Here is a 57,671-nt window from a genome sequence, read left to right on the forward strand (position 1 = left end):
AACACGGCAACCCTGAGCACGCCACCTCATAGGGCGGGGCGTTTTACGTTTTACAGCCCGAGCTTCCGCTCCAGCGCCGCCTCCATGGCCCGCTCCACCAGGAGCACCGCCAGGGTCTGGGTGGCCTCGTCCAGGGCCTGATTCGCAGCCTTCAGGGCCCGCGCATCGTGGGGCTCCACGCCCAGCAGGCGCCTTACCTCCGCATTGCACTCGCGGATCTTCACGGTTTCCGCCGGCTCAAGCAGGCCTTCACACTGGATCAGGGCCTCGTCCACCGCGGTTGTTAGCTCCTCACTCTTGAGACGGGCCTCCGTCCAAATGCGCTCGTTCATGTCCTCGAAGGCGAAGTCCACGCTCTCCGCGATCATCTGCTCCACACGGGAGTCATCGACATCGACTGCTGAGTTTTGAATTTCCAGCACGGTATCCGCCTGGGTGGCGGTATCGCGGGCCAGCACCTGAAGGATGCCGTTGGCATCAATGGCAAACTGCACCCCCACTCGAGCACTGCCTTTTGGTCCTGCTGGGAAGGGAACAGCCACGCGTCCGAGTTCCCAGTTGTCCTTGGCCAGCTCCCGCTCCCCCTGCAGCACGCGGATGAGCATTTCAGACTGGTTGGCCACGGCATTGGTGAACATTTCCCCGGCCTTGCAGGGGATGGTCGAGTTGCGCGGGATGATCACATTCATGAGACCGCCAAAGGTCTCGATGCCGAGTGAGAGCGGCGTCACATCCAGCAGCACCACCTGACGCAGTGACCCTGCCAGAATGCCGGCCTGGATGACGGCCCCCATCCCAATGGCCTCATCAGGGTTCTGGGAAACATCCGGCTCCCGCTGGAAGATGGCCCGCACGGTCGCCCGCACGAGAGGCATGCGGGTGCTGCCTCCCACCAGAATCACATCATGCAAATCGGACACCTCGCAGCGGGCATCCGCCAGGGCTCTCAGGCAATGTTTGCGGGTGCGCTCCATCAGAGGTTGGGTGAGCCCCTCCAGGTCGCTGCGCGTCACCGTGACCTGCACGCTTTGCTGTTCGAGGAAAAATGGCAGCAACACCTCCGTCGAAGAGACGGAGGAGAGATGCTTCTTTGCCTCCTCCGCAGCGGCGATCAATCGCATGCGCTGGAGGGACTGAAGGTCATCGTAGGCCCTCGCCGGATCGAGCCCGCAATTGTCCCAGATCCACGCGGCCAGGGTGCGGTCGATGTCATCGCCGCCCAGTTGGGTATCCCCGGCGGTGGAAAGCACCTGGAACACACCGTCCCGCATCTCCAGCACAGAGACGTCGAAGGTACCTCCACCCAAGTCATACACGGCAATGCGACGGTGCTCCTCCAGCTTGTCCAGCCCATAGGCCAGCGCGGCTGCGGTGGGCTCCGCAAGAATCCGCTCCACCGTCAGCCCCGCCTGCTCGCCCGCCAGCTTGGTGGCATTGCGCTGAGCATCATTGAAGAACGCCGGCACCGTGATGACCGCCCGCGTGACGGGCGCCTCCAGCGCACGTTCCGCCACCGCTTTGAGGTGCTTGAGGATGTCCGCGCTCACCTGCACCGCTGTCTTGCCCAGGCCAGCGAGATCATAAGGCGGCTGCCACGCCGACTCCCCTGCCCGCCGCCCCATGAGGCGCTTCACCGAGGTGACCGTGTGTTGCACATCCACCGCCCGCTGGCGCACGGCCGCACTGCCCACCACCACCTCTCCGTCTGGTCCATAGTGGACCGCAGACGGTGTCATCCGGGAGCCCTCGCCATCCGCCAGGAGGATGGGAAACCCGCTGTCCACCACCCCCACAAGGGAATTGGTGGTGCCGAGATCGATGCCGAGGATGTAGTCTGAGGCCATAGCACGGGCACGTTAGCGCGGGGCGCAGTCGCATCCAGCACCAATGCACTGAATGCCTCTACATCATCAGTTGCAGCAGCCGTTCGCGGATCTGCGCCTGCCACTTGGTCAGGTAGGCCATGCGGGCCTGCAGGGCGGCGATTTCCTTCCAGGTCTCCAGACTGGCGGGATCCGACTCCAGTCGGGTGTCCAGCACAGGCAGCGCCGTTTCCATCTCTTCCAGACGGGAAGCGATGGCGGCGCCCAGCTCCTCCAGCCGTTCGCGCTGTTGCATTTCCTCATTGGCCAGAAGGGCCTTCGCGAGCGCGCTCTGGGCGCGGCTCTTCTTCTCCACAAACTTGGCCGAGGCATCCAGCGTCTGCCCGATGCTGGAGAACAGGCTCATCATCCGCTCATCAAGCGGCACGGTGCGCCAACTCCGGGCGGCCTCCGGGGCGGCGACTTCCAGGAGATGCTTCACCCGCTTGTCCGGGGCCTTCAGCACTTCATAAGCCGCATTGACCTCTGAGGCTTCGCGATCACTGCCACCGTGATCCGGATGCGCCTGTCTGCTTCGGCTCAGATAGGCCTGTTGCAAGGTTCCTTCGTCCAGGGACAGACGGGCAGGAAGAGCGAGGATATCAAAGGCGTTGGTCACAGGGCAGCGATTTTTCAGTCCACTCAGGATGAACTACCTGGCACTAGCAGTTGCTACAAGCATTAGCAAACCAGTGGATTGCAACATGAGCCAACTTGCAGAGGATTGCACGTCGCAGCGGGGTTTTTCGCCAAATTTGTGTTGGGCTGAATGACGCGCGGTATGATTTCGGGGTAAATGGCTGTAGCCGATCCTTCGAAAGCGAGCGCGTTTCCGCATCTTGGCAAACTCACCCCCCATCACCATGAAAACCGCCAAGGTCTCTCTTGCGATCGCTGCCGCCTCTGCATTGGTCGGGATGGCTTTCCTGATAAGGGATCGGCAGAGGGCGTCTGACCATCTGGCTGGTTCCAGCACTCCTTCCAAGCCACGGCCCTCGACCGAGTTCGCCCCTGTGGCGTCACAGAAATCAGATGCCCCTTCTTTGGAGCCGGGCGAAGCGAAGCGTTACCGTCCCGAACCTGTTTCTGAAGACGTGCGCCTCAAGGTGGATGCGCTGGTCCATCGTCTCAAGGATTTGCCTGACGAAGAGAAAATGCATGATCCGGAGCTGACCACACTCATGGATCGATTTTCCGAATTGCTGGATGCCGTTGCTGAAAACCCCCGCCTTGAGAAGGCAATGACAAGCCTGATGGGCACGAAGGGCATCGACCTCTCGAACCCTGGTTCGAAGCCCCATGAGCGCCCTGGAGTGCAGATACCCTTTAGCCGGTTTGATGATCCCGTGGGGCGGTCATGGCTCGAAGCAGTGGTGTCCGATGATGAAAAGCGGGTTGAAGACTGGATCGTGAACCAGTTTGATGGCGCCTCATTCGAGTTTGCCCTGGATCCGGACCTGAAAAAAACGAGCAAGGGCATTACCGTGACAGCTCCTTCCGCTGGCTCGAAAGAAGCCGAAGATTAGGTTCCCCCCGCCCGGGTTCAAGCGGCCGCTCGCGCCACGCTGACGGGGCGATCGCCATCATCAGAAACAAAGCGGAATCACGGATGACCTCCGCGCTGATCCCGCACTTACCCTGCTCGTCGGGGACCGATTGGGATCTTATTCATTGCCGGAAGCTATCCGCTTGCTGAGGATATTTCTGTGATCGTCCTGAAAACCCCAATTCAGGTAGATGGAACGCGCCTTTTCATTGTGGTGATTCACTTCAAGTCGAAGGATGGGGATGTTGCGCAATGCGACCCACGCTTCAGCAGCGACGAGTGCGCTCTTGCCTGCTCCCACGCCGCGTGCGGAAGGTTGTACAAAAAGTTCATCCAACAATGCAAAGCGCCCCCCGAACTCCAGGCTGAATCCTATCGTCAGGACGAAATAGCCGTGTGAGCTTCCACTGGGATCCTGGAGCAAGAAAATGGCTCCAAGGTTGGGACCAGCAAGAAGCAAGTCGAGTGCCGTGGAGGCGGTCACGCCGTCGTAGGGCAATTTTTCTTCGGCGTAGAAGCTCTGCATGAGTGATTGCACCGCGTTGATATCCTCCTGCGAAGCGAGGATCCAAACGAACTTGGGATCGGCCACATTCATAAGAGAACTATCGTTGATTGTCGGAATTCGGAGGTCAAGCTCCGTCTGAGACGGATCAACAAGTGCGCTAAAAAGTAGCACAGCCCTGTTTCGGGAGACGCACAAGGCAACGATTGGGAAGAGCGACTTATCGGATTGCACCGGAGCAGACCCATCCGACAACAACTCGCAATGACCTGAACTCACTCCTGTCAGGTGGAAGGTCAGGTCCATCCCGAAATGCGCAATCATTCATGCGTTTTTACGCAATCGGCACTTCCTGCAAGCGCCCTCAGTGCCTTCTTTTGCCAACCGGCCAGCATACATGAAATCCAAGCGTCCAATCCACCTCTGCGCATCTCTACTCATCCTTATTTGTGCGCTTAGCACATCGCCAGCGGAAACTCCAGAAAAACAAGTTCAGGAATCGGGAAAGCAACCTTCCCAAGCAGCTGCGGACGAAACTGTGAAGATATATTGCGCAGCCTGGAGGGAATCCGATATCGAGCAAAGGAGGAAACTACTTGAAACTGTATGGACTCCCGAAGGCACTTATACCGATCCTTTCTCGCACGTCGAGGGTCGCGAGGCACTTGTTGAACTCATTGGAGTCTTCTTAAAGAAGTTTCCAGGAGGCCAGATCGTGCCTTCAAGCCATGCGGACTTCCATCATGGCATGCTTCGCTTCACCTGGAAGTTCATCGACAGAGATGGGAAGACTGTCGATGAAGGGATGGATTTCGGCATCATAGGGATTGATGGGAGGTTGCAGAAGATCATCGGCTTCTTTGGCGCCCTCAAGCCTCCATAGGCAACGGGGGTCATGCGAATTCCTTCCAGCCGCCATTTGTCAGGCGGGCTTGGCTGTCTAAGCTGACGCCAACGCCCTCTTTCCATGCCCGATACCGAGTCAGAAAGCCCCTTCATTGTCTTCTTCAGCAAACAAAACGAAAAATGCTCCCGCTGCAGCCGCCCCATCATGCAGGGCGCCCTGCTCTGCGTGTACCGGGACCACAAACTGACTTGCACCGGTTGCGAGAGACTGGGGGACCACCTGCTGCTGCCCGCGGGTGATGTGGCCCTGACCCGCCGGGCCACGAAACACTCCAACGTCGCGCATCCGGTCTATTCACCCGAGAAGCGGCGCAATCGGTACGAGCGGCGCGGCACGCTCGTGGAAGCGCACGCTCTCCAGCTCGCGGAGGCGGAATGCGAAGCCGATGCGGCGGACCGTGAAGTGAAACGCGCCAAGGACGCCGTGCGACGGGAGAAGATGGACCAGGAGTACATCGCGGTGTTTGCGATGCGCATTCGTCAGCTCTACCCCTCCTGTCCCGAGGGGTTGGAATCAGAGATCGCGATGCACGCTTGTGAGAAACACTCAGGCCGTGTGGGCCGGCGTGAAACCGCCCGCGAGGAACTGGACGATGAGTCCCTGAAGCTCGCGGTTCGAGCCCATATCCGCCACACCGAGACGCCGTACGACAAGCTCTTCGAAAGAGGCTACAAAAAGGAACAGGCCCGCGACGCAGTGATCGACATCGTGAACCGGGTGGAACGCAAGTGGGCGGCCGAGTGAGTCAATAGAGCACCACCGCCCCCGTGCTGGCATTCAGCACGAGCGTGCGATAGTTCGACGGGAGCGCGTCAGGCGTGCGCTCCCAGTCGGTGGTGAGGGCGAGGGTCACACACCACTTCGGGGCCGAAGCACCGCGGGGCAGCGTCGTGCCGCCGTCTGGTTTGAAGGCAAACAGGGGCGGGGTGGTGTCCACATCCTCCACGGCGGAGGCGTTCACCAGGGGAGAGCGGGCCAGCAGGGTGGACCAGGCCTCCTGTTCGAGCATGATGGTGGATTTCTCCAGCAGGTTAACTTCACCAAAAGGCCTCCACTTTCCGGTGATGCGGTCCGGCACCATGAGTTGCCAGCCTTGGAAATAACTCTGCCCTGCACCCCCGCCCTCCTGCTCCCGACGGAGGAAGCGGACGCCTACCAGACGGTTCTCCCGTGCCGCCAGCTGCGCTGCATAAGCGAGCTCGTTGGTGAACCGCGCGGAAGACGAGGTGAGCTGTTGCGCAGAGAGCGCAGATCCAATGGAAGAGGATGAGAGGGCCACCAGCATCGCCACCATGGCGATGACGACCATCATCTCGATCAAGGTGAAGGCTTCACCACGCGAGGCCGGGGAGGAGGGATGCTTAGTTCTCACGGGATGACATCAGTTTGGCGGCCGGGATCTGCACTGCAGTGGAGAAGACGCGGAAGCCGAGTTTGAGATTGACCAGTTCGGTCTCCAGCTTCTTCACGTCGCTCTCGTACTCCGCCGCCGTGATGAAGACCTTCGTATTGGCCACCGTGCGCAACTGGGTGGCAAGCGCATCCGTGCCCGAACTGTCCAGCTTGGACCAGTCGCGCTCATCCAGGGCCACCAGCGTGAGGCGGATCATCGGAGGGAGTTGATGACGGCTGCGTTCCGCCATGGTGGTGGTGTCTGGCCACTGATGACGGCGGGTGTCATAGATGTAGTTGGGCGCGGCCGTGGTGTCCGCCCCTGTGTCCTTGCCAGGCATGGGCCACACGGGCTGCACGAAGATGGCAAGGATGTTCTCCGCGACCGGCTGGGAGTCTGCCGCCAGATCAGAACGGAACCAGTCATAGAGACCATTTTGGGTGTTCTGCGCCTCCACCCACGGGATCTTCGTAGAGGTGGCACCGCCGTTGGGCGGAGTGACCAGACGGTAGAGGGAGAGCTTCTCTGTGGGCTGGCGGAATTCCATCAGGCGAAACCGCTTCCTCTGCGGGTGGGCAAGGGTGTCTTCCAAGAACGCCGGACGCCGAGGCAGGTCGCTATCATAAGTCACATACCACCCCCAGGCGTTGAGCATGGACTCCAGTCCATAAGGCTCTGTGGAAGCAGGGTTGGGACTTCCGGGATCCAGATTCTCCCCCAGCGGAGCCTGGAAGAAGACGGCGTGTCCTGCGGCCGGCACTGTATTGCCCAGCAGGGTTGTGACGGGCCCGTTCACGTAGTGCAGCTCGGACTGGCGCTGGTAGAGCAACGGGTTGCCGTTCGCATCCAGCTTGTAGCCCCAGTACGAATTGAGCGTGGCTTGAGAAAGCCGGGCAGCAATCGCTTCAAAGGCAGCCCGTGCCTCCCGGAACTCCTCCGTCCGGGCCTTGGCACGGCCCCAGGTGATCTGGGTGTCTGACAACACCTGGGACAACACCATCATGAGCACCGAGAGCACTGCCACGGATACCAGGAGCTCAATCAAGGTGAATGCCGCCGTCTTGCGGGATGGGCAGTGGCCGGACATAGGGCGGATTAGTTGGAGGCCACAGCGGCCGCGCTGGCCGTCTTGCCCGTCTGCGCCAGGAGGGTCTGCGCACGCTTGCAGGTGGCGGGTTTTTGAAAGGCAAGGTCAGGATTGGGGCTGCTGGTGACCAGGATCTGCACCGCCTTCAACCTTGGGTTCGAGGAAGACATGCCCGGCAGCGGCTTCGCGTCCGTCACTGACACGCGTGCCGTAAAGATGGCGCTGGTGTCGCCCGTCTTCACCCGCGTGCCCTGGGCATCGAAGGCGTAGTCCTGCTGGCTCCCCTGCTGCTGCTGCTGGAGCACATCACTCCATTCCCGCATGCGGTAGTCTGAGGAAATAGACTGCACGATCCTGGCAGAGGCGGTAGTGTTGGAGGCCTCGCGCAGCGTGTCCAAAGACACGGGGATCAGCCCCACCAGGGCCACCAGCACGGTGGCGGCGATGCCGACGGCGATGGTGGTCTCCACCAGGGAGAAGCCGCGACAGTGAGTGAATTTCTTTGAAGGTGGCAGGGTCAGTTTCATGGCATGAACGTTTTGCGGGTGATGACGCGGAAGCGGTAGTAGTCGTCCAGGGCTCCGCTCTGGGTGGGGTTGGCGAAGTAGTTGGGAAGCTCCGGATCGTTAGGATCGATGTAGCGCTCGATGATGGAGGAGCCGCGCTGTTCTGCGGTGACGGCATCCTTGCTCTCATCCCACTCGTTCGCGGCGGTGGAACGGGCCTTCTTGAGCACCTGCACCCGGTAGTGCACGGTGAAGATGTTCGACTTGGTGGTGAGGCGGGGGTAGAGCTGGTTGTAGGGGGACTCGCGCACGTTGTCGCCGGTCAGCTCAAACCCGTCCTTCTGGCTGGTGAGGCTGCCGTTCCACCAGGTGACCATACTCTCATAGGTGGGCGATGAGCTTGGCAGCCCGTCGGCACGCGGGTAGTAGGTGCGGCCCGACATCGGCTTGGGTACGAGGAAAATATCACAGATCTCCGAGGCGCTTCGGAAGATGTCGCCCTGGTCGAACCGCTGGCGGAAGCCCTTCATGGTCTCGTCAACGTTGACGTCGTAGGTGTTCTCGTAGCGATACCAGTGCTCCCAGCTCTTGTAGCACTGCTCCATCTGGTCGGCCGTCACGGCATTGGTCGTGGTGTCCTTGGGCCAGGCGGATTCCGCGGGCAGCGCCGTGATTTTCACACTGCGGAGGGCGGCGTAGAGCCCGGTGTCCCGTTGAATGTAGGAGAAGGGCATGATCTGGGTGTTGAGATTGATCTTGCCTGCGGTGGAGAAGGGTTCGCTGATGGCATAGGGCTCCACCACGGGCATCCAGAACATGTCCAGGAGCAGGTGATCCCGCGGCGGGCGGAAGCCCCAGTGGTCCGTCTGAATGGGCTCCAGATTGGCCGCACGTACGCGCGAAGGAGGGTTGGGACAGAAGAGCAGCGTCTGCCAGGGCCCCACGCGATTGCTGTTCGCCGGGGTGGGATGAATGCCGGTGGGCAGCGAGCCAAAGGCCACGGCCGAACAAATCTGTCGATTGGGCGAGTACGTCCTCCCATTGGTTTCCTGGTTGAACCCGTCACGGGCAAAGTACCCGACCCTCACCCCCACCACGTCACCGGTGGCACCCGTGTCGTCCGGCTTGTTGATGTACGGCCCGTCTTCGATACGGCCCATGCCGCTGTCCCAATCACCAGGGCGGTTGGTGGCATTGTAGGCCCCATCCAGCTGATACGGCGCGGCTGGCTGGCAGTCCTGCCAGTAGGGAATGTCCTTGAGCAAGCCGTAGGGCTTGGTCACCTTCTTGTCGTTGCCGATGGTGTAACCCGCGAGCTGCCAGATGTGCTGCTTGCCGACCGTGTTGTAAACGTTGGCATTCCCGTGAATGCGGCCGTAGTGACCGGTGAAGGTCGTACCGGCATGACGCAACGTCTGAGCCTCCTCCTTCGTGGTGCTCTGGTAGTCCGGGTGAAGCCTGTAGTAGTCCGCCGGAATGTCCCGCAGACCGCACATGAGGCGGAAGTCGCCCTTCATGCTGGTGTTTTGCGCATTGGTGATGACCGACCGTACGGTGTCACCCAGGACGATGAGATAGTTCTGCGGATCATTCTTGTTGAAGCGTGTTTGGAGGTCCATGCACTCCTTGGCCACGGTCCAGTTCGCGTTGGAGGGCATGCTCGAATTCACCCGCACGGTCGGAACCGGCCAGGCCCCAGTGGGGGTGGAGAAGTTCAAGGTCGCCGATTGGATCAAAGTGGTGTCATCCAGCTGCCCGGCGGCGCCGCTGCCCACATGGGTCTCGATGGTGATGGGACCGCCCGTGAACTGGAAAGTGTTCTGCGTGGAGACATCCACGTCGACACTCACAAACGGGAACGAGTTGGTCTCATCCGCGCCGACACCGCCGATGGCGATGGATTTCATCAATCCGCCCCGCGCCCGGTAGAACTGAGCATGAAAGGAGGTGTAGGCGGTGGAGTGACCACCATCCTTGGCCGAACCCGCGGGCACCCAGACACGATTGACACCTGCCGCGGGAAAGCCCAGAGGCTGGCTGTTCACCTTCCAATTCTCCATGCCCTTGATGCGATAGCGCACGTTGGGAGAATAAGGCGGCATGCCCACCACCGGGGTGAAAGGCTGGAGCACGAGATAGGCGCGCATGCGTTTCGTCTTGTCGGCCTTGCTGTCGGCCGGGGCCACATCTTTGGGGCTGCCGTCCGGGTTGCTGTCCACCTCCGTGGCCATGAAGATGAGCGAAGCCTCGACCACCGTGGGAAAGCGGCCAAACGCCTTGAGCTTGGATCCAAAGGATTCTGCGGAAGTCCCCTGCGACACGACCGGCACGGCGGCGGCCTCCGCGAGGTACTCATTGTTCAGCCCAGTGTAGGCCCGCGGCGGGATGTAGTGGTACTTGGGCGTTTCATAGGGGTTGCTGGCGTTCACCCCCCAGCGAACGAGATCGAACATCTCCAGCAGCACCTGGTTGCGATTCATCGAACCGTACTTGTCATCAAAGGTGGCGGTGCCAAATCCGGGGATGCCCGCCTTGGTCAGCTTCTGCAGGTAGGTGAACAGGGTCTGGTTGCCCGCGAGCTGAAAATCCGCCGTGGGGCTCTGGGAAGAACCCTGCTTGCTAGAGTCATTCTCCCACGTCGAGGCGCGCTGGAAGGCACCCACCTGCCCGCCGGAGGTGGCACAGAAGGCCAGCAACTTGTCCTTGGCCGTACGCTTGGTGGTCTCCGCCTGGATGGGCCAAAGGGAGATGCGGGGACGGTTAAAGAGGTTCACCTCCGGAGCGCGACTGTGCGCGGTGAGGAAGAACCGCCCCGCTTCCAGATCCGATGCATCTACCGATCCGCCGGCTCCATTGGGAAGGCGATGCCCGGTGGCGGCATCAAAAGAAGAGCCATAGAAGAACTCATCCACCGAGGTGAAGAGACGGTCCCTCTTGAGCGGGATGCCGGTGGCACCGGTGACGGCCTCCGTACCGCCCATGGTGCTCTCCCCGGTCGCGCCCAACTGGACGCGGGGCAGCAGGTCATAGATGTTACGCAGCCAGGTCTGGTAGGATGTCTTGTTGGTCACCGTGCCGTCGCTCTGGACCTGCGGGAACTGGTAGGCGTATTGGGCATCAAACCCCTGGAGCACGGTGCTCAAGCAGGTCATGGCCGGATGACCAGGAAAGCGCTGAAACTCGTTCTGGCCCGGAACGTAGTAGGCGAAGTTCCGGTCGGACCAGCCCACGGCCTTCGGCACATCCCAGCCCGTGCCTTCACCCGCGGTGTTGATGTTGACCTTGCAGCTCTCGTCATCCGTCCAGAAGGCGATGCGTCCCACGATCGGATTGTTTCCTGTGACCACGTCCTTCTTGAAGGTGGCACGCCCGCCTTCACCGCCATCCGGCGCCACCACCGTCCCGTCCTGCAGCACGTAAAGCCAGCGCAGTGGCATGGGCATGGGCTGCTCAGCCGTCGCTCCGGGGGCAGCGACGGTGGAGGAAAGGCCGAACCCCGCCACCTTGCCTGCCGTGATGCCGCCAGAGGTGGGCAAAGCACTGGAGTCCAGCACGGGATACACGCGACGGACATTCCCATTCGCATCCAGTCTGGCGACGGGCTCGTTCAAGTCGGTGAACTGGGCGGTGTTTTGTTTCCAGTCCGTCAGCGTGCCGACTTCGTTGCTGGCATTGAAGTCGGCCCCTGCCTCGGACATCTTGTCTGAGGAGTAGAGCCTCCAGGCGGTCTCCAGCTTGGCCCGCCCTGCCACCGTGCCCGCCGTGGTGCCGTACACGCGAATCATGCCCGGCTGGGAGGCCCAGGTCTTGCTCAGCCCCAAGCCGGAGGTGGCCTCGCGAACCTGACCCATGACTATGCTCACTGGCATGTCAGTAAGGCTGCGCACCTGTGAGGTCTGGCTGAAGGCGGAGGAGGATCGCGCTTCAGAGGAGCCCATGGACAACAGAGCCAGCACCAAGCCCATGAGAAGGGCCACGATGGCGAGCACCATCACCAGCGCCATCCCGGTCTGCCGGCGTTTCCAGTGAATGAAGATTCGGTTGTTCATAGGATCGATGATTGGGCGAAGGCAGAAGGATCAGAGACGGCGGCGGCGGCGCAGCACCACGCCAGCGAGAGCCATCATGAGGAGGGCGGCGCGACCAGGCTCTGGCACCACCACCACCTGGATGTAGAGGCCGTTGAGGTCGGTGGAGAGCTGCCACTTCAAGTCCTCGCCGAGATCCGGCATGTCCAGCAGACCGAGAGAGCCGGTGAACTTGGCATTGTTCGGGTTCCCACCCACAACCACGTTGCTCCAGTCGATGAGCTGCCACTTGTCCAGCTCCATCCAGAACTCGGAGGTTTCGTTGATATCCGTCACCTTCAGCGTACCTCCCAGCACGATGGCGCTGTCACTCTTCAGCACGAGCACGTCATTGGTGGCCAGCGGGGAGCTCAGGTTCGAGTCTCCGCCAAAGTTCTCCACGATGTCGAACTCCAGCGTCCCCTGAAGGGTGATGATCCCGGTTCCGCTGTTCTGCAGGGTGAAAGACTGGCCGGTGCTGTCCCCAAATTCACCCAGCTTGCCCACCTGGAGGGTGGCCCCGCTGTTGATGGAGATGTTGCGGTCGGCGGCGGTCACGACCGAGCCTGTGCCGCCGAACCTCGCGCCCGACTGCACCGTGACATGCCCCGTGCCCGTGCCGCTTCCGGCAGTGTTCTGTACCAGGTAAGTCCCGCCCGTGACGGTCGTTCCGCCTGTGTAGGTGTTGGCGGAGGAGACCGTCACCGTGCCTGCGGTGCTTTTCGTCACCGCAGCACTGCCATCCAGGATGGCGGTCACGGTCCCGTTGCGCAGATCATAGGAGCTGGCTGTGAGCACTCCGGTGGAACCTTCGATGGTTCCATTCGTCAGCGTCACTGCGGCGACGGTCTCATTGTTGGTGCCCAGACTGAAGATCGCGCTGGCTCCGTTCACCGTCACGGCTCCGGTATCGGCGAGCACTCCGGCCGCCCCCAGCGCCAGCGTACCATCCAGAATGGTGGTGCCGCCTGTGTAGGTGTTGCCTCCTGACAGCGTCAACACACCCGCCCCACTTTTGATCAGCCCGCCACTGGAGTTGCTGCTGAGAGCCACGGTGCCCGCGCTGGCGGCCGTGGTGGCCCCACCCCCGTGCAGCGTGACCGTGAGCACATCCCCATCCACATAGCCGGTGCCGGGATTGGTGATGGTGAAACCTGTGACCACACCGTTCACCACTGTAGCCACCGCCGTGGCTCCCGTGCCCGAGCCACCGCTGATCACCACCACCGGGGTGTCCACATAGCCGGTACCGCCACCCGCCACAGCGATGCTGCTGACGCCGCTGCCGTTGGGCGCGAGCAGCGCCTGGCCAATCGTGATGTCAAAGCCCGCGGTGTCGATCTTTGCTCCGCCCGAATAGACAAAGGCGTTGGTGAGCCCGGTCATGAAGGTGGTGTTGGTCGCATTGGCCTTCAAGGTGCCGCCATTGAAGTTGAACAGGCCGGTGCCCGCCCCCTTGGTCACCCGGTTGGTCGTGAGGATGCCGCCCAGGAGGTTGACCGTGCCGTTGGAGGCCGCCCCGGTCTGGCCGAGCGCAAGGCCGTTGGTCGCCAGGTTGACGGCAGCGGAGCCGGAGAGGTTCAAGACGCCAACTCCATTCTCACCCACGAACATCCCACCGCTACCACTCAGCGCGGAGAAGGTGGCGGAGCCGCTGAGGTTGTACACCCCGATGGATCCCGCGCCCCCTGCTCCGACCGTCATGCGGTTGGAATTCACAAAGACATCACCAGCGGTCTGGTTGAAGATGGCGCGGTCGTTGTTGAAGGCTACCACGAACCAGCTGCCCGAGGTGACCGTACCGCCGCTCATGGACAGGGCAGCGAAGGCTCCGGCACCCCGCCCCAGGTGAAACTCACTGGTGGTGGTGATGCTCCCCGAGGACATCCTCACAAAGCCACGGCTACTGGCCACGGAGCCCACCGCAAAGCTGGGGCTGGTGTTCTTCGTGGCGTTCAGTGTGCCGCCTTCAACAGAGAGGATCGCGTTGAGGTTCGCGGTATCACCAATCGTGACCTGGCCGATGTTGGCTGTATTGAGGGCATTGACCGCCCCCAGCAGGCGGAGCGTCCCCTCGGTGACATTGAGGGTGCCGGTGAAGGTGCTTTGCCCGGTGAGGCTGAGCGTGCCCGTCCCGTTCTTCACCAGGCCAAAGCCGGTGCCACTGATTGCCCCGCCCACGGTCAGGGTGCCGGAGCCGTTGGTGGTGATCGTGCGGGTGGCGGACAGCGTGACACCGCCCGTGCCCAAATTCAGGTCATGGGCGCCGCCATAGACGAAGTTGGCGTTCCACACCATCGCGTTGTTCGTGCCCACCGTCACCGCACCACCGCTGGTGTTGTTGATCGTGCCTCCGTTGATGGTGAAGGTGCCGGTACCCAGAGCAGAGTTGCCTCCGCCTGTACCTCCCTGGTTGATGTTCAAGGTGGTGCCGGAAGACAGGTTGAGCCCGCCGGAGAAGGTGCTGTTGCCAGACAGGGTGAAGGCACCCGTGCCGGCCAGGGTGAGGGTACGGGCCCCGCTGATGATCGAGGAAATCACCGCGGCATTGGCGGAGTTGTTGGTCCACGTCTGATTCGCCCCCAGCGCGATGCTCTGGACAGAAAGAGTGAGTGCGCCCGCCCCGGAGTTGATCGTGATGCCCGCAGGGTCAACGATCGTGAGCACATTGGCCCCACCGATGCCCACCGCGTTCGGGGTATTGATGGTGAGCGACTTGATGGAGATGTCTGCCCCGAGGGTGGTGCTGCTTTCATTGGCCGCGCCGGTCGCGGAAAAGATCACCGCTGAAGTGCCGTCGAGCGCCTGGCCTGGATCCGTGGTCCCGGCCGCGTCACTGGTGAAGTTGGAGTTACCGCCGCTGAGGGCACTCCATACGCCGCTCACGTCTCCCTTCCAGTAGGCCACCTCAGGAGAGGTGCTTGTGAAGACATTCAGAGTCAGCGTATTCCCGCCGGTCACGCTGAGGGAGAGGTTGAATCCCGCCAGGGAGGCGGCCGCGAGTTCGAAGTTGGACGCACTGATGCCCGTGGCCCCGGTGATGAGCTGGTAGGAGCCCGCCCCGTAACCGGCAATGTTCACCAGGTTGATGGTGGCGACGCCGCTGGTGAAGGTGTAGGTCCCGCCGGTGAGCGCGACCTGGTCGCCTGTGGTGCCAAGGTCAAAGGAAAGTACATTCCCACCGGTGAGGGTCAGCCCGGCGGAGAGGGTGAGCGTCCCCGACTGGCCGTCCTGGAGATTGATGGCGGATCCGGCACCCGTCAAAGAAACGAGGCCTCCAATGGTTCCGTTGCCCCCCAGCGCCCCGGTGGTGGCCACAGTGACGGCCGTGTTGCCGAGACGACCGGTGATGCGCAGCAGGCCGCCGTTGATCTGGGTGGCACCGGTGTACGTGTTGTTTCCTGAGAAGGTCTGGGTGCCCGTGCCTGCCTTGATGATGCCGAGGGAGGTCGCCAGCCCGTTGCTGATCACCCCGCCAAAGGTCTCGCTGCCAGTGCCGGAGAGCGTCAACACCGGATTGCCGCCAGCGGCGTTGGAGGTGATGGTGATGGCTGATGCGTCGTCATAGGTCTTCAGCAGACCGGTGGTCTGGCTGTTGCCATTGAGGTCCAGAGTCGTACCCGCCCCCATGGTCACGGTTCCAGTTCCCAGCACTCCAGAGTTCGCGTTGTTCACCAGCAGCGTGCCGCCGGTGATGGCCAGGCCGCCGCTGTAGGTGTTGGCTGCGCCACTGAGGGTGAGCGTGCCCGCCCCGGTCTTGGTGAAGAGCCCTGCTCCAGTGATGTTTCCTGAGAGCGTGGAGGCGTTGCCATTCGTGTCAAAGGTACCCGCCCCCGTGAGGGTGACCGCCTTGGCCGTGGTGATGCCTCCCGTGGCGGCCTGCAGGGTGCCGCCGTTGAAGACGATGCCGTTGGTGGTGTTCCCGCCGTTGATCCCCGCCGTGGCGGCACGCAGGATGCCGCCGTTGAGATTGATCACGCCCGTGAAGGTGTTGGCGTTGCTGAGATGCATCGTGCCCGCTCCGGCCTTGGTGATGCCGGCCCCGCTCAGAACACCGGAGACCAGCAGATCTACGCCGGAGGCGGTTGCGCCCTGGGCGGTGGTGAAGGTCATGGGTCCCGTATCGCGCGATACCACGTTCCCGCTCACCGTCGAGGTGACGGTGCTGGCCAGGGTGGCGATGCCGAAGCCCGTGGTGAAATTGTACGCTCCGCCACCGGTGGAGGACATGGTGGCCCCGGTGAGGTTGAAGTTTGTCCGGTACCCCTGATTGCCCACCACCGTGTTGTTCACCGTTCCGCCCACCACGTTGACCGTGGAAACCCGGGTGGCATCGTTGTTGAACCCAAGCGAGTCGGCAAAGGACAGATTGAGCTGAGCGCCGGAGTTCACGGTGACGGTTCCTCGAACCGCACCCGCTCCGCCACCGGCCGACAGCACCAGCGTGCCGGAGTTCACCACCGTGTTGCCAGTGTAGGTGTTGATCTGGTTGAAGGTGGCCACTCCGCTGAAGACATCCCCGCCGATCACGCCAAACGTCACGCCGCCCGTGCCGCTGATGACTCCGGTCTGGGCGACATTCCCGTTGCCCGTGAAGGTCACTCCGAATCCTCCATTGGTCACGGCCCCGAGGGTCAGCAATGTGGTGCCGCCGATGGTGGGGTTCACGATATGGAACGTGGGGGCCGCCGTGAAGGTGGTGGCTCCAAAGGTGATGCCTGCCGTGCCGCTGCTAACATTCGCACCACCTGCCACCACGAGGCGCTGCGCCCCGATGGAAAGCGTTCCCAGCGTGTGAGTCACGCCCGCCCCGGCCGTGAGGCGGTCCGAGGTGACTCTGGCATCGCCGGTCACCGTGGTGTTGCGCCCAAAGTTCAAGGCGGTGTCATTGGCAAGCTGCAGCTCCCCGCCTGCCAGCGTCAGAGCGCCTGCCCCGAGCGCCGAGGCGCTGGTGGTAGCGCGCAACACCCCGGCGTTCACCGTGGTCGCCCCGGAGTAGGTGTTGACTCCTGAAAGCGTCACCGTGCCCAGCCCGCTTTTCGTCAGCGAGCTGGCTCCGTTGGCCAGAATGTTCGTGGTGATGGCGAGGCTGTCATTAAGCTGATCCGCGCGGATCACGAGCTCTGCACCGCTGGCAGCCTGGATGCCCGTGCCGCCCGAGAGGGTGGCCCCACCAGCGACATTGCCTGATTTCAGGATGCCATTGACCGTCAGGGTCGCACCAGTGTTGAGGGTGAAGCCTGTGTTCCCGCTGAGGTTCAAGGTGGTGAAGGTGGCCGTGTCCTGAGCGGTGACGGCTCCAGTCGTCTGCACATGCGTTCCAGTCAGCGTGGTGCCTCCCGCAAAAGTAAAGGCCCCGGAATCAAACCCGTACTGGAGATCACGAACATAGCCGGTGGCATCATAGAAAGCGTAGGCGCTCCCGCCGTAGAACGTGCCTTGATCGATGAACGACCCGGCGGGGACGCCACTGGCAAGGACAATCTTGTTGGTTGTGCCGTTGGCACCTCCAGAGATCACAAAATTGGCCGCGGCCCCGGCGGTGCGGACGAAGGAGGCAAACGTGAGCGTGGTATTGCCACTGCCTCCATAAGTGGAGGTCACCGTCCCCTCGCCCACTGAGAAGATCAAAGCCCCCATGCCCTGGCTGCTGCCAGCCGCTTCGTTGAACTCGATGCCACCGGTTCCTGCAAAGGTCAGAGCCGTACCTGTGATGCCATTCAGGGATCCCGTAGTACCGTTGCCCACCTTCAAGAGACCGCCGCGAACGGTCGTGAGGCCGGTGTACGTGTTGGCTCCTGTAAGCTGCATGGTGCCAGCGCCTGCCTTGGTCAATGCTCCCCCTGTGGTGACACCTTGGGCCCAAACCAGCCTGGCAGACACCAGCAGGTCTGTGCTTGCGCTCGCAGTGGCATCTGCCACCTGAAAGGTGATGGTCCCGTTCAGCATGACCCCGTTGGCCACCGTATCCGCCACGTCCGTGTTGATCGTGGATACGCTGGTGCCACCCACAGTGACGGTGTTGGACAAGATGATGCCCTGATAGAGGTTGCTGAAGCCATTGCCGGTGGTCAGCGTGCCGCCGTTCATGGTGATAGGCCCGAGGGCATTTGCATCCCCTCCACTCACTCCGCCGCTGACGGTGGTCACGGCCGTCCGAACCACGCCGCCCTGATTGATTACAATCCGCAATTGTGGAGTCGATGTGGCATTGCCCATGGTGTTGCCATTGGCCAGGAGCAAGGTTCCACCACTGTTGACGGTCAAGACGCGTCCCGCAGTCTGGGTGTTGCCCAGGGCTGTTGTCGTGGGATTTGCCGCGTTGCGATTCAGCGCCGTGGTGAGGGTACCGCCATCCACCACAATGTTGCCTGTGAACGTACTGAGAGCGTTGAGCGTCAAAGTGCCTGTCCCTGTCTTGATCAGATTTCCCGCTCCACTGATCACTCCGGTGAAAGTCGTGGAGGCATTGTTGGCCCCGACGATCAGGTTCACGTTGGCGGTGTTCACATCCGTCAGCGCGAGAGCTCCGCTGCCTGCGAGACCACCCACGTTGAAGTTCAGCACACCCCCGCCGAAGGCCACACCGTTGGCCACGTTGTTGGTCAGGGTGCTGTTCTGCACGGCATTGGCATTCGCGAGCCGGAGCACGCCAGCCGTGACGGTGGTGGCACCCGTGTGAGTATTGGCCCCGGCCAGCACCCAGGTGCCTGCGCCGGTCTTCGTAACGCCCACAGAGGTCGCGCCGCTATTGGAAATAACTCCGCTTAAAGTGCCTCCGCCTGCGCCTGTCAGCGTCAGGGCCTTCACCCCGGCCGTGCCGCCAGCGCCGCCGCTGATGGCCCCTGCAAAATTGAGCAGGGCCGTCGTGTTGTTGTTGGTGAAGGTGTAACTCTGGGTGGTGGCATCTGTGCCCAGCAGGAGGGCGGCATTGATGAGCTGGTTGTTGATGAGGGCGGCATTCATCGTGATGCTGCCTCCGTTGCCCAGCGTAAGCGTTTGACTGCCCACCGCGTCTGACCCCAGCACATAGGCGGAAGCCTGATTGGTGTCGAAGATCACCGACTGGATCGTCACCCCGGCACCGAGATTGATGACCGTGTTACCACTGCCTGCACCATTGAAGGTGGCGGCATCTCCTGCTCCTGGAACGGCATTGATATCCCAGTTGGCAGCACCTGCCCAGGTGTTGTCCTGGCTGCCGTCCCACACGCCTGTCGCAGCCTGGGCGAGCCCTGCTGCACCCAACGCCGCCGCGAGAAGGATGGCCACCACAGCGCGCAGGGGACGCCGCGTGGTATCATTTCGCCAATCGCGATTCCCGACCGTTGTCAGGCTCGTCATGGCATCATCATTACATTGGCAACTGCGGAAGAGCATTGAAGGGCAGGTTGGAGTCGTTCCTTGAGGATTCAGTGAAGTAACCTGGATCATAGGGAACCCAGGCCCGGTCCGTCTCTAGAACATATGTTCTACCGGGCTCGGGAGCGGCAGGCGCCACACCGCACACAGATGGCGAACGCCCTGTAAAGATGTGAATGCCTGCATGACACGATCATCGCGGCCCCGTGTCGAAATGGCTTGGACCCGTCAGTCCACTTTTGGTATGGATCCGCCTTCCCCGGACGAACCATCCTCCCCGCCCTTCGTTTTCTATTTCATATAACCCATGCTCCGCACAGATCTATGAAGCCTGACGGCGGCGCTTGCGGAAGGCCAGCGGCGTCTCACCCGTATGGATGCGAAACTGCCGCGTGAAGGCACTCTGGTCATAGAAGCCGTTGTCCTGGGCCACCTCCGCCACCGTCTTGTCAGAGCCCAGCAGTTCATCACTGGCCGCCTGGATGCGGGTGCGGATGATGAACTCCTGGACACTCATGCGGAAGATCTCTTGGAATCTCCGGTTCAACTGCCGCTCGGAGATGCTGGCCAGACGGGCCATGTCCTCCACAGGAATGCGATCCCGGTAGTGGGCATGGACATAGGCCACCACCCGCTGGACCTGCAGGTCAGACGCAGCACTTCCCGGCGCACCAAAATAAGGCCGAACGATCCCCATCACCCCCACCGCCGCTCCGGATGCGTCGTAAATGGGCAGCTTCGTGGTCAGGAACCAGTCCTTGGCCCGGGTGCGGGCGTACAGGGCCTCCACCTTGTTGATGATGGGCTGCCCGGTGCTCATCACCCGAAGATCATCCTCACGAATGACGCGGGCCACAGTGACGGGATGGATGCTCTCATCGCTGGCCCCCAGGAGCTCCTCCTCATCTCTCACCCCGATCCTGTCCAGCGTGCCCCGGCTTACGGCGATGAACCGGCTCTCGCGGTCTTTGGCAAAGAAGTCTGTGTCCGGCAGGTACTCAAACAACGTGCCCAGTTGCCGGGCCACACCGGGCTGAGCCAGGAAGCGCGCCTGGAAGTCGCGGGGCGACACCTTGGCAGCACTGCCTGAGGTAGCGTAGGATTCATGGCTGCGGAAGGGAGGAGAAGGCAGGCTGATGCTCATGCGACTGCTGGGTGAGGGGCGACTGCGTGCTTTCGGTCCCTTCCTCCAACCCGCGCCCGACAGGTTCGATCACCAGCGTAAGCTGACCCGCCGTGGGTCTCTACAGAACGAATGTTCTGTTTTTTCGAAGTCTGGTATGATGCAGAATCGACGTTTCATATTCCCCCTCCCGCCATGCCAGACAACCACCCCCGCCGCCCTTCCCTGTTGATGATGCTGGGAGCGGCATGGATTCTGGCGGCGCTGACCGGGGTCTGCCGGGGGCAGCTTCCCATGACTGGAGATTCCCCGTGGCTTTCCCGCGTGTGGAAGGTGGATGACGGCCTGCCGAACAACGATGTGACGGCCGTGGCCCAGGCGGCGGACGGGGCCATGCTCTTTGCCACACCCAACGGTCTGGCCCGCTACGATGGCTGGCGCATGCAGGATAAGACCAGCCTGCTGGAGGGCATCCCCAGATCCGGGGTCAAAGGCCTGCTCTCCGCCCGGGACGGGGCCTTGTGGGTCATCCGGAAGGACTTGAGCCGTCACAAGGATGGGATCACCACCGTCATCGACAAGCAGGACGTCGGCTCCGCCCGGGGCCCGAACGCTTTCTTCGAAGCCGTGGACGGCACGATCTGGATCAGCTACGAGAATGGCTGGATCTTCCGGGTGGAGAGTGGGCAACTGCACGTGGCTGCGGTCGCGATCGGCTACAGCCAGCCTCATCAGCAACCGCCCGTGACCATGGTGGCCGAGGCCCCAGACGGCACCATCTGGGCCACGGGCCCGCAGACACTGTCGAAGTGGGACAGGGACCGGTTCGTGAATGTCGCGTCTCTCCCCACCGGGCCCAACATCGTGGCGGGGGCGAGAGACGGCGGCGTGTGGATCGTCAACCAGGGGGAACTGCTGCGGTTCACGGAAAAACAAGGCATCACCCCTGTGGCCCGGTTGACGCCCCAGCCCCCCGGTTACCGTCCGTTTGCCCTGCTGGAAGATGCGCGGCACCGGGTGTGGATTGGCAGCTACGTGGGAGGCCTCTACTGCTGGGAGGACGGCAAACTCCAGACGGTGCCCATCTCCAACTCAGACGTGTGGTCGATGAAGGAGGACCACGAAGGGAACATCTGGGTGGGCACGGGCGGAGGGGGCGTGTGTCTGGTGCACCGGCGGCTGCTGGAACTGCTGCATGAACCGGAGTCGCCCGTCTCTCAGACCGCGCGCAGCATGTGCCTGGACCGCCAGGGCAACATCTGGATGGCGATGCAGACAGGAGAGCTCTACACCCGGCAGGCGGGCCAGTGGAAGCATCTGACCGCCCCCCGGGACTGGCCCGGCCCCCTGGCCACCTGTGTCACGACCGATCCCTCGGGCAATGTCTGGATCGCCTCCAGCCAGGACAGACTGGTTCGATGGAATGACAACCAGTTTCACGTGGAGCCACTGCCACCAGCATCCCCGGGGAAATCACGCATTCGCGCCATTCACGCCTCCACCACCGGACGTCTCTGGCTCTTCCGCAGCGATGCCGTGGTCACGGGCTGGCCCGGACGCTGGCAGCAGCTCCTCACACCCGGTGGATGCGGAGACGTCACCTCGCTGGTCGAAGCGGGAGAAGAGACACTCTGGGGCGGCACGAACAAAGGCCGGCTGCTCAAGCTCACACCCACAGGGGTGGCAGATCTCACGCCTCCCGGTCTGGCGAGCAACTCCCTGCGCACGTTGTTGAGCGCACAGGACGGTGCGCTGTGGATGGGGACAGATGGCAGTGGCATCTGCCGATGGAAGGACGGCAGGCTCTCCGTGATCGGACCCGCACAGGGGTTGCGTCATGAGGTTGTCTCCCAGATGGTGCTGGATGGCAGGAACCGTCTCTGGGCGGCCGGAGACCGGGGCATCTTCCTCCTCGCCATGGAGGACCTCAATGCGGTTGCCGACGGCGTGAAACCCACGGTACGCTGTCTGGCATTCGGCACGGACGATGGCATCCCCAGCATGCAGGCCAACAGCGGCTACCACCCCAACACCCTGACGGACGCCGACGGACGCATCTGGTTCGCGTCCCGCAGCGGGGTGGTCATTGCCGATCCCTCCGTCCCGGGTGGCAACACAGCCCCGCCACCGGTTGGTATCGAGGAAATAGCAGCCAACGGCACCCTGGCATGGGAGAACACCCCCGCGGCGGGCCAGACCGTGCAAATCGGCCCGAGCATCCAGAGCCTGCGGGTGCAGGTGAGCGCGAAGAGCTTCACGGCGCCGGACAATGTGCTGCTCCAGCACCGCCTCTCCGGGGTGGACGAGGATTGGGTCAGCACCCCGCGCGACCGGGTTGCCGTGTATCACAGGCTGGGTCCTGGAAACTACACCTTTGAAGCCCGGGCGATGAACAACGACGGTGTCTGGAGCCGGAAGAATGCCGTCATGGGCGTCATCATCGCGCCCGCGCTGTGGGAGCGGACGTGGATCCAGGTTCTGGCCGGGACCCTGGCGGCAGGGATGCTGGCGCTCGTGGTCAACGCGATCAGCACCTGGCGCATTCGCCGGCAGAATGAAATCCTCAGACACGAGGTCGGGCTGCGGGAGGAAAGAGCCCGCATCGCGCGCGACATGCATGACCAGGTGGGCGCCAGTCTCACGGAGCTCTGCATGCTGTCTGATCTGGCTCAGGAGGACCGGAACAATCCCGCCCACCTGGACCGCCTGGCCCGCACCGCTCGCAAGGCAGTCGCGGACATGGATGAGATCGTCTGGGCGGTGAATCCGGAGCACGATGATCTGGCCAGTCTGCTGGACTACATCGCACAGCAGGCGCTGGATCAGACGGGCCCTGCCGGACTGCGCTGCCGGCTGGACATTCCAGAAGCCTCCCCCAACAGGGCTCTCACGGCGGACTTTCGTCATCACACCCTGCTCATCGTGCGTGAGGCCGTGAACAATGCCATCAAGCATGCCCAAGCCACGGAGGTGCGGATCCAGGCCAGCCTGGGCGGGCAGTCACTCTCCCTTTCCATCACGGACGACGGGCGGGGCATAACCTCTCAACTACCGGCCGCACCGGGCAACGGGCTCAAGAACATGAACGCCCGCGCAGCAACTCTGGGCGGCAGTTTGAAGGTCGCCAGTAGCACGGAAGGCGGCACTGCTATTCACCTCGAACTTCCCTGGCCGCAACGACCACCTCTCACATGAGCCATCCCCAACCTGTCACCGTCATGCCCATCCAAGTATCCATCGTTGAGGACGACAAAACCACCCGGGAGCACTTGATGTCCATCATCAATCGCGGTGAGGGGCTCGTGTGCACGCGGGCTTACAGCTCTGCGGAGGAAGCCATCCGCGAGGTCCCAGGAGCCCCTCCTGACGTGCTGTTGGTGGACATCAATCTGGGCGGGCGCTCAGGGATCGAATGCACCGCCGTGCTCAAGTCCACCCTGCCCAAGCTCCAGGTGCTGATGGTGACCACTTATGATGACACGAAGATGATCTTCGAAGCCCTGCGCGCCGGAGCCAGCGGCTACATCCTGAAGCGCACGCCCGCGGCTGGCATCGTGGAGGCCGTGGTCGAGATCCACAACGGTGGCGCGCCGATGTCCGTCCCCATCGCCCGCAAGGTGGTCTCCCACTTTCACAACGAGAGCCGCCGCGACGTGCGGGACCGCCCTGAGTTCTCCGGGCTCACACCGCGGGAGTTTGAGATCCTCACCCAGCTGGCCAAGGGGCTCCAGTACAAGGAAATAGCCGACCAGCTTGGGATCAGCACCAGCACAGTGCGCGGGCACCTGCACGTCATCTACGGGAAGCTCCATGTGCAGACCCGCACGGAGGCCGTCATCAAGTATCTGGGCCACCGGTAGCCACCGCCTCCACCACCCGCCCGGGCTTCAGCTCCCGGGAGAGCCGGCGGTACTGCCGGAAGGCCAGCGGGGTCTCCCCTGTGTGGTTGCGGAAGTGCTTGGTAAAGGAGCTCTGGTCGTAGAAACCGTGCTCATGCGCGATCTCCGCCACCGCCTTGTCCGTCACCAGCAGATCGTCACTGGCCGCCTGGATGCGGGTGCGCATGATGAACTCCTGCAGGCTCATCCGGAAAGTTTCCTGAAACCTCCTGTTGAGCTGCCGCTCTGAGAGATGGGCAATGCGGGCATACTCGGACACGGGGATGCGCTCGCGGTAGTGCTCATGGATGTGGGACACGACCCGCTGCACCTGCACATCCTGCACCCCGCTGCTGGACCCGGGGCGATACGGTCGCACAAAACCCATCACGCCGATAACCTCCCCGGCGGCGTCATAGACTGGGAGCTTGGTGGTGAGGAACCAGTCCTTGGCCCGCGTTCGGGCAAAGAGGGCCTCCACGCGGTCCACAATGGGCTTGCCCGTGCGCATGACGTGGAGGTCATCCTCCCGGATGCTCCGGGCCACCGAGGGCGGATGAATGACGGAGTCCGCAATCCCCAGATACTCCTCCTCCGCCGAGGCCCCGATGCGCCTCAGCATGCCCCGGCTGATGGCGACAAAGCGCCCCTCGAGATCCTTGGCAAAGTACTCCACATCAGGCAGGTACTCGAGAAGATCGAGAAGCTGCCGGGAGTTGCCCAGCCGCTTGAAAAAGCGGGACTGGAACGCGAGCCCGTCCTCCTCCTGAGAAACGCGGCGGGGGTTCCTTCCTACAACTATTTCATCAGGCAGTCTCTTCATCTTGGGGCACTTTGCCCCGGACCGGCTGGACGAGCGGACCGGGCACGACACCACCTTGAAGGGGAAGCGCCTCCGTTTCTTGGTGAATTCCGACAAGCCGTTGGCAAAGTCGGACACATTGTGGAGGGGAGGAAATTGCGACTGAAAGGCGGGAGCGGGCCTGAAGAAGCTTTAGCCAGTGCCTCCTCACGTCGACAACTACGACCGCTGATTTTCACGATTTGGCAGAAGTCATCACAAACAGCCTCTGCATCCGCACACCGCCCGACGGCTCACCCCTCAACTCTCACCCACTGGTTTTTGATCATCAACCACGCAGCGCCCCTGTAGTTGTCGACGTGAGGAGGCACTAACTGCTGCGTCTGCAAGGCACATCCCTGCGCATGAATCTCCAGGTTTCAAACCGCTCTTCCTCTCCCCTCCCAACACAGGTCCCCCCTACCCCGTGATTCGTCGCCGCCGCCGAAACGCCAGGGGCGTCTCCCCGGTGTGCTGGCGGAACTGGCGGGTGAAGGCGCTCTGGTCGCAGAACCCGTATTCCCCGGCGATCTGGGCCACGGACTTGTCTGACACCACCAGCTCATCACTGGCCGCCTGGATGCGGGTGCGCATGACGAACTCCTGCACGCTCATCCGGAAAGTTTCCTGAAACCTCCGGTTGAGCTGGCGGTCGGAGAGGTGGGCGATCCGGGCCAGGGTGGAGACGGGCAGGCGCTCGCGGTAGTTCTCGTGGATGTGCTCCACCACGCGCTGAAGCTGCTGATCCTCCACCCCACGGCGGGCACCGCCGCGATAGGGCCGCACGAAGCCCATCACGCCGATGATGTGACCATGTTCGTCATAGACCGGAAGCTTGGTGGTGAGGAACCAATCCTTGGCCCGTGTCCGGGCAAAGAGCGCCTCCACGCGGTCCACGATCGGTTTGCCCGTGCGCATGACGTGGAGGTCATCTTCGCGGATCGCCTGGGCGATGTAGGGCGGGTGGATGGTGGAGTCCAGCACCCCCAGATAGTCCTCCTCCTTCTCCCCGCCAAACCGCTTCAGCATCCCGGCACTGATGGCGACAAAACGGCCATCCGCATCCTTGGCAAAGTACTCCACTTCAGGCAGAAATTCCAGCATGGCGCGGAACTGCTGGTTGGTGCCCATGCGCTTGAAAAAGCGCGCTTGAAAAGAGCGGGGCGTGAGACTGTTTCCCGGGTGGCTGGGTTTCTTGGCAGGTTCTGCGGCACTTGGATTGGCTTTCATGACAATGAGCGGACGGCCTCCAGCGCGACAACGACATCCGTTGTCCCACCGGGAGCCACCCCTTCCGCAATTAAATGGTATGCCGGAACAAATTGCCAGCAAATCCCAGTTGGGACGCCATTTCCCCCTCCTCCTTTTGGTCCATTGTGAGTACCCGCCCCAGCCCCAAGAAGCGATCACTTCTGACGCAGGTCCAGACAGACAACGCGGTCTTTCCGGCGCAGAATGAGCCTGCCTTCCGCGATCAAGGGAGTGGGACACCAGAGGGCTTCCACCTTGGTGCGCCCGGAGAGATGGTAGGCAGCGGGGTCTGCTGCGATGCCGCGAAGGAACATCCCATTTTGTTCGAGACTCCAGAGGCGGCCGTCTGCCAACACGGGTGAGGAGATGGTGCTTTCCACCTTCTCGTCCCAACTCAACGCCCCGTTTTCCAGGCTGGCGCAGAAGTGGCGGCCGCCCTCCATGAGATAGATGTGTCCGCCATAGATCACGGGGGACGAGGAATAGCGCGAAGCAAGCCAGAAGTGACTCCACTGCCGACTGGGAGGACCTTCAGGTTGCGCACGGAAGGCCTGCAATCCAGCCTCTTTATCATCACTTAGGAACACCAGCCACTCCCTCTGAACCACCGGCGTGGACGGTCCGCCGCCGGGCAACTCCCAGCGCACTTCCCCGGAGGCAGGATCCACTCCGCTTAGTTTGTCTCCGGAGGCGCACAGCAGCACGCTCCCTTGAGATCCAACCTTCCACAGCACGGGGCTGGAGTGACCGCCCTTAAGCTTGGGCTTCTGCCAGAGCACGGCACCATCCCGCGTGGAAAGACAGTAAAGCCCCTCCGCGACATACCACAGCTTGTCCCCCTCCACCAGAGGCGAACTGCCCTGGCTCTTCCCCACCTCGCGCCTCCAGCGCACGACCCCGGTCTGCGCATCCACCGCATGCAGATGGGTGCTGCCCAGGGCGTACACCGTGCCATCAACGACCGTGCAGGTGGAGGATGCAGCCCGGTCCACCAGCTTGCCGGGAGCCTGGTATTTCCATAGCGCGCTGCCGGTGGCCAGATCCAGACAAAGGATCACATCCTGCGCCTCCTTGACGGTGGCCGGAACGAGCTTCAAGAGTTTTTCCTGAACCTCCGGTTTGATCCCGGCATCCGTCAGCCATTGCACCATCTCTTCGTGAGAAGCAAAGGGTTGCTCCACCTTGGGCCGGATCCTGCCCAAGACCTCCAGATCCACCGCCGCGGACTTCTGCCCCAGCCGCCACTCGGCCCAGGAGCCGAGGATGAGCCGCTGTTCGTCATTGAAGTGCTCCTGCACCCACTCCCGGACCTTGGTGTTCAATGCTTCCCCCCGAAGACCCGCTGGCAGCGTCTTGCGCACCTGCTCCAGCTCCGCCGTGAGCGCCGGCCCCAGGAGCCCGGTATCGCGATAGCCCAGTGAAACGAGGTGCTCGTCCTCAATGACGCGCCGGGCGGATGGCACATGGACATGCCACACCAGGCTCAGGTACACGCGCCCCTTGGCCACCACGGGGCTGCCGTGACCGCCATCGTGATCACTGGGAATGACATCGCTCTGCCAGAGGACGGGCAGACCTGCGTCAGGAATGGATCGAACCAATGGGGTCCGGTCGTCGCTGATGCCATTGCGCTCTGCGCCACGCCACTGGTGCCACTCCGCCTGCGAGAACGCCGAGGAGGTGACCAGCGTCAGCAGCGCCGCCATCCTGAATGATAATGCGTGGGAATCCGGGAGAAGTGCCATGGTAATGCCGGGAAGAGGGACGCGCGGATATCAGTCACATCAAAGCAGCGCCTTCGCAACCTGCGCCAGATCCGCCACGAAGCGCGCCATTTCGCGCTCGCGGGTCTCCGGGTCCGGCTGGCGCAGGAGGGAGGAGGGGTGCACCGTCACCAGGGTCTTTGCACACCACGTGGTTTCCATGAACTCCCCGCGGATGTCGCCTATTTTCACCGGATGCTCCAGCACGGTTTTGGCGGCCGTGGCCCCCAGGCAGACGAGGATGCGCGGTTTGATGATGACCAGCTCCGCCTTCCACCAGGGTTTGCACGCGTGAATCTCCGCCTGCACCGGCGTCTGGTGGAGGCGCCGTTTGCCCTGCCGTTTCCATTTGAAGTGCTTCACGGCATTGGTCACATAGCAGGACTTGCGGTCAATCCCCGCTTCTGCAAGTGCCTTGTCCAGCAGCTTCCCGGCAGGACCGACAAACGGCCTGCCCGCCAGGTCCTCCTGATCCCCGGGCTGCTCACCGATGAAGACGATCTCTGCCGACACGCTGCCTTCGCCAAACACGGTCTGCGTGGCGTTCCTGTACAGCGGGCAGGCTTTGCAGGTGGCCGCCGCATCACGAAGCACCTCCAGGTCATCCGTATCCGGCACATCGGCAGGATGAGCCTGTTGCAGTCGCGATTGCAGGGCATGACTTCGAGCCATCATGGTCTCCACTCGGGGTGAGGCCTGCTGGAGCAGGGTCGGGATGATGGCGGCCTCCGGCAGGTTTCGCCAGTATTTCATCGGCATCTCCGCCAGCATGGCGTGGGTCTTGACGCGGGCGGGATTGAAAATGTGCGCATAGTACTGGAGCCAGAGAGACTCCATGGCATCTCCGGTTGGGGCCTCATGGCGGCTCACCCCCGGTGTGTAGGTGGCCTTCACGCCATCCCAGTGGAGGCAGCGCTCTGGCGTGAGGATGGACCACTGCATGCCGGCGAAGCGGTCAATGAAGAAGGGGGCATTGAGCTCCAGGATGTGGTGTTGAGGTTCGAACCACGCAACGTACAGCACCTGCCCCTCATGCACCACCTCACGAAAGCGGACAAAGGCCCGCATCTTGTGCACATCCCGCTGCACGGACTTCTCCATCGTGTACAGCTCATGCACATCCGGGTCCACCCTCACCTTGAGCAGGTGGTGCTCGCCATGGGTGATCCGCCAGAGCACGCGGTACAGGAGGCTCCAGCGATGCGCAGAGTGATGACAGGCCACGGTGCGCGCCATTTCCATGAAGGCCTTGGGCACGTTGTAGGTGGGGGCGGAGACGGCTGCCTGCGCGACACGCGCGGGCGTTTCATCCAGCAGCCCCAGCGCCGGCTGGCTGTCAGAGGCATCCTCCCAGAGCACCGTGTCCCAGGCCCACTCCGCCTGCAGCGCCCGTCGCGCCACCCGATGCCAGGCGGCAAAACTGGGCTCGAGCGTGAGCAGGTGCATAAGGGTTGGAGGGTTCAGCCAACTACCGTGTTCATTCAGAGTTCGCCAGTCACCACGCCTATGGCCGGGGCAAAGAGTTCCAGCTGCTGCGCCGGCTTCAGCGTTTGCTGCCATTGGGCGGAGCCGATTTCGCGCGGATGGTGATCAGCAGTCTGCACAAAGGGGAGCACTTTTTTTAAAGACACACGCAGGCGCTGCAGGTCCGCGAGCGTCACACGGTGCCAGCGGCGAATCTGCAGGATCCGATCCACATTGCGCACGCCCAGGCCGGGGATGCGCCAGAGCATCTCCCGGGAAGCGGTGTTGACATCCACGGGAAAACTCTGGGGATGACGCATGGCCCAAGCCATCTTCGGATCCATCTCCAGCGACAACTGCGGAGCCTCCGGAGTGGTCAACTCCTGTGCCTGAAAGCCGTAGAAGCGCATGAGCCAGTCTGCCTGGTATAGACGATGCTCCCGCACCAGGGGCGGGGCCATGAGCGGGAGACGCTGTGAGGCATCCGGAATGGGGCTGAAGGCTGAGTAATACACCCGCCGCAGCTTGTGGTGCCGGTACAGCGATGAGGACTGGTCTAGGATCTCCCGATCCTGCGCCGCCGTGGCACCAATGATCATCTGGGTGCTCTGCCCGGCCGGAGCAAAGGGCGGCGCTTTGGTAGTTTCCTTAACCTCCGCCTTGGCCTGGTCGATGCGTCTCTGAATGGTCGTCATCGCGCCACGAATGCGCCCCAGGTTCTTTTCCGGAGCCAGACGCTCCAGGTCCGCCGGGGTGGGCAGCTCGACATTGATGCTGATGCGGTCCGCCCACCTGCCCGCCTGGGCGATCAGCTCCGGTGAGGCCTCTGGAATGGTCTTGAGATGCAGGTAGCCCTTGAACCCCTGCTCCTCACGCAACATCCGCGCCACCCTCACCACCTGTTCCATGGTGTAGTCGGCATTGCGAATGATGCCGGAACTGAGGAAGAGCCCTTCGATGTAGTTCCGCCGATAGAAGTCCATCGTGAGCTTCACCACCTCCTCTGCGGTGAACCGGGCCCGCCGCACATCGCTGGAGACGCGGTTGATGCAGTACTGGCAGTCGTAGATGCAATAGTTTGTCAGGAGTATCTTGAGCAGCGAGACACAGCGCCCGTCCGGCGTGTAGCTGTGGCAGATCCCAGCGCCTGTGGTGGAGCCCAGCCCCCCCTCGCGGGAGTTGCGCTTACTGGTGCCGCTGCTGGCGCACGAGGCGTCATACTTGGCAGCATCCGCCAGGATCGAGAGTTTCTGGGCTATATCCATTTGATGATGATTCGCGGGACGACTGATTTTGCGGTTTAAAGGAAAAGGGGCCGGACGCACTTGCCCGCCTTCAATGGAAGTCATGCGACTCAGCGTGGAGCATGACATCGAAATGCAGGGCCTCGATCTTCAGCGCATAAATGGAAATGACATTGTCCACGATCTGAAGGCGGCCGTGAATTTGCAGGAAAGGCTCCTGGGTAATCACGAGCCGGTTGGCCTCAAAGGTGGCGGAGGGTACAAAGGCATTGGCGATGCCGGTCTCGTCTTCCAGGCTGATGAACATGTGCCCCTTGGCCGTGCCGGGACGCTGACGGCAGATCACCAGACCCCCAACGAAAATCCGCTGCCCATGCCTGCCGTTTGCCAGTTCGCAGGCAGGCCAGAGATGCGGCAACTGGACCCGGTGGTGGGCCATGGGATGCGGCCCGGTGGTCAGCCTCTGGGTCTGATAGTCGGCATTCAGCCGCTCCATCGCGTTCATGGGAAAAAGCGGCATCTCCTGTTGCACCTCTTTGGAGGTGAAAAGATCTTCCTCCAGACGGGCCAGCTCCACCTGCCACAAGGCGCTGCGACGATGCAGACCAAGCTGGTTGAGAGCACCCGCCTGCGCCAGCACACGACGCTCCTTCTTGTCCAGACCACTGCGACGCAGGAAGTCATCAAGATCCCGCCAGGGTCTCACAGTCCGCTCGGCGATGATGCGCTCCTGACTGCCCCTGCTGAGCCCGCGAAACTGGTTCAACCCGAGTCGCAGAGTCTGGTCATCCTCCACCGTGCAGAGGACATCTGAAACCACCACACACGCGGGGCGAATGCGGAGGCCATGCTGTTTTGCATCCCGCACCAGGGTGGACGTGGAGTAGAAGCCCATGGGCTGGTTGTTGAGCAGAGCAGCATAGAACTCCACTGCACGGTGGGCCTTCAGCCACACACTGGCATTGGCCAGAATGGCAAAACTGATGGCATGCGATTCCGGAAAGCCATAGAGGGCAAACGAGGAGATGCAGGCGGTGATTTTTTCCTGAACCCCCTGCGCCACCCCACGCTCTTCCATCGCAGCCTGCAGCTTGTCCATGACCTTGTTCATGCGCTCCTCAGAGCGATGGAAGCTCATGGCCCGGCGCAGCTCCTCCGCCTCGCTGCCCGAGAACCCGGCAATGATCATGGCCATGCGCAGCAGTTGCTCCTGAAACAGCGGCACTCCCAACGTACGCTCGAGAATTTCCTGAAACTCTGGATGAATGCAGTCGGGTGCCTCCTTGCCCTGACGTCGTCGGATGTAGGGATGCACCATGTTCCCGACGATGGGTCCCGGGCGGATGATGGCGACTTCGATGACCAAATCGTAGAAGCACTCAGGCTTCAGCCGTGGCAGGGTGGCCATCTGGGCCCGGCTCTCGATCTGAAACACGCCGATGGTGTCCGCCTTCTGCATCATCTCATACGTGGCAGGATCATCCTTGGGAATCTCATGCAGACCATAAGGCCCCTGCCGGCCGCGGGCTTTGCAAAGGGTGAGCGAGTCCTGCAGCACGGCCATCATGCCCAGGCCGAGCAGGTCCACCTTGATGATGCCGAGGTCTTCACAGTCGTCCTTGTCCCACTGCACCACCACGCGCCCCGGCATGGTGGCGGGCTCCAGAGGGACAATGCTGTCGAGCCCCTTCGTGCACAGCACCATACCCCCACTGTGCTGGCCCAGATGGCGAGGGAGCCCATACACCTGGTGATACAGACGCACCATGGCGGCAAGCCGGGGATGATCCATGGGCAACCCCGCCTGGCGGATCTGGTCCTTGAGTTGCAGTGTGTGGGGAAAGTCCCCGTTGGCATAGAGATCACTGAAGCGGCCCATCACATCTTCAGGCAGGTTCAGCACCTTGCCCATCTCCCGCATGGCACTGCGGCCGCGGTACGTGATGACGTTGGCCGTCATGGCCGCCCCATAGGGGGCATAGCGGCGGTACAGTTCCTGGATGACCTGCTCGCGGCGGTCACCGCTGGGCAGGTCCAGATCAATGTCCGGCCAGGAGTTGCGGCCTTCGCTCAGGAACCGCTCAAAGAGCAGCTTGCCCGCGATGGGATCGGCATGAGTGATGCCCAGGCTGTAGCAGACAGCACTGTTGGCGGCGCTGCCCCGGCCCTGAATGAGAATGTCGCTGTCACAGGCATACCTGACCAGGCTCCACACGATGAGGAAATAACCTGAAAATTTCAACCTGGAGATGAGGCCAAGCTCCTTCTCAAGCTGTTCCCTGACCTTCGCATTTACACCGTCAGGGAACCGCTCGCGGGCACCTTCATAGGTCAGCTCCCGCAGGTAGGAATCCTGGTCATGGCCGGACGGCACATCGTAACACGGGAATTCATAGCCCAGGTTCTCCAGGCCAAACTCAAGCTGGTCTGAGAGCCGTCGAGTATTTTCCACCGCCTCCGGCAGATCGGCAAAGAGCGCCTTCATGTCGCCGTGGTTTTTGAGATGACGTTGTGAGTTGGGGGCCAGCAGCAGGCCCGCCGCATCCAGATGCGTGTGATGCCGCAGGCAGGTGAAGGCATCCATGAGCATGCGCCCCTCCTGCCGGGCGTGACCGGGGCCGTTGCTGGCCAGCAGGGGCAGTTTGCACAGCTCCGCCAGATCCCTGACCTGACGGTTGCGCAGGGTCTCGCCCCGCATCCGATGGCGCTGCAACTCCATCCACACCCGGTTGCGGCCGAAGATGCGGCAGAGCTTTTCCACCACGGCTGGGGCCTCCGCGGCTTGTTGTTGCAGCGCCCGGTGCACAGGCCCCTCCTCGTCCCCGCTCAAGACCACCACGCCCTCTGCATACTCCGGCAGCTCGCTCCAGAGCACGCGGCTCTGCCCCTTGGTGGTGCGCAGCTTGGCCCGGGTCATGAGACGGGCCAGGTTTTGATACCCCTGCTGCGTGGCCACGAGCAGAGGCAGCACCGTCTCGTCCTCCATGGTTATTTCCATGCCCGTGATGGCCCGCAGCCCCAGTTCCTTCGCCTTGTAGTGGGCTCGTGCCGAGCCGTAGTAGCCGTCGCGGTCGGTGATGGCCACGCAATCCATGCCTAGATCCGCGGCCCGGGTCATCATCTCCTCCGGCGAGGAGGCTCCGCGCAAAAAGCTGAAGGCCGTGCGCGCATGGAGTTCCACAAACGACATGAGGGTCAGCCCAGCAGGCCCTCCATCACCCATTCGCCATTCCGGTGCCGGGCCAGTTGATAGAGCCCGCCATCCTCCCCAGTCACGATCCAGATCTCCCGCCGCCATGCCTGGGTGACGTCCCACCAGTCTCCCGACACCAGCCACGGACCGTCGCAGGCTGTCACCGCCTGACTGTACCGGGCATTGCGAAAGGCGGCCGGTTTCTGATCCACCAGAAACACCTGGGTCACGGGGGCTGGCCGCAGACGGCGCAGAGGCAGGCCTGCACAGGTGGACTCCTCCAGCGCCCGGGGCGGCACGGCGGACTTCTCATTCTCAAAAAAACCCGTCACCGCAAAGGCATCAAGACGGCGGCTGGGCAGCAGCCTGACCCTGCCGACATTGCCCGCCCCCACCACGGCCTCCAGGTGGGCCAGTGTTTCCGCGAACCGGTTGGGGTCCTTGAGCGTCCGCTCAAACAGCAGGCTCTGGCTGCCCGCCGGCGTCACGGCCCGGAACTCCAGACCCAGCCCCCGGATAGGGGCCGCCGCCGTGACCCCTTCCAGCGCGGTATGGATGACGCGGAAGAGCATCTCCACATCCCTAGTTGGCTCCGCGATCCGCAACTCCCTGCGGTGCTGGGAGCCATCTTCAAAACACAGCTCCACCACGGCGGCGGCCGCCACCCGCCACGTGGCCCCCAGACGGTCGCACAGGCTCTGCAAATGACGCCGCAAAATGAAAAGCAGCGGCTCCAGGCATTCAATCGAATGCTCAAAGTCCTCCTCCACCCGATAGCCCGGGGCTGGCCGCACCAGCTTGAGCAGACGGTCCCGCCCCCCAGTGGCCAGATCCCAGAGCAGCATGCCCTCCCTGCCCAGCCGCTCCGTCACCCCGGCGCGGGGCAGCTTGCAAAGATCCCCCACCGTCTTCACCCCCCACAGGGCAAACACCTCTGCCGTCTGCCAGGTGGGCTGTAGGACCGCCAGAGGCAGCGCCCCCAGACACGCACGGTCATCCTCCTCCCCCCGCATGACCCGGACGGGCGCAGCCGTGTGGGCCGCCAGGATGGCGAGATCCGCCTGCCTGGCAAAGCCAACGCGGGCCGTCAGTTTTGACTGAGCCAGTTCCTCACAGATGGTTTTCCCATAAGCCAGCTCACCGCCCTTCACCCCCGGCAGGCTGGAGAGATCCAGCACACAGAGCCCGGGAGAGGTGGATTCATAAAAGGGGGTGCGGTTCGAGGAACATTGCACCAGCACCTCCTGGGCGGCCACCTCCGCCTCGGCATCGCGATACAGAAACTGGAGGGTCGCGCACCGGGCCCGCGCCATGCTGGCAGTCATGCCCGGGTGCACCAGCAGGCGCTCCGCCCCGGCATTCACCTGCAGCACACAGGCCTGCTCCCGCGCCAGAGGGGTGCCGGTGACCACCTCATCCAGCAGTGCCGCCGGCCCGGTCGTCCCCCCAAGGGTGATGGCCTGAAACTGGAAACACGGAAGATGGATGGCGGCAAACATGGCGGTGACATTGCTGGCGGTTGAATTTTGATTTTTGAGATTTGGGATTTGAAGTTTCACCCCGCCCTCCGGCCATGGTACCGGGCCCCTTCCGTACTCGTCCGCAGGGCGAGCACCAGATCCGCCCTGTCCCGGTACTGATCCTCAGCGGCGAGCGACGGCTCCAGGACCAGCCGGGACGCCGCACAAGAAATGAGAGGCCCCGGCGTGAAGATGCAGGTGGTGACACCGCTCTGCTCTCCCAGCATGCGAAGGCGATGCCACACACTACTGGGCAGTCGCAGCAGATCCCTGGCGGCGTAGAGCTGCAGATCCAGCAACACCAGAGGGATGTTGCCGTCCCGCAGCAGCAGATCCGCCGCCTTGATGGCCTGAGTGACCTGCTGGCACCGCACCCAGAGCAGCCGCTCCAGGCTCAGGGCGGGCACGCTCCAGGGGTCAAATGCATCACAGCCATCCACCATGGCCGTGTACTCCGCCACCGCAGACTCCCGTTGCAAGAGCGCCGCCAGCAGCAGTCCCACGCCCGAGGACGCCCTCTCCCCGACAATCTCCATCACCGCCCCCTTGGACAGCCGTACCGCATCCACACAGGCCACCCCCGTGATCAGCGCCTCCCCTTCCTCCTTCCGCGAGGGATGCGCCCCGGGGAACTTGCTCTGCAAGAGCTCCCGGAAGGCAATGACATTGGCAGGCAAAAGCAAAGTGTTCACATGAACACTATTTTCTTTAAAAGATGCCCTTTGGCAAGCCCGGGAAGGATATAATTTTTAAAACTCGGCCCCGCTTCGCGGGGAGACACCAGACTAGAAGACGCCAGACAAAAGACCTGAACAAAGGGGTGAAGTCCGCTTTCAAACGATGCGGCTCTTCTCCCACCCCCTCAAGCCACTCCAGCGCGCCCAACACCTTGACCACTGCCCGCCGACGCACTGCCCACCGGCCCTCCCCTCGCTCAGTTGAAGTCTTTTGGGAACTCTGTCCCTGCCGCCAGCTTGAGGATCTCCTCACGCTTTTCCGGCTTCAATTTCACCATGCGATCCAGCTGAGGGTTGTTGGTCTCAAAGTGCACGATCATCTTGCTGGCGGGGTCCCGTAGGCCAAAGACGAAATACTTGTACACGGCTCCGCCGACGTTGGTCTTGTCCCGCCAGGCGTCGAAGGAAGTTCTGGATTCCTTGAACTCAATGGTGCGCCGCGCGCCCTTGTCCACGGCGGGGATGGTGACGGTCTCCCGGGCGTGCACGTCGTATTTTTCACGCCGTTGCGTGTACTTGGCCGCGGTGTCCATGGTGACGATGAGCATGGTGGCTTCCAGAGCCGGGAGTGGCTGGGTACTGGCGCCCTCGATGACGACCTCGGGTGAGATGGTCATCGTCTGCATGTAGGAGGAATTGGCCTGCTGGTCGCGCTTCGTAGCCACCTTGGGCTGGACCTTGAGCGAGGGCAGCTTGGGCGGGGCCAGTCCACCTCCAGTTGCCTGGGCGGAGGCCGGGGTCGCGCAGAGGGCGCTCAGGGCACAGACAGCAAGAAGGGTGATCGGAGTTTTCATGGGCAAAAAGCAGGATGAGGGTTCTCTTTCAGCATTACGCGCCACCATCAGGAATATTTAACACATCCATTAGCGTTTTTCCTTATATTTTTCTCTGCGCAATCCCCCTGGTGGAGCCGACTTCCTGTCGCCATCTGCGAATGCCCCTGCGCCATTCCCCCCTTGGAAGTGCTTGACGGATGTCTGGCGTCCCGGTGATTAGGCCTCATGCGTGCCATCGCGCCTTTCGCCCTGCTCCCTCTCGTCATGTCCATGACCCTCCCCTTTTCCGTTCTCCACGGCGCAGCTGACGAGGCTCCGCTGACCTACCCAAAGACCCGCCACGCCGAGGTGGTAGACACCTATCACGGGGTGAAGGTGCCGGATCCTTTCCGCTGGTTGGAGGATGACAACAGCGAGGAGACCAAGGCCTGGGTGAAGGCGCAGAATGAGGTGACGTTTGGTTACCTGAACAAGCTGCCCCGGCGGGCCGCCCTGCGCGAACGCCTGCAGAAGCTGTGGAACTTCGAGCGCTTCGGCGTGCCCTACAAAAGGGGAGACCGGTATTTCTTCTCCCGCAACAGCGGTCTGCAGAACCAGAGCGTGCTGTACGTGGCAGACTCCCTCACCGCCGAGCCCAAAGTCCTGCTGGATCCCAACACTCTCTCGAAGGACGGCACCGTCTCTCTCACAGAAAGCGAACCCAGCGAGGATGGCAAACTGCTCGTCTGGGGAACCTCCGGCGGCGGCAGCGACTGGCAGGAGTTTCGCATCAAGAACATCGACACCGGCGAGGACCTGCCCGAGACACTGAAGTGGATCAAGTTCAGCGGGGCTTCCTGGGCAAAAGACGGCAGCGGCTTCTACTACAGTCGTTACCCTGAACCCAAGACCGGTGCCGCGCTGACGCAGGCGAACAAGAACAAGACGGTTTATTTCCACAAACTGAACACCCCGCAGTCTGAGGACAAGCTGGTGTATGCCCGCCCGGACCAGCCGGACTGGGGGCTCAACGCCGGGGTCACGGATGACGGACGCTATCTCATCTTCCACATCTCCCTGGGTACGGATCCCAAGTCGCGGGTGTACTACAAGGACCTCCAGACAGACGGTCCGGTGGTGGAGCTGCTCAATGACTTCGACGCCGCCTACGGCTTTGTGGAGAACGTCGGTCCAGTCTTCTACTTCCACACGGATCTGGATGCACCGCGCTACCGCGTGATCGCGATCGATACCACCAAGCCCGGGAAGACTGGCTGGCGCGAGGTAATTCCTCAAACCGAGAACAAGCTGGAAGGTGCCTCCGTGGTGGGTGACCAGCTCATCTGCGAATACCTTCAGGATGCCCGCTCCGTGGTGAAGGCGTACGACCTCGAAGGCAAGTGGCTGCGTGATGTGGCCCTGCCGGGACTGGGCAGCGTGGGCGGCTTCGGCGGCCGCAAGGAGGACAGGGAGACCTTCTACGCCTACTCCAGCTTCACCTCCCCTTCCACGATCTACCGCTATGACGTGGCCACGGGCACCAGCACGCCGTATCGCGTGCCCAAGCTGGACTTCGACGGCAGCCCGTATGAGACGAAGCAGGTCTTCTTCACCAGCAAGGACGGCACGCGGGTGCCGATGTTCCTGGTGCACAAGAAGGGGATCAAGCTGGATGGCTCCAACCCCACCCTGCTCTATGGCTACGGCGGCTTCGACATCAGCCTCAGCCCCGGCTTCTCCGTGAGCCGCGCTGTGTGGCTGGAGATGGGCGGCGTCTTTGCCCTGGCCAACCTGCGCGGCGGTGGCGAATACGGCTCGGCGTGGCATGACGCCGGCATCAAGCTGAAGAAGCAGAATGTGTTCGATGACTTCATCAGTGCCGCCGAGTGGCTGGTGAAAGAAGGCTACACCCGCCCGGCCAAACTGGCCATCCAGGGCGGCAGCAACGGCGGCCTGCTCGTAGGTGCCTGCATGGCGCAGCGTCCGGATCTCTTCGGAGCCGCGCTACCGGCGGTGGGCGTCATGGACATGCTCCGCTTCCACGAGTTCACCATCGGTTGGGCCTGGAAATCCGACTACGGCAGCAGCGAGGACCCGGCCGAGTTCAAGGCGTTGTACGCCTACTCCCCGCTCCACAACCTGAAGCCCGGCACCCGCTATCCCGCCACGCTGGTGACCACCGCGGATCACGATGACCGTGTCGTGCCCGCCCACAGCTTCAAGTTCGCCGCCCGACTCCAAGAGTGCCAGGCCAAAGACGGCCCGCCCGTCCTCATCCGCATCGAAACCAGCGCCGGCCACGGGGCCGGCACTGCGCTCACGAAGGTGATGGACGAGACCGCAGATGCCTGGGCGTTCCTGGCGAAGGAACTGGGGATTCAGTAGTTCAGTGGGCAGTGGGCAGTAGGCAGTGGTCAAGGTGTTGGACGCTCTGTGATGACAGAGCGTCACGACGGCTTGTAGAGGCAGTGGACAGTGGGAGAAATGACTGTTCTGCGCACAGGACAGTCTTCTCACCCTGTGAGATCCGCAAACAGGGTTGGAGTACCGCTTTTAAGCGGCTGCAGCCCTTTCACCGCCCCCCTGATTCGTCTTCCTGCACGGAGATGATCAGGCGGAAAGGTCTCGAAACTCTCTCCGAACATCCCTGAGTGGATAAATCGAACGGCAACCTGGTCCGCGCATTGCGAGGTGCTGCTGGTAGCAACGCATGGTTCGCGCCTGATTGCCGAGCTTTCGCTCACAATGAGCGAGACGATACCAGCAGTCGGCGATGAGGCCACGTGACCACGCTAGGCCCTCACCGCAGTCGCCATAGGCAACGGTCTCTACACCGCGTCTGATCAGTCCCTGAAAAATGGCCGCGGCATCACTGTGACGACCAAGCGTGTCGAGCGTACCTCCCAATCCCCAAAGAACCAACGGACAGTGAGGCGCTAGCTCATATGCCTGCTGGCCGATGACAAGCGCTCGCTCGTAGTCGAACTCCTCATAGTAAGTGAGCGCCAGACGTGTGAGCAACCAATGTGACTCAGGCTCTCTACGAAGTGCAGCACGAGCCAGTCGGCGTGCCCGCTTCCAGTCGTCTTGCTTGATTGCGTCTTCAATTTCACGGGACACAGAAAAATCATCTCCAAAGCCGCAGCACCGGTCAACGCAATTGTGGTTGGACGACCAAGACAGGGAGAAACCTCCGCCCCTCCCCATCTTGTAAATCTGATCTAAATCTTGTTAATCCTGTCTGAAAATCTCTCTCGCTTCTTTTCTCCTCAATTTCCAAGATTCAAATACTCGCTCAACGTGTAGTTCATCGCCCTCCGCACGGGCGGGAAGTTCCCGGCCAGACGCAGGAGCACATCATGCAGGGCGAACTCCTGCGACAGCACATGTCGTCCCGCAGCATCCAGGTGGCTCACCACGACTTGCTCGTAGTAATTCACATCCGGAGCGCCGCGACGCTCGGCACGCCGGTGCAGGAACGAGGGGAACAGGCACGTGAGTACCAGGAACTGGTTGGCACACTGGATGTGGATGAAGAACTTCTCGCGGCTGCGGGCGTTCTCCAGCGCCTGCACATAGTCCACACTGTAGAGGCCCTCGGCCTCTGCTTTCTCCGCGCAGCCTCGCGATCCCGAAAGACCGAAGTCGGAACAGACCACCGCCATGTAGTCGGCCACCTCAATGTCATCCACCCCGATGCGCTTCAACGTGTGTCGCACCGTCACCAGGAAGAAGAGCTCCGGGGAGACCATGGCCGCCTGTCGTCCCATGAGCAACGCCTCAAAAAGCCGGGGTTGATCCACAACGAAACGTACCGCGTCCGGATCGTCAGCCAGGGAGGCGAGACTGTTGCGGCTGCCTTCAGTGAGGGCCAGACAACGTCCGATGAACTCCCAGTCCGCCGGGGTGAAACGATACCAACAACCAGTTCGAGGAAACCTCATCATATGGATGGAATTGGTTAGACACGAAGTTCTCAAGCATGGGGTATGCCAGATCTCTTCGGCATGTTGGACGAGAGAACCCTTCCAGTTGTTCAAGCGTTGACGCAGAATCGTTTACAGCCCCTTCCCCCAGCAGATTGATTTGCAGAATCGATAAAAGCGGACGATCTTGGGTTCCCGTGAGTGACTCCCCCCCTCCCGATCCCGCCGGGCAATCTGCCAGCCCGGTGGTCCTCTTCGATGGCGTTTGCAATCTCTGCGCCTGGGCCGTGCAGTTCATCATCAGCCGCGATCCCGCTGGCAAGTTCCGCTTTGCCTCGCTCCAGTCCGACACGGGACGCCGCCTCATGGAGGAGCATGGCCTGAACCCTGGGCAACTCGACAGCTTTGTCCTGGTAGAAGACGGCCGGGCCTACACGGAGAGCACGGCAGCGCTGAAGGTGAGCCGCCACCTGTCTGGCCCCTGGCCGATCTGTCATATTTGTATTATTCTGCCGCACTTTGTGCGGGATCCCCTGTATCGGTTCATTGCCCGCAACCGCTACCGGTGGTTCGGTAAAAAGGACTCTTGCCTTATGCCGACGCCAGAATTGCGGACCAGATTCCTTTCCTGACGGTGCCAAAATGCCGGGCCCTGATGAAATTCTCATATTCCGCATTCTGATACAAGAATGCTCGAAGCTTGGCGTATCCCTGCCATGCCGAGACTAGTTCCGTTTCTCCTTTGCACCCCCATTTTGAGCGCCGCGCTTCTGGCGCAAGCCTCCGCCGCTGATGCCGACGGCCAGCCCCCCGCAGGCAATGACGAAGTGCGGAAGATCATGGAGACCTTCACTGGCAGGGGCACGCTCAAGGACGGCACGCCCCCGACGCCGTCCAAGGAGGCCCTGAGCAAGTTCCAGCTTCGCAAGGGGCTGACGATCGATCTGATGGCCGCCGAGCCGGGTGTGGAGCAACCGCTCTGCATGACCTGGGACTCCCGCGGCCGCCTCTGGGTGACGCTTTACCGCCAGTACCAGTTCCCCGCCGGGCTGAAGATCGTGAAGTATGACCAGCACCTCCGGGCTGTCTTTGACCGCGTGCCGGAACCGCCGCCGAAGGGGCCCAAGGGGGCCGACAAGGTGGTGGTGCTGGAGGATACCAACGGCGATGGGGAGCTGGACTCCCAAAAGACCGTGATCGAGGGCCTGAACATCGCCACCTCGGCCCTGGCGGGGAATGGCGGCATCTGGGTGATGAATCCGCCCTACCTGCTCTTCTACCCGGATGCGAACCGGGACGACGTCCCCGATGGCGATCCCGAGGTGCACCTGAGCGGCTTCGGCCTGGAGGACACGCACGCGGTGGCCAACAGCCTGCGCTTTGGTCCGGACGGCTGGCTGTATGGAGCCAATGGCAGCACCACCACGGGCAATGTCAGCAGCAAGGTGAGCAAGAACGTGAAGTGGGAGGGCCAGTGCCTGTGGCGCTACCACCCCGGCACGCATGTCTTTGAGATCTACGGTGAAGGCTCAGGCAACCCTTTCAGCCTGGAGATCGATGCCAAGGGGCGCTACTTTGCCAGCACCAACGGCAGCCAGCGCGGCATGCACTATGACCAGGGCATGTACGGGGAGAAGAACTTCGGCAAACACGGGCCGCTCACGAACTCATACGCCTTTGGCTGGTTCCCCCACATGGAGACCAAGGGTGATGGGAAGCGCTTCTCCCAGGCGATCTGTGTGTACGACGGCGACCTCATGGCCGACACGCTGGGCGGGCGCTACATCGCGGCCAACTCGCTCCAGAACATGATCTATGTGAGCCAGTTGATTCCTACAACCTCCACCTATCGCGCCGAGGATGAACCAGCCCTGCTCACCAGCACGGACCGCTGGTTCCGCCCCGTGGATTGCAAGGTGGGCCCCGACGGCGGCATCTACCTGGCCGACTGGTATGACACCCGCCTGAGCCACGTGCGACCGGTGGATGACTGGCACAAGACCAGCGGGCGCATCTACCGCATCCGCCCGGAGAACAAGAAGCCAGCGCTGAAGCCGTTCGATTTGCACACACTCCCGGCTTCTGATCTGGTGGCGAAGCTCGACCACCCGAACCGTTGGTTCCGCCAGCAGGCCGCGCTGGAGTTGGGCTGGAGAAAGGAGGGCAGCGTGGTGGCCGCAGTGAAGACGAAGGCGCTCGATCCAAAGAACGCGCATGCCTTTGACGCGCTCTCCGCCCTGCTGATGCTCGGCGGGCTGGATGAGGAAACGGCGCTGGATCTGCTGCGCCATCCCGATCCTTACGTCCGCCGCTGGACGATACACAGCCTGGGAGACCGGGGAAATTTGAGCACGCAGACGGTGGCAGCGATGAAACAACTCGCCGCGACCGATCCGCACCCCGAGGTGCGCACCCAGCTTCTCAGCAGTGCCAAGCGCCTGCCGGCGGAAGCCTGCCTGGCCATCACCCATGCGAGCCTGCTGCGGGCCGATGCCGCGGAGGATGCGCGCCTGCCCCTCATGATCTGGTGGGCGGTGGAGAGCAAGGCGGAGTCGGATCGTGAGGCGGTACTGGCGCTGCTCAAGGACAACCAGCTCTGGAGTCTTCCGGTGACTCAGAAACAAGTGATCTCCCACCTCGCCCAGCGCTGGGCGATGGCCGGTGGCCCGGAGAACTACGATGCCTGCGCCAAACTGCTGACCCTGGCCAAGGGGGAGAAGAATCGCTCGCTCGTGGTAGAGGGCATAGCCGCCGCGTTTGAAGGCGGCAAGATGCCAGAGCTTCCCCCCGCCATTCAAGAACCCATGCAGGCCTTCTTGAAGAGCCGGCTGGACACGGATCTAAGTCTGGCGGTGAAGGGCGGGAATGCCGAGGCAGCCGCCAAGGCGCTGAAGATTGTGCAAGACAAGACCGCTCCCACAGAGAAGCGTGCCGCGCTGATCCAGGCGCTGGCCGATACTGGCAATGCCGCCGTGGTACCCGCGATGCTGAGCATTCTGAGTGATGCGAGCAGCACCGGACTGAAGAAGGCCGTGCTCCCCCTGGCAGCGAAGTTTGATGAACGTCGGCTGCCCCAGGCGGTGATCAAGGGCTATGAGTCCAAGTATGCCGGTGACAAGACCCTGCGCGACGCGGCTCATCGCATGCTCATCAGCCGTCGTGAATGGGCGGGACTCTTCCTCAAGGAAGTGGATGAGTGGCGCATCAAGAGCGCGGACGTGGCTCCCGATGTGGTGAGCCAGTTGGCGGCGTATTCGGCACCGGAGTTTGACGCCCCCATCAAGAAACACTGGCCGCCCAAGAGCGCGGCACTGACGGACAGCCAGAAACAGGCGGACCTGCAGCGTATCAAGACCGCGCTGGCAGGTGGTGCCGGGGATGTCGAGAAAGGCAAGGTGCACTACGCCCAACGCTGCGCCGTCTGCCACACCCTCTTCAACGAAGGCGGCAAGATTGGCCCTGACCTTACCGGCTATGAGCGCGGCAATGTCGAGTTCTGGCTCACTGGCGTGCTCGCACCGAGCATCGAGATTCGCGAAGGGTTCGGCGCGTACATCGCCAAGCTCAAGAACGGCCAGGTCATGATGGGCATCATGGAAAAGCAGGACGCCGGCGGAGTCACGCTCAAGGACATGGCCGGTCAACGCCACACCGCAAGGGCTGAGGAATTGGAAAGCCTGGAAGCCTCTCCGATGTCCATGATGCCGGAAGGATTATTCGGAGGCATGAGCGACGCCGATCTGCGGGACTTCTTTGCGTATCTGATGAAGGAAAGCTGAGGAACGGTAGTTCGGTAATTCAGTGATTCGGTAATTCAGTAGTTCAGTGGACTGCCTGAGCCGACTGGATGTGAAACTCCTCCTTTAAAGGTGGAACGGAGAGGGTTGGAGTACCGCCTTTAGGCGGCTCAGGAAACAACCCTCCCAGGACATCCTTTGCTCCCGGCGAACTGACTTGCGCCTCACAGTTGCCTTTCGGAGAAAAAACGCCACCATCGCGCATGCGTTGGTGGCCCCATCTCACGTCCACTTCAGTCCTGCTCATCCCCTGTTTGGTCGCACTGTGCTTCGTGACTCCAGCCCCGGCGCAGGCCCCAGGAGTTTCCCCAGATCGCAGATTTGCCGTTGAACGAACCTTCTCCCCTGCGGAGGTGGCGACTTTCTTTGAAGCTATTGAGGATGGGGATACCGCCGCAGTGAAGCGTCAGCTTGATGCAGGCATCTCCCCGGACGTCACAGATGCCAAGGGGGTGAACGCGCTCTACTTCGCCTGTGACAAAGAGCAGCCCGCGATGGCTCAGCTTCTTATCGCCCAGGGCGCGAATGTCAATCTCACGCCCCGGCATCGCAGCACGGCGTTGCAGGTCTCGATTTACCGGGGGTTTGACTCGTATGAGCTCAAGCCCAAGGCGGGATACCCGGAGCTCATCCAGACGCTGCTTACCAAAGGGGCGGACGTGAACGCGGTGGACGCGGATGGCAACACGCCGTTGATCGCGGCGGCGGAGAAGGACGATGTGACCACCCTGAACCTCCTCCTGGAGCGCGGGGCGGACTTGAGCCATGCCAATGAGAACGGCTGGACGGCGCTGGATCGCGCCGTGAGTTACCGCCGTCGCACTATCGCCCGTAAGCTGGTGGCTGCCGGGGCTCCGCTGGATGAGGCGCAACAGCAGCACCTGGCCAACTATCAGTTTGCCCGCCGGGCAGGCGGCTGGTTTCCGGTGATTCTGGTGGGCAGCTTCGTACTGGCGGGTTTGATGCACCAGCGTTTTAAGGCGTTGCCGAAGCCCTCTGAGGCCCCTGGCGGCGGTGACAGCCTGCCCAACCTGCAGCCGCTCAAGTGCAACGCTTGCGGCGGCAGTGCGTCTTTACGGCCGGGAAAGGCGACGTGCTCACACTGTCACGAGCCCGTGCCGGTCCCGGAGGACTATGTGGAGACGCTGAAGCTGAGGGAGCGCACCTTCAAGCTGCTGAAGAAAGCGGAAAGGATGTGGAAACGGGTGCGGCTGCTTTCCATCGCGCCGATCCGCTGGGTGCTCTGGCTGGCAGCGGGCTGGTTTGTCTGGCGCATGTCAAAGGGGTTGTTTCCTCACTTTGTCCGGGATGCCCTCTATGATCTCATGACGTTCAAGGGCACCATGGCCTGGGCCCTTGGGGTGCTGGCCATGTCCGCCATCGCGATTGCTCTGGCGGGCTATGCCATCTATCTGGCCAGTGTCCGTGCGGCTCTGCCGGATCTGCCCGTGCAGAAGGCTGCGAACGGCAAGGAGGAAGACGTGCCCTGCCCGAACTGCGGTGGAGACGTGAACTTGCAGCCAAGCGATCTGGTCGGCGTCTGCGGCTACTGCGGCAGCGAGACGTATCGCACTGCGTTGGCGAGGGAAGCGCGGTCAACAGCGACCGGGGAGAAACACGCGGCAGCGAGCTCGCTGCACGAGGCGATGGTGCGGGTGTATGAGATGCGGGAGAACGCGGCGCTGGCCGTGCCGATGGCAATCCTGGCGATTGGATTTGTGCTGGTGCTGGTGTTATATGTGGTGCTGTTGATTGTGTGAGGCCACATCACCACGCCACAGGTAAACGAGCGGGAGCTTTTTCCGATAAGTCAGTCAGGCTGATCTCGCCTGACACCGCTGGCTTTCTTGTCCAAATAGGTTCTCAGGCCTTTTTCGTCGGCAGATATGGCCTCTTCACGGGACGGGCCTCCCTATTTCGAGCGTGATTGGCCGATGTAGCAGGCAAACGACGAACAAGGATGGGAGCCCTGGGCCTGTCTGCCACGAGATCTTGTGGGAGGCGGCGGAGAAGCAAGATGAATGACAGCAAGATGCCAGCGGCAGCCAAGGGCCCAAGGCCGTACGTCTCCACGTAGTTCTTGGTCGTCCACTCAATCCCAGAGAATGAGCGCCTCATGGCATCATCCACGATGTTGTAGGCACCAGTCCCCAACATCAAGGTCCCAGCAAGCAATCCGAAAATCGTGAACCCATCTCGAAGGTCAAACCACAAGCTGGTTGCCATGCTGTAGAGGAACAATATCCCGAGCGCCGCCAGGGCGATAAACAGGATGCCCATCGGGATACTCGCAATCCCCAGAAACAGAGCCATGAGTGACATGCCTCCCACCGCGACACAGAGTGGCAAGATGACCACCGTGCTGATGACGATCTTTCCTAGGTGAATTTTCGCGTCCCGGCTTTCGTTCTTCACGGCGGATCAATCCCTATTTCTGCATACGGTAGTGTGAAGCAGATCTGAGGGCAAGGAACTTGCCAGATCAGGACCGCCCTCCTGTCCGCATGAGAATCAGTGAGCTTTCATCGCCCTGTCTCCCCCTCAACCCCAAAATAGCCCCTCCGAAGCGGCGCAAAGAAAGCCCGTTCTCCTAGCTCGACCCCCAGGTGTAAAAGTAAACGACGGAGAGGAACATCGCTCTCCGTGAATTCGATCTCTTCCCGAACCTGCCCGTCACGAAATGCAAAACCAGCGTGGTCACATACACCTCCAAAGCACTCCACATACAAATACACGAAAGTAGCTGATGGGAATCGGTGACTCCAGTCGACCAGGACTAGATCCCGTGCTGCCTGGTTGCCAGCACGCTCGGTGCCGAATTTAACGCCGAAGCCCCAAAACGGCTGCTCCACCTTCCGCCCCACCCCTGGCACTTGAGAGAGCAAATCATTCATGACCCCCTCGTCTCCATTCGAAAAGACTCCTGAAAAGTTGAATGCCATGTGCTGAGTTCGCGAGTTATTTTGTATAGCCTATGCCAGGCGCGGTCAGCCACTTGACTAGACAAGCATAAATCTCCATCCACGCCAACTCACAGGCAGAAATAGAGATACATGGATTGCTTTAGGTCAATCGCCCTTTGGGCAACTGCGGCAATCATCTTGATGACATCTTCGGCTTCCTCGGCACTGCACTGCATTTCCTCGGTCGCAGCCCACGCCTTGGATGCCTCCCACATTCTGGCGGCATCCAGTGAAGCAATCTTTCGCACAAGATCTTCAGGCACAATGTTGAGCCATTCTTCATCATGGGCAAAGACTTCCGTAAACTCGTCGATCGATGCAACATCCCATTCTTTGCCATCGATGATGGCCCAGAGCATCGATAGCTTCAAGGGCTCCATCGCGCTCATCTCTGCAACATCCTCCTGTGGCAGGTCATGATTCAGTTCGATTCGCACTGCGGTCATCTCGTCAGCAGTGAAGAATATTGAAAGCAGGCTCATAGAGGGAATATTTTGGGGGCAAGTTTACATGGTGGTTGAGATCTTGTAGCAAAAATTGAACTCCAACTCGCTTCGTTCGAGTGCCAAGGTCGAAGATGAGCAGTTCGCGAACTGAACGACTTGGATACTTGCTTCCTGAGCCGACTAAAGTCGGTACTCCAACCCGGCTCGCGATGCCTTGGATCTGCATGGTTACACCTTCGTGCCTTTGTGCCTTTGTGTGAGGATAGAACCCGATCCCCGCAAGCCGAAGCCTGAACCCCTTACCACTACGAGCCCAACACCTTGATCACTGACGCACTGTCCACTGACGTACTGATTACCACCCTACTCGTGAAGATACGCCCAGTCTCGAATCCTCTGGAGGCTGCCGCCGTAGCCTTTGGTGGGATAGTTCTGGAGAGGGAAGTACATGAACTCATCGAAGTTGATACCGCCACGTGGGGTGTTGATGATGATGACCCAAGGATTGCCTTCTTTTTCGCTGAGGTCTTGGGAGACAAAGTAACCGTACTCAGGATAGGCAGCCATACCGGTGCCGGGGATCGAGGGAAGAAAGCCAGGTACGAGCGCCGCGAGATCGCGTGGTGGTGATCCGTGCTGGGATTCATAAGCGCGAATGGCTTGAATCAGTGGAGCGCTGCGCTCCGCAAGACGGTGAAAGGCGGTCATCCGGATATGCCAGCCCCATTGAATACCCATCAAGACCGCCGCCGAGAGAATGACCGCCGCAATCAAGGTTCGAATCGCGACAGGCCGAAACCGACGATTCACAAGCAACACCAGTGAGACAACCATACCTCCCAATGCCAGGGAAAATGCCAAAAAAAGAGGCAACTCCAGCCAGAGAAAGACGGTGGAGCCAAAAGGGGCGACGGCAAGAAAGTGCACCAGCGGTGCCACAAAAACCGGCAGAGCACAGAGAGCAACAAGCCCGGTGAATTTCCAGCGTCGAAGAATGCCTTTGTGCGTCATGAACGGAACAAGCAGTGAGCACGCGTTGAGTCCAACACCTCTGATAGCAGCGACATTAGCTCGCCAATCGTAGGCGCAGATCGGCCATGGCGTCCTTCCAATCTGCACTGTCATCCCAAAGCTCGAGCAGTTCAGACGGTGGCCGCTGGATGCGATCCAAGACTGACAACGCCTCTGCAATCAGGGCTGAGGATGGCTGCAAAGGATGCGCCGCAACCCAGGCTTCGATCTTTTCGGTGTAGGCGTCAACAGGCGAAGGACGGCCACGCAGCCAAGCCAGAACCTCCGCAGCTGCAATCGCCTTCTCTGCCTCGTTGGAATCGAGATAGTCACCTTCAACGTCGATTACCTTCTGGAAGGCAGATTCGATGTGAGAAAGATCATCGCACTCCTCCAGGTCGTAGGCCCAGTCATTCGCGGTATCGTTACCGAAGCTTGTTGCATCCCATGCGCCCATTGTCAGCAGTAAGGTGTGTGGTTAAAGTTGGAGTTTAGTTTTGCGGGATGCCCGCCAGCACATTGATTGCCTCGTCCATTTACCATTTTGCGGTCCCGCCGGTCGTCCACAATGCCAGGCGGTGCGCGCACGGCGAGGGGCCAGGCAGGTGGTCAGGACTCATGGTCGTGTCACTTTCCCCGCTTTGAGGATCTTGGTGAGAAGTCCGTCGAGTTCGGGAGTGTAGTGCCAGCCATCGCCGGTTCCCAGGAGGAATTTTTCCAACTGGTAGTCATCAAGCATGAGAAAGGTCAAACCACCCACCTCAAGTGCTGCTGGAGGGATGCGGTCCTCGCAAAGGATGTAGTAACTGAGGCGATCGCCAACCACTCCCTGCCCCTTGACGATGCGGACCACGGTCGCGGTTACGTGGACCTCATGGTACGTGCCCGGGCGTTCAGCAGCCTTCGCCGTCTTCTGCACCTCGCAAACCAGAACGACATGCTTGGAGTTCTTGATGTAGTCGCCGAAGGTTTCTGCCTTCCCTGCGGGAATCTCGCCAAAGCATCCGCTCGGGTGCGTCAGCAGGATGGCCCAGAGCGCAAGGATGAGGAGGGCGGTCTGCAAGGGCGGGAAGCAACGCCCATCACCCACATCCGCTTGTTCGCTATTGGTTTTCATTGGTCAACGGTGAAGATCACGTGGCGACCAGACTTCTCAGCCCGGTCAAAAAACGCTGGCAGATCGGAAAACCAGTCCCAGGTGTACTGGCAGTCTTCCCGGCTCTTTTCCATGGCGTAGTCGTCGGGCAGTTGCGAGTAGCGCAGACCCACAAGTTCCGGGGTGACTTGTGCCAATGCATCCGCCAGAGGACGCAACTTCTCGTGTGTGACGAGCGACACGATGTAGTCTTCGCCTGAGTAGAGTTGTTCCCCGCCCAAGATGCAGAGACGAAGCGGTTCAGTGCCGCTATCGAAGGTCAGCCGTCCGTCCGTCAAACAGCGATGAATGGCATCCCATGCCTTGTCGGTTTCACACACGAATCCCGCCTCCTTTTCCCATCGGCTCTCGATATCTTCCTGCACGATTTCGATGAGCGCATCATCCGATTCAGCCCCTCGCAGGGCATTGAGATCGATGTCAGTGATCGCGAAGTGGACGCCTCTACATGCCATGGCAGCAGTTTATCCATTGATGAATGGTTTGTCTGGCAATTTCTTGCCGCACCATGGGCAAAAGGAGATGAACGACCTCTTGCCGTTTATTCTCCAGCACGGATCTTCGCCCCTATAGAGCTCGAAATCGATCTTGTTCTTTTCGCCAGACTCCTCAACCGCGACAAACATCCCGGCACAACAATAGCGGGAGAGACGGTACTGCCTTCGCATTACAGCCTCCGGAATCGCGGAGTGAATCCACGTGCGACACTTCGGACATGTCCTGATGTGCCGTTTTGCCTTCTGGTCTGCTTCCAGATCCCGATCTGATGCAGGCGCTTCATCCGAGTAGTAGCACAGGGCAATCATCGCATCGATCTGGTATCGGTCGATCAGCCATGTACGGTGACCCCGACATATCGCAAGAGGCCCTGAACCGTCAGGTTCTGACAAGGGGATGGAGTTCATGACTGTTTAGCGGACGATTGAGCACGAGAGTCGTCTGACCAGACAAGCGCTCGTTGATGCAGTAGAAAGGTTGGTTTTGGGGTAGATCATTGGACGCCGGGAACAGGTCAGCCGTTCCTCTCCATGCGCTTGTTTTGCGCTTCTATGTACAACTCCGATAACGGGCGGTCAAAGGGCGGGTAGATATCCACTAGATCAGGAAGGTCGGCAACGAGGGCGTCGAACGACTTACGGCTGATCCGATGAGATCCTTGGAGATCAATCGTCTGCAATCGGTGCAGCCGCGCAATGTCTTCAAGGCATCTATCAGTGACAAGCGGCGAATAGATCAGCAAGTGTCGCAGCTCCGCAATCTGAGGAACAAAACTGACACCTCGATCAGTCAGGTGATCGGCGTGCGAGTGAATTCTCTTTAATTCAGGAAGGTGCTTGAGACGACGCAGATCGTCATCAACGAAGTCCACCCGCTGGTCCAGAATGAGCATTGACCATTGCTCCTGGATTGGATGAGCATCCAAATACACTTGGGCGGCGCTCTCCGACATCTGATCGAGTGCATCCGGCAGATTCATCGTGGGAATGAGCGCTCTACCGAAAAAGGCTACGGCATCAGCCCGCTCGGGAGAATCGTCAGTGTAGGTAACACGGTATTCTCGTTTGTGTTTGCGGACCCGAAAAACGCCCTTCTCCTCCCACGATCTAGTGATGATTTGGCACCTTGTCATCTCGCAACAGAAGATACAGATGAGCTGCGAAAATGCAGACAAATTTATCCCCTCCCAGCCTGTTCAGCACCTTCTAGTCCATCTTCGTTCAAGCGCTGGGGTTGAAGATTTGACGTCGGCGAACTGGACGATGAGGAAGCTGCCTTCTTGAGCCGACTAAAGTCGGTACTCCAACCCGGCTGGCGATGGCTGGTTGTTGCTTGGTTTTTCTTTGTGCCTTCGTGTGAGGAATATCAAATTTCCGCAGGCTGAAGCCTGTACTCCGTACAATTTCGGATCCAACACCTTGACCACTGACGCACTGCCCACTGACGCACTGGCTCCTCACTGGACCTGCACCACAGCCTTGACCACGCCGCTGCCGGGCTTGCTCCAGGAGGCGAATTTCTTCGGGGCTTCTTCGAAACTTGCACGGTGGGTGATCCAGGGCGTGGTGTCGAGATGGCCTTCCTTCATCAGGCGCAGGATGCGGTTGAAGTCGCTGGGGATGGCGTTGCGGGAGGCGAGGAGGGTGAGTTCACGTCGATGGAACAGGGCGTCATCGAACGGCACCGTTTTGGCGGTGATGCCGACCCAGACCAATGCACCGGCGAAGGCGGCGTATTCAAAACTGCGGGCCATGCTATCGGCGTTGCCGGTGGCATCAAAGACGATGTCCGCACCGCGGCCGTCGTTCTGCTTGAAAAAGTCTTCCGGTTCCAGGGGGGCATGAACCTTGGCCTTGGGATGGTTCTTTGAAACAAACGCCCGGCGGGTTTCATCTGGCTCAACGACATGCATCTTTGCCCCCGCCAGCCGGACGAACTCCATGACGCTCAGCCCTATGGGGCCAGCGCCCAGCACCAGCACGCTTTCGTCAGAGTGCGGGCACACGCGGTTCACGGCGTGGCAGCCGATGCCAAGGGTTTCCACCAGGGCGAGTTGCTCGTAGCTCAGCCCTTCCGCCGGATGGAGCTTGTCGGCAGGCAGCACGAGAAGGGGGCGCAAGCCGCCATCGGTGTGTACGCCAAGCACCTTGAGGTTTTCGCAGCAGTTGGTGTGCCCCCGGGCGCAGGCGTGGCACTCACCACAGTTGAGATAGGGCTCCACGGCGCAGCGGTCACCGGGCTTCACATCCGTGACCTCATCCCCCACGGCCACCACTTCCACACCGAGCTCGTGACCAAGGATGCGGGGATGCTGGATAAAGGGCATCTTCCCCAAATAGCCGCTGATGTCCGTGCCACACACGCCGACAGCGTGAATCCTCACCAGCGCTTCATACGGGCCCAGTTCGGCGGGCTCCGGGAGATCGATGACGTCAAATTTACGTGGGGCGGAAAGGGAAAGGGCCTTCATGAAGACTAAAAAGCGATGCAGAAAGGAAGGGGCTAAACCTTCGCCTAAAAACTGGCATGTCCACCCCCATCAATGGGGAGAATGACACCGGTGACATACCGGGCCGCCTCAGAACAGAGGTACACCACGGCCCAGCCGACATCTTCTGGAGCGCCAAATCCTTCAATTTGAATGCGCCCGCGGATCTTGCGTTCCCGTTCGGCATCGGCGCTGATGGCTTTGCGCAGCATGGGCGTATCAATCCAGCCAGGGGCGACGGCATTCACCCGTACGCCTTTGGGGGCAAATTCCGCGGACAGCGTCCGCACCATGCCGATGACGCCTGTTTTGGCGGTGGCGTAGCCAGTGACCAGGGGCATGCCCATGTAAGCGGTCATGGAGCTGACAAACACCAAGCTGCCCCGCTGCTGCGCGAGCATGCCGGGAGCGACAGCGCGAGTAAGGGCAAAGGCGCCGGTCAGGTGCGTGCGCAATACGGAATCGAAGTCTTCATCCGTCATTTCCAGGGCGGGTTTCTTCACATGCACGCCAGCGTTGTTCACCAGGATGGACGGGGTGCCAACCTGGGTCTCCACCTCACGGACAAAATCCGGCAGCAACTTGGTGTCGGTCACATCCACGACCATCGGCACTACGGCATCGCCGAGCTGGGCTGCGCCCTCTTGGAGCACCTCTGGACGACGCCCGGTGATAACCACCCGCGCCCCGGCCTGGACCAGACAACGGGTAATGCCAAGACCAAGCCCGGTACCGCCGCCCGTGACGATGGCAGTCTGACCAGTGAGGGAAAACGGAAGCATGCCCTAACGTGGGCGGGAGCCGAGGGGGTGCCACCAATTTTGAGACAGGATTAACAAGATTTTTGGAGGATTAACAAGATGGGGACTGGGGTGAGGCGGCGGGGGAAGGGATGAGCGGGAGGGTTGGGTTTGGACAGAATTAACAGAATTTACGGAATTGGGTTTTTGAGGGGTGGGTGGTTTGAAGACGCTGGAAAGGCGAGGATTCGAGGGATTTTGGATGAGGGGTTCCACCCCTGTCTGCGCCCCTCCCATCTCAAAAGGTCAACGAAGCAAGTTGGAGTACCGTCTTGAGACGGCTCACGCCCCAAACGTCCCATCACCCCGCCCTGCCCCCGACACCCGATCCACTCCTCATGTCTGGCGTCTGGTGTCTGGCAGTCTTCTGTCTCTCGCGCAGCGGGACGCAAAAAGGGCACCGGAGTGACCGGTGCCCTTTTCGTCAAATGGCTATCGCCAGCTCAGTGTCTTACGCGTTCCCCTCAGGGTTCGAGGAAGCAGCGGCGTGCTCTTCGGGGTCGATCTCGCCCAGGCTGATGAACTTCAGGACCTTCGCCCCGGGTTCATTGATGACCTTGACGGTATCCCCTTCTTTCACCTCACCCCGCAGCAAGCCTTCGGCGAGCGGGTCTTCGATGTTCTTCTCCACCGCACGACGCATCGGACGCGCGCCGTACTGGGGATCGTAGCCCTCCTTCATAAGGAACTCGCGGGCGCTTTCCTCGAGGGTCAGCGTGATACGCTTGTTCTTCAGACGGGCGAGCACCTTGGAGATCTCCAGGTCCACGATCTGGCTGAGTTCGGTGCGCTCCAGCATGTGGAACACCACGATGTCGTCCAGACGGTTGATGAACTCCGGCTTGAAGAACTTCTTCGCGGCCTCCATCACCTTGTCCTTCATCCCGCCGTGGTCGGCCACATCCTGCTGGATGGCACCGAAGCCGAGGCTGGTCTGGCGCTTGATGGTCTCAGCACCGATGTTGGACGTGAGGATGATGACCGTGTTCCGGAAGTCGATCTTGCGACCGAAGTTGTCCGTGATCTGGCCTTCTTCCAGGATCTGAAGCAGCAGGTGCATCACATCCGGGTGGGCTTTCTCCACTTCGTCAAAGAGCACCACGCTGTAGGGGCGGCGACGAACCGCCTCGGAGAGCTGACCGCCCTCTTCATACCCCACATATCCGGGAGGCGCTCCGATGAGGCGGCTCGCGGTGTGTTTCTCCATGTACTCGGACATGTCGAGCTGGATGAGCGACTCCGCGGAGCCGAACATGAACTCGGCGAGGTTCTTCGCCAGGAAGGTTTTGCCCACGCCCGTCGGCCCAAGGAAGATGAACGACCCGATGGGGCGCTTGGGATCCTTGAGGTCCGCACGGCTGCGGCGCAGCGCCTTGCTGATGGCGATGACGGCTTCGTCCTGGCCAATGATGCGCTTCTTGAGCTCTTCTTCCATGCGGAGAAGCTTCTCGGCCTCGGCCTGCTCCATGCGTTGAAGCGGCACGCCGGTCCACTTGCTCACCACGGCCATGATGTCCTCTTCGGTCACGTCCACGATGCGCTCCGTGTTGTTGGTGCGCCATTTGTCGAGCACGTCATCGTGACGCTTCTTGGCGGCCTTCTCCTTGTCGCGCAGGTGCGCGGCTTTCTCGAAGTCCTGCTCCTTGATGGCCACTTCCTTCTCACCGCGGATCTCTTCGATCTCGGCTTCGATGACCTTCAACTCTGGTGGCCGGGTCATGGCGGAGATACGGGCCTTGGCACCGGCCTCATCCATGATGTCAATGGCCTTGTCCGGCAGGAAGCGCGCGGGCAGGTAGCGGCTGCTGAGATGCACCGCTGTCGAGAGGGCCTTGGGACCGTACTTGGCCTTGTGGTGGCTTTCGTACTTGCCTTTCAGGCCTTCCAGAATGCGAATCGCGTCTTCCACGCTGGGCTCATCCACCTTCACCTGCTGGAAGCGGCGCTCGAGGGCGGCGTCCTTCTCAATGTACTTGCGGTACTCATTGAGGGTCGTCGCGCCCACGCACTGCAGCTCACCACGGCTCAGGGAGGGTTTCAAAATGTTGCTGGCGTCCATCGCGCCTTCCGCGCTGCCCGCACCCACGATGGTGTGCAGCTCGTCCAGGAAGAGGATGACGTTCTTCGTGCGGCGGATCTCGTCCATGACCGCCTTGATGCGCTCCTCGAACTGACCGCGGTACTTGGTGCCCGCCACCATGAGGGCGAGGTCCAGCACGATCACCTTCTTGTCGCGCAGAATTTCCGGCACGTTGCCCTGGGCGATTTCCTGGGCCAGACCTTCCACGATGGCGGTCTTGCCCACGCCCGCCTCACCGATCAACACAGGGTTGTTCTTCGTGCGGCGGCACAGGATCTGGATGACGCGCTCGATCTCACCGGCACGGCCGATGACGGGATCCAGCTCGCCTTTCTGGGCGAGCTCGGTCAGGTCACGACCAAAGGCGCGGAGGGCCGGGGTCTTGCTATCCTTCTTGGAGCCACCGACGGAGGGGGCGTTTTCGCTCTCCTCTTCTTCCTCTTCGTTGCCGAAGTTGGGGTCGAGCTCTTTGAGGATCTCGTTGCGGGCTTTTTCGAGATTCACGTCGAGGCTGCGCAGCACCTGCGCGGCCACGCCCTCACCTTCACGCAGAAGGCCGAGGAGGAGGTGTTCCGTGCCCACGTAGGAGTGGTTCAGCGCCTTGGCCTCTTTCGAAGCGAGGGCGAGCACTTTCTTGACGCGGGGGGTGTAGGGGATGTTGCCCACCATCTTGGTGTCAGGGCCGCTTCCTACTTGTTGCTCCACCTGCATGCGGACCGTGTCCAGGTCCACACCCAGCTTGGTAAGCACGTTGACAGCGACACCCTGCCCTAGCTTGATCAGGCCGAGCAGGAGATGCTCCGTCCCCACATAATTGTGGTTGAAGCGGTCCGCTTCTTTGCGGGCCAGCGCCAGCACTTGCTGGGCGCGAGGGGTAAAGTTATTCATCATCGGATTCAGGGGGTGGCGCATTTTCAGCGCTGTCTAAGGATACGTTAAGAGGCTCAGGAACGGATTTCAATAGCTGACGGGTAATTTCAGCTCGACGCGTGTCCCGCTCTTCCGGGGAGAGCTCACGCTGGGCGGCAAGCTGCAGGTGCGCGGGCTGGATCTCCAGCAGCAGGGCATCCAGCAGGCCTCGGTCACACTCTGTGACGAGGTCCAGATCGGCCCCCAGACGCAGCAGCGAGAGCTGGGTGAGCGCCTCCTTGGAGTTCAAGATATGGGCGAAACGCAGCGTGGCATAGGCACGGCCCACCTGATCCCGCAGCATGGTGGGGCTCTCGTGGAGGAGCTTCTCGCGGGCGTTGTTCTCCGCCTGCACGATGTGCTCCGCCACCCCTTCGATGCGACTGATGAGTTCGGACTCGGTTTCTCCCAGAGTGTGTTGGTTGGACACTTGGAAAAGGTTGCCCAGGGCCTCCGTGCCCTCGCCATAGAGCCCCCGCACGGCCAGGCCGATCTTGCTGACGGCATTCATCACCTGCTTGATCTGCTCCGTGAGCACGAGCGCGGGCAGGTGCAGCATGGCAGAGGCACGCATGCCGGTGCCCACGTTGGTG

The 57,671-nt window shown here is 61.4% G+C and carries 39 protein-coding genes (1 of these 39 running past the window's edge); 9 read left to right on the top strand and 30 right to left on the bottom strand.

Features of this window, described 5'->3' with window-relative positions; translation table 11 throughout:
* Nucleotides 1–50: 50 nt before the first annotated feature.
* A complete protein-coding gene (locus tag BV034_RS29350) occupies nt 51–1,844 on the bottom strand; it encodes an Hsp70 family protein (RefSeq protein ID WP_050030504.1) in 1,794 nt (597 codons plus the stop codon).
* A gap of 58 nt (nt 1,845–1,902) precedes the next feature.
* Entirely contained in the window at nt 1,903–2,481 is a 579-nt protein-coding gene (locus BV034_RS29355; RefSeq protein WP_050030505.1) for a DnaJ domain-containing protein, read from the bottom strand.
* A 244-nt stretch (nt 2,482–2,725) separates the two neighbouring features.
* Here BV034_RS29355 and BV034_RS29360 point away from each other — a divergent pair, with 244 nt between their 5' ends.
* A complete protein-coding gene (locus BV034_RS29360; RefSeq protein WP_050030506.1) occupies nt 2,726–3,388 on the top strand; it encodes a hypothetical protein in 663 nt (220 codons plus the stop codon).
* 138 nt (nt 3,389–3,526) lie between these two features.
* Here BV034_RS29360 and BV034_RS29365 read toward each other — a convergent pair whose 3' ends face one another.
* Entirely contained in the window at nt 3,527–4,219 is a 693-nt protein-coding gene (locus BV034_RS29365) for a GNAT family N-acetyltransferase (protein ID WP_265593604.1), read from the bottom strand.
* 91 nt (nt 4,220–4,310) lie between these two features.
* Here BV034_RS29365 and BV034_RS29370 point away from each other — a divergent pair, with 91 nt between their 5' ends.
* Both BV034_RS29370 and BV034_RS29375 read left to right on the top strand, forming a co-directional pair.
* On the top strand, nt 4,311–4,796 hold the full coding sequence (locus tag BV034_RS29370) for a nuclear transport factor 2 family protein (RefSeq protein WP_050030508.1): 486 nt from the start codon (nt 4,311–4,313) through the stop codon (nt 4,794–4,796).
* A gap of 84 nt (nt 4,797–4,880) precedes the next feature.
* Nucleotides 4,881–5,564 (top strand): DUF2293 domain-containing protein, encoded by a 684-nt coding sequence (locus tag BV034_RS29375; RefSeq protein WP_050030509.1) that lies wholly within the window; start codon nt 4,881–4,883, stop codon nt 5,562–5,564.
* A 1-nt stretch (nt 5,565) separates the two neighbouring features.
* Here the strand turns inward: BV034_RS29375 and vccD are convergent, their stop codons facing one another.
* The 6 genes from vccD to BV034_RS29405 all read right to left on the bottom strand — a co-directional run bounded on the left by vccD (nt 5,566) and on the right by BV034_RS29405 (nt 20,379).
* Nucleotides 5,566–6,192: a Verru_Chthon cassette protein D gene (gene vccD, locus BV034_RS29380; RefSeq protein ID WP_265593605.1), complete on the bottom strand. Its 627-nt coding sequence runs from the start codon at nt 6,190–6,192 to the stop codon at nt 5,566–5,568.
* Nucleotides 6,182–7,300, bottom strand: coding sequence for a Verru_Chthon cassette protein C (gene vccC, locus BV034_RS29385; RefSeq protein WP_050030511.1), 1,119 nt, complete (start codon nt 7,298–7,300; stop codon nt 6,182–6,184). The genes vccD and vccC overlap by 11 nt, the downstream gene beginning before the upstream one ends.
* Before the next feature lie 8 nt (nt 7,301–7,308).
* On the bottom strand, nt 7,309–7,827 hold the full coding sequence (gene vccB, locus BV034_RS29390; protein ID WP_050030512.1) for a Verru_Chthon cassette protein B: 519 nt from the start codon (nt 7,825–7,827) through the stop codon (nt 7,309–7,311).
* Nucleotides 7,824–11,855 carry a Verru_Chthon cassette protein A gene (gene vccA / locus BV034_RS29395; RefSeq protein ID WP_050030513.1) on the bottom strand — a complete coding sequence of 1,344 codons (4,032 nt, stop codon included), beginning with the start codon at nt 11,853–11,855 and terminating at the stop codon, nt 7,824–7,826. The genes vccB and vccA overlap by 4 nt, the downstream gene beginning before the upstream one ends.
* A gap of 30 nt (nt 11,856–11,885) precedes the next feature.
* Entirely contained in the window at nt 11,886–19,217 is a 7,332-nt protein-coding gene (locus BV034_RS29400; RefSeq protein WP_050030514.1) for an autotransporter-associated beta strand repeat-containing protein, read from the bottom strand.
* A 340-nt stretch (nt 19,218–19,557) separates the two neighbouring features.
* Nucleotides 19,558–20,379: an AraC family transcriptional regulator gene (locus tag BV034_RS29405; RefSeq protein ID WP_050030515.1), complete on the bottom strand. Its 822-nt coding sequence runs from the start codon at nt 20,377–20,379 to the stop codon at nt 19,558–19,560.
* Nucleotides 20,380–20,553: 174 nt separating this feature from the next.
* Between BV034_RS29405 and BV034_RS29410 the strand changes: the two genes are divergently transcribed.
* Together BV034_RS29410 and BV034_RS29415 are read left to right on the top strand one after the other, a co-directional pair.
* The gene (locus BV034_RS29410) at nt 20,554–23,553 is read left to right on the top strand and encodes a sensor histidine kinase (RefSeq protein WP_050030516.1); all 3,000 of its coding nucleotides are present in this window, start codon (nt 20,554–20,556) and stop codon (nt 23,551–23,553) included.
* Entirely contained in the window at nt 23,550–24,218 is a 669-nt protein-coding gene (locus BV034_RS29415) for a response regulator transcription factor (RefSeq protein WP_265593606.1), read from the top strand. Before BV034_RS29410 ends, BV034_RS29415 begins: the two co-directional genes overlap by 4 nt.
* Here the strand turns inward: BV034_RS29415 and BV034_RS29420 are convergent.
* From BV034_RS29420 to BV034_RS29460, 9 genes are all read right to left on the bottom strand, one after another.
* Nucleotides 24,196–25,059, bottom strand: a complete 864-nt coding sequence (locus tag BV034_RS29420) for a helix-turn-helix domain-containing protein (protein WP_081888206.1) — start codon at nt 25,057–25,059, stop codon at nt 24,196–24,198. The two genes, BV034_RS29415 and BV034_RS29420, sit on opposite strands and share 23 nt — an antisense overlap.
* 438 nt (nt 25,060–25,497) lie before the next feature.
* A complete protein-coding gene (locus tag BV034_RS29425) occupies nt 25,498–26,307 on the bottom strand; it encodes an AraC family transcriptional regulator (RefSeq protein WP_050030518.1) in 810 nt (269 codons plus the stop codon).
* Nucleotides 26,308–26,483: 176 nt separating this feature from the next.
* Complete coding sequence (locus BV034_RS36545) at nt 26,484–28,034, bottom strand: PQQ-binding-like beta-propeller repeat protein (protein WP_050030519.1); 1,551 nt, start codon at nt 28,032–28,034, stop codon at nt 26,484–26,486.
* A gap of 78 nt (nt 28,035–28,112) precedes the next feature.
* A complete protein-coding gene (locus BV034_RS29435) occupies nt 28,113–29,537 on the bottom strand; it encodes a UdgX family uracil-DNA binding protein (protein WP_050030520.1) in 1,425 nt (474 codons plus the stop codon).
* Nucleotides 29,538–29,572: 35 nt separating this feature from the next.
* Complete coding sequence (locus BV034_RS29440) at nt 29,573–30,820, bottom strand: putative DNA modification/repair radical SAM protein (RefSeq protein ID WP_050030554.1); 1,248 nt, start codon at nt 30,818–30,820, stop codon at nt 29,573–29,575.
* Between the two features lie 70 nt (nt 30,821–30,890).
* A complete protein-coding gene (locus BV034_RS29445) occupies nt 30,891–33,989 on the bottom strand; it encodes an error-prone DNA polymerase (protein ID WP_050030555.1) in 3,099 nt (1,032 codons plus the stop codon).
* A 5-nt stretch (nt 33,990–33,994) separates the two neighbouring features.
* Nucleotides 33,995–35,491: a DNA polymerase Y family protein gene (locus BV034_RS29450; protein ID WP_050030521.1), complete on the bottom strand. Its 1,497-nt coding sequence runs from the start codon at nt 35,489–35,491 to the stop codon at nt 33,995–33,997.
* Nucleotides 35,492–35,547: 56 nt separating this feature from the next.
* Nucleotides 35,548–36,204, bottom strand: a complete 657-nt coding sequence (locus tag BV034_RS29455; protein WP_050030522.1) for a hypothetical protein — start codon at nt 36,202–36,204, stop codon at nt 35,548–35,550.
* 242 nt (nt 36,205–36,446) lie between these two features.
* Entirely contained in the window at nt 36,447–37,043 is a 597-nt protein-coding gene (locus tag BV034_RS29460; RefSeq protein WP_050030523.1) for a hypothetical protein, read from the bottom strand.
* Nucleotides 37,044–37,289: 246 nt separating this feature from the next.
* Here BV034_RS29460 and BV034_RS29465 point away from each other — a divergent pair, with 246 nt between their 5' ends.
* Complete coding sequence (locus BV034_RS29465; protein WP_050030556.1) at nt 37,290–39,389, top strand: prolyl oligopeptidase family protein; 2,100 nt, start codon at nt 37,290–37,292, stop codon at nt 39,387–39,389.
* Nucleotides 39,390–40,273: 884 nt separating this feature from the next.
* Here the strand turns inward: BV034_RS29465 and BV034_RS29470 are convergent.
* Nucleotides 40,274–40,951 carry a hypothetical protein gene (locus BV034_RS29470; protein ID WP_050030524.1) on the bottom strand — a complete coding sequence of 226 codons (678 nt, stop codon included), beginning with the start codon at nt 40,949–40,951 and terminating at the stop codon, nt 40,274–40,276.
* Nucleotides 40,952–41,127: 176 nt separating this feature from the next.
* On the opposite strand from BV034_RS29470, the gene BV034_RS29475 reads away from it, so the two are divergent.
* The 3 genes from BV034_RS29475 to BV034_RS29485 all read left to right on the top strand — a co-directional run bounded on the left by BV034_RS29475 (nt 41,128) and on the right by BV034_RS29485 (nt 46,487).
* A complete protein-coding gene (locus tag BV034_RS29475; protein WP_050030525.1) occupies nt 41,128–41,562 on the top strand; it encodes a thiol-disulfide oxidoreductase DCC family protein in 435 nt (144 codons plus the stop codon).
* Between the two features lie 84 nt (nt 41,563–41,646).
* Nucleotides 41,647–44,709, top strand: a complete 3,063-nt coding sequence (locus tag BV034_RS29480) for a PVC-type heme-binding CxxCH protein (RefSeq protein ID WP_265593608.1) — start codon at nt 41,647–41,649, stop codon at nt 44,707–44,709.
* A gap of 221 nt (nt 44,710–44,930) precedes the next feature.
* Complete coding sequence (locus tag BV034_RS29485; RefSeq protein WP_050030527.1) at nt 44,931–46,487, top strand: ankyrin repeat domain-containing protein; 1,557 nt, start codon at nt 44,931–44,933, stop codon at nt 46,485–46,487.
* 103 nt (nt 46,488–46,590) lie between these two features.
* On the opposite strand, the gene BV034_RS29490 is transcribed toward BV034_RS29485, so the two are convergent.
* From BV034_RS29490 to BV034_RS29545, 11 genes are all read right to left on the bottom strand, one after another.
* A complete protein-coding gene (locus BV034_RS29490) occupies nt 46,591–47,142 on the bottom strand; it encodes a hypothetical protein (protein ID WP_050030528.1) in 552 nt (183 codons plus the stop codon).
* Nucleotides 47,143–47,758: 616 nt separating this feature from the next.
* Nucleotides 47,759–48,172: a hypothetical protein gene (locus tag BV034_RS29500; protein ID WP_050030530.1), complete on the bottom strand. Its 414-nt coding sequence runs from the start codon at nt 48,170–48,172 to the stop codon at nt 47,759–47,761.
* A 327-nt stretch (nt 48,173–48,499) separates the two neighbouring features.
* Nucleotides 48,500–49,261, bottom strand: a complete 762-nt coding sequence (locus tag BV034_RS29505; RefSeq protein ID WP_265593609.1) for a hypothetical protein — start codon at nt 49,259–49,261, stop codon at nt 48,500–48,502.
* Nucleotides 49,203–49,604: a DUF4259 domain-containing protein gene (locus BV034_RS29510; protein ID WP_050030532.1), complete on the bottom strand. Its 402-nt coding sequence runs from the start codon at nt 49,602–49,604 to the stop codon at nt 49,203–49,205. Before BV034_RS29510 ends, BV034_RS29505 begins: the two co-directional genes overlap by 59 nt.
* Nucleotides 49,605–49,763: 159 nt before the next feature.
* A complete protein-coding gene (locus BV034_RS29515) occupies nt 49,764–50,264 on the bottom strand; it encodes a hypothetical protein (protein WP_050030533.1) in 501 nt (166 codons plus the stop codon).
* Nucleotides 50,261–50,758 (bottom strand): DUF1877 family protein, encoded by a 498-nt coding sequence (locus BV034_RS29520; protein WP_050030534.1) that lies wholly within the window; start codon nt 50,756–50,758, stop codon nt 50,261–50,263. Before BV034_RS29520 ends, BV034_RS29515 begins: the two co-directional genes overlap by 4 nt.
* A 557-nt stretch (nt 50,759–51,315) precedes the next feature.
* Nucleotides 51,316–51,780: a hypothetical protein gene (locus BV034_RS29525; RefSeq protein WP_265593610.1), complete on the bottom strand. Its 465-nt coding sequence runs from the start codon at nt 51,778–51,780 to the stop codon at nt 51,316–51,318.
* A gap of 477 nt (nt 51,781–52,257) precedes the next feature.
* A complete protein-coding gene (locus tag BV034_RS29530; RefSeq protein ID WP_050030536.1) occupies nt 52,258–53,271 on the bottom strand; it encodes a zinc-binding alcohol dehydrogenase family protein in 1,014 nt (337 codons plus the stop codon).
* A 44-nt stretch (nt 53,272–53,315) separates the two neighbouring features.
* On the bottom strand, nt 53,316–54,071 hold the full coding sequence (locus BV034_RS29535; protein WP_050030537.1) for an SDR family oxidoreductase: 756 nt from the start codon (nt 54,069–54,071) through the stop codon (nt 53,316–53,318).
* Nucleotides 54,072–54,540: 469 nt separating this feature from the next.
* Complete coding sequence (locus tag BV034_RS29540) at nt 54,541–57,060, bottom strand: ATP-dependent Clp protease ATP-binding subunit (RefSeq protein WP_304944993.1); 2,520 nt, start codon at nt 57,058–57,060, stop codon at nt 54,541–54,543.
* Nucleotides 57,050–57,671, bottom strand: the 3' portion of a protein-coding gene (locus BV034_RS29545; protein ID WP_050030539.1) for a protein arginine kinase. Its footprint extends 497 nt past the window's final position; 622 of the gene's 1,119 nt are visible here — the last part of the coding sequence; its start codon lies off the right edge, out of view — the gene reads right to left on this strand; the stop codon is at nt 57,050–57,052. Before BV034_RS29545 ends, BV034_RS29540 begins: the two co-directional genes overlap by 11 nt.

This window comes from Verrucomicrobium sp. BvORR034, assembly GCF_000739635.1.
In the GTDB taxonomy this organism is placed as follows: domain Bacteria; phylum Verrucomicrobiota; class Verrucomicrobiia; order Verrucomicrobiales; family Verrucomicrobiaceae; genus Verrucomicrobium.

Excerpts from the sequence above, each read along its gene's own strand:
- BV034_RS29350 (WP_050030504.1), bottom strand. The coding sequence starts at position 1,844 with ATGGCCTCAGACTACATCCTCGGCATCGATCTCGGCACCACCAATTCC.
- BV034_RS29360 (WP_050030506.1), top strand. The coding sequence starts at position 2,726 with ATGAAAACCGCCAAGGTCTCTCTTGCGATCGCTGCCGCCTCTGCATTG.
- BV034_RS29365 (WP_265593604.1), bottom strand. The coding sequence starts at position 4,219 with ATGGACCTGACCTTCCACCTGACAGGAGTGAGTTCAGGTCATTGCGAG.
- BV034_RS29370 (WP_050030508.1), top strand. The coding sequence starts at position 4,311 with ATGAAATCCAAGCGTCCAATCCACCTCTGCGCATCTCTACTCATCCTT.
- BV034_RS29375 (WP_050030509.1), top strand. The coding sequence starts at position 4,881 with ATGCCCGATACCGAGTCAGAAAGCCCCTTCATTGTCTTCTTCAGCAAA.
- vccC (WP_050030511.1), bottom strand. The coding sequence starts at position 7,300 with ATGTCCGGCCACTGCCCATCCCGCAAGACGGCGGCATTCACCTTGATT.
- vccB (WP_050030512.1), bottom strand. The coding sequence starts at position 7,827 with ATGAAACTGACCCTGCCACCTTCAAAGAAATTCACTCACTGTCGCGGC.
- vccA (WP_050030513.1), bottom strand. The coding sequence starts at position 11,855 with ATGAACAACCGAATCTTCATTCACTGGAAACGCCGGCAGACCGGGATG.
- BV034_RS29400 (WP_050030514.1), bottom strand. The coding sequence starts at position 19,217 with ATGACGAGCCTGACAACGGTCGGGAATCGCGATTGGCGAAATGATACC.
- BV034_RS29405 (WP_050030515.1), bottom strand. The coding sequence starts at position 20,379 with ATGAGCATCAGCCTGCCTTCTCCTCCCTTCCGCAGCCATGAATCCTAC.
- BV034_RS29410 (WP_050030516.1), top strand. The coding sequence starts at position 20,554 with ATGCCAGACAACCACCCCCGCCGCCCTTCCCTGTTGATGATGCTGGGA.
- BV034_RS29415 (WP_265593606.1), top strand. The coding sequence starts at position 23,550 with ATGAGCCATCCCCAACCTGTCACCGTCATGCCCATCCAAGTATCCATC.
- BV034_RS29420 (WP_081888206.1), bottom strand. The coding sequence starts at position 25,059 with ATGAAGAGACTGCCTGATGAAATAGTTGTAGGAAGGAACCCCCGCCGC.
- BV034_RS29425 (WP_050030518.1), bottom strand. The coding sequence starts at position 26,307 with ATGAAAGCCAATCCAAGTGCCGCAGAACCTGCCAAGAAACCCAGCCAC.
- BV034_RS36545 (WP_050030519.1), bottom strand. The coding sequence starts at position 28,034 with ATGGCGGCGCTGCTGACGCTGGTCACCTCCTCGGCGTTCTCGCAGGCG.
- BV034_RS29435 (WP_050030520.1), bottom strand. The coding sequence starts at position 29,537 with ATGCACCTGCTCACGCTCGAGCCCAGTTTTGCCGCCTGGCATCGGGTG.
- BV034_RS29440 (WP_050030554.1), bottom strand. The coding sequence starts at position 30,820 with ATGGATATAGCCCAGAAACTCTCGATCCTGGCGGATGCTGCCAAGTAT.
- BV034_RS29445 (WP_050030555.1), bottom strand. The coding sequence starts at position 33,989 with ATGTCGTTTGTGGAACTCCATGCGCGCACGGCCTTCAGCTTTTTGCGC.
- BV034_RS29450 (WP_050030521.1), bottom strand. The coding sequence starts at position 35,491 with ATGTTTGCCGCCATCCATCTTCCGTGTTTCCAGTTTCAGGCCATCACC.
- BV034_RS29460 (WP_050030523.1), bottom strand. The coding sequence starts at position 37,043 with ATGAAAACTCCGATCACCCTTCTTGCTGTCTGTGCCCTGAGCGCCCTC.
- BV034_RS29465 (WP_050030556.1), top strand. The coding sequence starts at position 37,290 with ATGTCCATGACCCTCCCCTTTTCCGTTCTCCACGGCGCAGCTGACGAG.
- BV034_RS29470 (WP_050030524.1), bottom strand. The coding sequence starts at position 40,951 with ATGATGAGGTTTCCTCGAACTGGTTGTTGGTATCGTTTCACCCCGGCG.
- BV034_RS29480 (WP_265593608.1), top strand. The coding sequence starts at position 41,647 with ATGCCGAGACTAGTTCCGTTTCTCCTTTGCACCCCCATTTTGAGCGCC.
- BV034_RS29485 (WP_050030527.1), top strand. The coding sequence starts at position 44,931 with ATGCGTTGGTGGCCCCATCTCACGTCCACTTCAGTCCTGCTCATCCCC.
- BV034_RS29500 (WP_050030530.1), bottom strand. The coding sequence starts at position 48,172 with ATGAGCCTGCTTTCAATATTCTTCACTGCTGACGAGATGACCGCAGTG.
- BV034_RS29505 (WP_265593609.1), bottom strand. The coding sequence starts at position 49,261 with ATGACAGTGCAGATTGGAAGGACGCCATGGCCGATCTGCGCCTACGAT.
- BV034_RS29510 (WP_050030532.1), bottom strand. The coding sequence starts at position 49,604 with ATGGGCGCATGGGATGCAACAAGCTTCGGTAACGATACCGCGAATGAC.
- BV034_RS29515 (WP_050030533.1), bottom strand. The coding sequence starts at position 50,264 with ATGAAAACCAATAGCGAACAAGCGGATGTGGGTGATGGGCGTTGCTTC.
- BV034_RS29520 (WP_050030534.1), bottom strand. The coding sequence starts at position 50,758 with ATGGCATGTAGAGGCGTCCACTTCGCGATCACTGACATCGATCTCAAT.
- BV034_RS29525 (WP_265593610.1), bottom strand. The coding sequence starts at position 51,780 with ATGAATCTGCCGGATGCACTCGATCAGATGTCGGAGAGCGCCGCCCAA.
- BV034_RS29530 (WP_050030536.1), bottom strand. The coding sequence starts at position 53,271 with ATGAAGGCCCTTTCCCTTTCCGCCCCACGTAAATTTGACGTCATCGAT.
- BV034_RS29535 (WP_050030537.1), bottom strand. The coding sequence starts at position 54,071 with ATGCTTCCGTTTTCCCTCACTGGTCAGACTGCCATCGTCACGGGCGGC.
- BV034_RS29540 (WP_304944993.1), bottom strand. The coding sequence starts at position 57,060 with ATGATGAATAACTTTACCCCTCGCGCCCAGCAAGTGCTGGCGCTGGCC.